Annotated in this window: 40 protein-coding genes (1 of these 40 only partly in view); 19 read left to right on the top strand and 21 right to left on the bottom strand. The window is 61.9% G+C overall.

The features are described 5' to 3' along the window. Positions 1-146 precede the first annotated feature (146 nt). The 9 genes from msrQ to mrcB all read right to left on the bottom strand — a co-directional run bounded on the left by msrQ (position 147) and on the right by mrcB (position 9992). Complete coding sequence (msrQ, locus tag F8N82_RS01340; RefSeq protein ID WP_038998705.1) at positions 147-767, bottom strand: protein-methionine-sulfoxide reductase heme-binding subunit MsrQ; 621 nt, start codon at positions 765-767, stop codon at positions 147-149. Beyond that, positions 767-1780, bottom strand: a complete 1014-nt coding sequence (gene msrP, locus F8N82_RS01335) for a protein-methionine-sulfoxide reductase catalytic subunit MsrP (protein ID WP_038998704.1) — start codon at positions 1778-1780, stop codon at positions 767-769. The genes msrQ and msrP overlap by 1 nt, the downstream gene beginning before the upstream one ends. A gap of 63 nt (positions 1781-1843) precedes the next feature. Next, positions 1844-2701 (bottom strand): CDP-diacylglycerol--serine O-phosphatidyltransferase, encoded by an 858-nt coding sequence (gene pssA, locus F8N82_RS01330; protein ID WP_010223018.1) that lies wholly within the window; start codon positions 2699-2701, stop codon positions 1844-1846. Between the two features lie 146 nt (positions 2702-2847). Then, a complete protein-coding gene (gene ilvC, locus F8N82_RS01325) occupies positions 2848-3864 on the bottom strand; it encodes a ketol-acid reductoisomerase (protein WP_038998703.1) in 1017 nt (338 codons plus the stop codon). 50 nt (positions 3865-3914) lie between these two features. Continuing rightward, positions 3915-4406: an acetolactate synthase small subunit gene (ilvN, locus tag F8N82_RS01320; protein WP_010223016.1), complete on the bottom strand. Its 492-nt coding sequence runs from the start codon at positions 4404-4406 to the stop codon at positions 3915-3917. Between the two features lie 2 nt (positions 4407-4408). Beyond that, positions 4409-6133, bottom strand: coding sequence for an acetolactate synthase 3 large subunit (locus F8N82_RS01315; protein WP_038999710.1), 1725 nt, complete (start codon positions 6131-6133; stop codon positions 4409-4411). Positions 6134-6555: 422 nt separating this feature from the next. Next, positions 6556-6885 carry a YqcC family protein gene (locus F8N82_RS01310; RefSeq protein WP_038998701.1) on the bottom strand — a complete coding sequence of 110 codons (330 nt, stop codon included), beginning with the start codon at positions 6883-6885 and terminating at the stop codon, positions 6556-6558. Continuing rightward, positions 6885-7646, bottom strand: a complete 762-nt coding sequence (locus F8N82_RS01305) for a lipoprotein (RefSeq protein WP_038998700.1) — start codon at positions 7644-7646, stop codon at positions 6885-6887. Before F8N82_RS01305 ends, F8N82_RS01310 begins: the two co-directional genes overlap by 1 nt. A 24-nt stretch (positions 7647-7670) precedes the next feature. Then, positions 7671-9992 carry a penicillin-binding protein 1B gene (mrcB, locus tag F8N82_RS01300; protein ID WP_038998699.1) on the bottom strand — a complete coding sequence of 774 codons (2322 nt, stop codon included), beginning with the start codon at positions 9990-9992 and terminating at the stop codon, positions 7671-7673. Positions 9993-10108: 116 nt separating this feature from the next. On the opposite strand from mrcB, the gene F8N82_RS01295 reads away from it, so the two are divergent. The 3 genes from F8N82_RS01295 to F8N82_RS01285 all read left to right on the top strand — a co-directional run bounded on the left by F8N82_RS01295 (position 10109) and on the right by F8N82_RS01285 (position 12571). Further along, positions 10109-11671: an AAA family ATPase gene (locus tag F8N82_RS01295; RefSeq protein ID WP_038998698.1), complete on the top strand. Its 1563-nt coding sequence runs from the start codon at positions 10109-10111 to the stop codon at positions 11669-11671. Positions 11672-11775: 104 nt separating this feature from the next. Next, positions 11776-12120 carry a pentapeptide repeat-containing protein gene (locus F8N82_RS01290; RefSeq protein WP_038998697.1) on the top strand — a complete coding sequence of 115 codons (345 nt, stop codon included), beginning with the start codon at positions 11776-11778 and terminating at the stop codon, positions 12118-12120. A gap of 166 nt (positions 12121-12286) precedes the next feature. Further along, positions 12287-12571, top strand: a complete 285-nt coding sequence (locus F8N82_RS01285) for a TfoX/Sxy family protein (RefSeq protein WP_038998695.1) — start codon at positions 12287-12289, stop codon at positions 12569-12571. Between the two features lie 199 nt (positions 12572-12770). Here the strand turns inward: F8N82_RS01285 and F8N82_RS01280 are convergent, their stop codons facing one another. Genes F8N82_RS01280 through F8N82_RS01270 form a run of 3 tightly spaced genes read right to left on the bottom strand, consistent with a single transcriptional unit; the run spans position 12771 to position 15438 of the window. Then, positions 12771-13538, bottom strand: coding sequence for a heme ABC transporter ATP-binding protein (locus tag F8N82_RS01280; protein ID WP_038998694.1), 768 nt, complete (start codon positions 13536-13538; stop codon positions 12771-12773). Further along, positions 13538-14521 carry a FecCD family ABC transporter permease gene (locus F8N82_RS01275; RefSeq protein WP_176470475.1) on the bottom strand — a complete coding sequence of 328 codons (984 nt, stop codon included), beginning with the start codon at positions 14519-14521 and terminating at the stop codon, positions 13538-13540. The genes F8N82_RS01280 and F8N82_RS01275 overlap by 1 nt, the downstream gene beginning before the upstream one ends. A gap of 50 nt (positions 14522-14571) precedes the next feature. Beyond that, positions 14572-15438, bottom strand: a complete 867-nt coding sequence (locus tag F8N82_RS01270; protein WP_038998692.1) for a heme/hemin ABC transporter substrate-binding protein — start codon at positions 15436-15438, stop codon at positions 14572-14574. Between the two features lie 153 nt (positions 15439-15591). On the opposite strand from F8N82_RS01270, the gene F8N82_RS01265 reads away from it, so the two are divergent. Beyond that, positions 15592-15909 (top strand): Rieske (2Fe-2S) protein, encoded by a 318-nt coding sequence (locus tag F8N82_RS01265; protein WP_038998690.1) that lies wholly within the window; start codon positions 15592-15594, stop codon positions 15907-15909. Here F8N82_RS01265 and sfsA read toward each other — a convergent pair. Both sfsA and F8N82_RS01255 read right to left on the bottom strand, forming a co-directional pair. After that, positions 15899-16612 (bottom strand): DNA/RNA nuclease SfsA, encoded by a 714-nt coding sequence (gene sfsA, locus F8N82_RS01260; protein WP_038998689.1) that lies wholly within the window; start codon positions 16610-16612, stop codon positions 15899-15901. The genes F8N82_RS01265 and sfsA overlap by 11 nt on opposite strands. Next, complete coding sequence (locus F8N82_RS01255; RefSeq protein ID WP_038998688.1) at positions 16612-17784, bottom strand: pyridoxal phosphate-dependent aminotransferase; 1173 nt, start codon at positions 17782-17784, stop codon at positions 16612-16614. Before F8N82_RS01255 ends, sfsA begins: the two co-directional genes overlap by 1 nt. 245 nt (positions 17785-18029) lie before the next feature. On the opposite strand from F8N82_RS01255, the gene dksA reads away from it, so the two are divergent. The 15 genes from dksA to F8N82_RS01180 all read left to right on the top strand — a co-directional run bounded on the left by dksA (position 18030) and on the right by F8N82_RS01180 (position 38835). Then, positions 18030-18479, top strand: a complete 450-nt coding sequence (gene dksA, locus F8N82_RS01250) for an RNA polymerase-binding protein DksA (protein ID WP_038998686.1) — start codon at positions 18030-18032, stop codon at positions 18477-18479. 78 nt (positions 18480-18557) lie between these two features. Then, positions 18558-19445: a tRNA glutamyl-Q(34) synthetase GluQRS gene (gene gluQRS, locus F8N82_RS01245; protein ID WP_038998685.1), complete on the top strand. Its 888-nt coding sequence runs from the start codon at positions 18558-18560 to the stop codon at positions 19443-19445. Positions 19446-19635: 190 nt separating this feature from the next. Further along, on the top strand, positions 19636-19812 hold the full coding sequence (locus tag F8N82_RS01240) for a hypothetical protein (RefSeq protein WP_003250005.1): 177 nt from the start codon (positions 19636-19638) through the stop codon (positions 19810-19812). Beyond that, positions 19796-22750 (top strand): sensor histidine kinase, encoded by a 2955-nt coding sequence (locus F8N82_RS01235; protein WP_162195919.1) that lies wholly within the window; start codon positions 19796-19798, stop codon positions 22748-22750. The genes F8N82_RS01240 and F8N82_RS01235 overlap by 17 nt, the downstream gene beginning before the upstream one ends. Positions 22751-22772: 22 nt before the next feature. After that, positions 22773-24209, top strand: coding sequence for a sigma-54-dependent transcriptional regulator (locus F8N82_RS01230; protein WP_038998683.1), 1437 nt, complete (start codon positions 22773-22775; stop codon positions 24207-24209). A 708-nt stretch (positions 24210-24917) separates the two neighbouring features. Next, positions 24918-26306 (top strand): polynucleotide adenylyltransferase PcnB, encoded by a 1389-nt coding sequence (locus F8N82_RS01225; RefSeq protein ID WP_038998682.1) that lies wholly within the window; start codon positions 24918-24920, stop codon positions 26304-26306. 3 nt (positions 26307-26309) lie between these two features. After that, on the top strand, positions 26310-26786 hold the full coding sequence (gene folK, locus F8N82_RS01220) for a 2-amino-4-hydroxy-6-hydroxymethyldihydropteridine diphosphokinase (RefSeq protein WP_038998681.1): 477 nt from the start codon (positions 26310-26312) through the stop codon (positions 26784-26786). A gap of 252 nt (positions 26787-27038) precedes the next feature. Beyond that, complete coding sequence (panB, locus tag F8N82_RS01215) at positions 27039-27839, top strand: 3-methyl-2-oxobutanoate hydroxymethyltransferase (RefSeq protein WP_038998680.1); 801 nt, start codon at positions 27039-27041, stop codon at positions 27837-27839. Then, positions 27836-28693 (top strand): pantoate--beta-alanine ligase, encoded by an 858-nt coding sequence (gene panC / locus F8N82_RS01210; protein ID WP_038998679.1) that lies wholly within the window; start codon positions 27836-27838, stop codon positions 28691-28693. The genes panB and panC overlap by 4 nt, the downstream gene beginning before the upstream one ends. A gap of 127 nt (positions 28694-28820) precedes the next feature. After that, entirely contained in the window at positions 28821-30485 is a 1665-nt protein-coding gene (pgi, locus tag F8N82_RS01205) for a glucose-6-phosphate isomerase (protein ID WP_038998678.1), read from the top strand. Between the two features lie 91 nt (positions 30486-30576). Beyond that, positions 30577-32511 (top strand): acetate--CoA ligase, encoded by a 1935-nt coding sequence (gene acs / locus F8N82_RS01200; RefSeq protein WP_038998676.1) that lies wholly within the window; start codon positions 30577-30579, stop codon positions 32509-32511. 39 nt (positions 32512-32550) lie between these two features. Continuing rightward, positions 32551-33420, top strand: a complete 870-nt coding sequence (locus tag F8N82_RS01195) for an oxygenase MpaB family protein (protein ID WP_038998675.1) — start codon at positions 32551-32553, stop codon at positions 33418-33420. A gap of 112 nt (positions 33421-33532) precedes the next feature. Further along, the gene (locus F8N82_RS01190; RefSeq protein ID WP_038998674.1) at positions 33533-34711 is read left to right on the top strand and encodes an acetyl-CoA C-acetyltransferase; all 1179 of its coding nucleotides are present in this window, start codon (positions 33533-33535) and stop codon (positions 34709-34711) included. A gap of 79 nt (positions 34712-34790) precedes the next feature. After that, positions 34791-35807, top strand: a complete 1017-nt coding sequence (locus tag F8N82_RS01185) for a class I SAM-dependent rRNA methyltransferase (protein WP_038998672.1) — start codon at positions 34791-34793, stop codon at positions 35805-35807. A gap of 91 nt (positions 35808-35898) precedes the next feature. After that, the gene (locus F8N82_RS01180; RefSeq protein WP_038998671.1) at positions 35899-38835 is read left to right on the top strand and encodes a DUF748 domain-containing protein; all 2937 of its coding nucleotides are present in this window, start codon (positions 35899-35901) and stop codon (positions 38833-38835) included. 143 nt (positions 38836-38978) lie between these two features. On the opposite strand, the gene F8N82_RS01175 is transcribed toward F8N82_RS01180, so the two are convergent. From F8N82_RS01175 to nusA, 7 genes are all read right to left on the bottom strand, one after another. Beyond that, positions 38979-39329 carry a BON domain-containing protein gene (locus tag F8N82_RS01175; protein WP_038998669.1) on the bottom strand — a complete coding sequence of 117 codons (351 nt, stop codon included), beginning with the start codon at positions 39327-39329 and terminating at the stop codon, positions 38979-38981. Between the two features lie 258 nt (positions 39330-39587). Beyond that, positions 39588-41693 (bottom strand): polyribonucleotide nucleotidyltransferase, encoded by a 2106-nt coding sequence (gene pnp, locus F8N82_RS01170; RefSeq protein ID WP_038998668.1) that lies wholly within the window; start codon positions 41691-41693, stop codon positions 39588-39590. A 251-nt stretch (positions 41694-41944) separates the two neighbouring features. Next, complete coding sequence (gene rpsO / locus F8N82_RS01165; RefSeq protein WP_010222985.1) at positions 41945-42214, bottom strand: 30S ribosomal protein S15; 270 nt, start codon at positions 42212-42214, stop codon at positions 41945-41947. A gap of 153 nt (positions 42215-42367) precedes the next feature. Beyond that, entirely contained in the window at positions 42368-43285 is a 918-nt protein-coding gene (gene truB / locus F8N82_RS01160) for a tRNA pseudouridine(55) synthase TruB (RefSeq protein ID WP_010222984.1), read from the bottom strand. 3 nt (positions 43286-43288) lie between these two features. After that, positions 43289-43690: a 30S ribosome-binding factor RbfA gene (gene rbfA / locus F8N82_RS01155; protein ID WP_038998667.1), complete on the bottom strand. Its 402-nt coding sequence runs from the start codon at positions 43688-43690 to the stop codon at positions 43289-43291. 121 nt (positions 43691-43811) lie between these two features. Next, positions 43812-46322, bottom strand: coding sequence for a translation initiation factor IF-2 (gene infB, locus F8N82_RS01150; RefSeq protein WP_038998665.1), 2511 nt, complete (start codon positions 46320-46322; stop codon positions 43812-43814). Positions 46323-46349: 27 nt separating this feature from the next. Continuing rightward, positions 46350-46419, bottom strand: partial view of a transcription termination factor NusA gene (nusA, locus tag F8N82_RS01145; protein WP_010222981.1) — the final stretch only. The gene runs 1412 nt beyond the window's last position; the window shows 70 of its 1482 coding nt (coding positions 1413-1482); its start codon lies beyond the right edge, outside the window; the stop codon is at positions 46350-46352.

Raw genomic sequence — 46419 nt, 5'->3', positions numbered from 1 at the left:
TTTCACCGCTGTCGATCTTTCGATCGAAGCCCTTCCGGATGACTCTGGAACCGCTAACTCTTTGAAACTCAAGGAGTTTTCAGTTCCGACTGCGCCGGAAGTGGGGCGAATTATAGACACATCTGCAGGGGCGTCAAGGACTTATTTCAACTTTGTTTCAACGGCGGTGTTTTGCGCGTTACCAGCCGGGGAATTCGCCGCTCAAGCGCGGGAATGCGCAAGGCCAGCAGGAACAAACCAATAGCAGCATATATGGACCATTCTTTAAGGTCGGCGCGCACTACCCATAGAAAGTGCAAAAGGCCCAAGCCAAGAATGACATACACCAGCTTGTGCAGTTTTTTCCAGCGCGCGCCCAGGCGACGCTGACTGTAGCGGTTGGACGTCACCGCCAAGGTCAGCAAACCAACAAACCCCAACATGCCGACAATGATGTAGGGACGCTTGCTCAGTTCCACCCCCAACTGCCCCCAGTCCAGGCCAAGCACGAAGAACATGTAGGCACTCAGGTGCAGCACTATATAAGCAAAGCACCACAACCCCAGCTGGCGCCGCGAGACGATCCAGCCCGCCCAACCGGTAAGGCGCTGCAAGGGCGTCATGCTCAAGGTTATCAACAGGAAGATCAAAGCCCCCAACCCCAGGCGATCGACCAGGATCTTGCCCGGATCCGGCCCAAGGGCCTCCATGGCTGCCTCATACAACCACCACAGCGGCCAGATACTGGCCAGGATGAAGATGCCGAGCCTGAACAGTGGATAACGCATCAGTAGTTCTTCCTCAGGTCGAGACCGCTGTACAGCCCTGCCACTTCTTCGGCATAGCCATTGAACATCTGCGTGGGCCGCACATTGGGGCTGAACAGGCCACTGGGCAGGCGCCGCTCACGGGCCTGGGTCCAGCGCGGATGATCGACCTCGGGGTTCACGTTGGCGTAGAAGCCATATTCTTCCGGGGCAATTGCCTGCCAGGTGGTGCGCGGCTGCTCTTCGACCAGACTGATGCGCACGATCGACTTGATGCTCTTGAAGCCGTACTTCCATGGCACCACCAGACGCAACGGCGCACCATTCTGGTTGGGCAGTTCACGCCCGTACATGCCGACGGCGAGGATCGCCAGCGGATTCATCGCTTCATCCAGGCGCAAGCCTTCTATATAAGGCCAGTCGATCAGGGCAAAGCTTGAACGCTGGCCGGGCATGCTTTTTGGGTCCTGCAAGGTTTCGAAGCGAATGTAGCGCGCCTTGGAGGTTGGCTCGACTTGCTTGAGCAACGCCGATATCGGAAAGCCCAACCAGGGGATGACCATCGACCAGGCCTCCACGCAGCGCAGGCGATAGATGCGCTCCTCCAGCTGATAGGGCTTCATGAAGTCTTCCAGGGCATAGCGCCCGGGCTTGCCTACCTCGCCATCAACCACCACGGTCCACGGCTCGGTTTTCAGGCTGCCGGCATTGGCCGCCGGATCGCCCTTGTCGGTGCCGAACTCGTAGAAGTTGTTGTAGTGGGTGGCATCCTTGAACGGCGTGGTCGCCTCCCCCGGCGCCGTTACTGCCTGCCACTGGGTGGCGGCGAGCTTCTCGCTGAACCAGCCAGGCGCCCTGCCCGCCTCGACATCGGCATAGCGCGATGGATCGGCAGCACTGGCCCAGCGTGGCAGCGCAGTTGCCGCAAGGGCAGCCAGCGAGCCGCCGAGCATGGCGCGACGCGAGACATAAATGGATTCGGGGGTGACATCCGATTCTTTGCAATCGGAGGCTTTGGACAGCTTGATAAGCATGATGGCTCCGTAGAACTGGAGGGCTGATGCACCAGTAGACTACGGAGCCCGAGCGAAATTACATCACTCGATGTTTTTGCGTCGACGCATGCGCAACAGGTATTGCACAGGGCCGGAGGCCGCATAGCCGAGGAACACCAGCAGCAGGATGCGCGGCGGGTCACTGAAGACTACCGCGAACACCAGCACCACGGCGAGGATCGCTACGAACGGCACGCGCCCCTTGAGATCCAGCTCCTTGAAGCTGTTGTACTTGATGTTGCTGACCATCAGCATGCCAGCTGCGGCCACCAGCAGCGCCACCAGGAACGACAGCTTCGAACCCTGGATGCCGTAGTCGCTGAAGGCCCAGACGGTACCGGCTACCACACCGGCCGCCGCCGGGCTGGCCAGGCCGATGAAGTAACGCTTGTCGGCCTTGCCGACCTGGGTGTTGAAGCGCGCCAGACGCAGCGCGGCGCCAGCCACATAGATGAAGGCGACCATCCAGCCGACCTTGCCCATGTCACCCAGGGCCCAGCCGAAGGCCAGCAATGCCGGGGCGACACCGAAGGCGACCATGTCCGACAGCGAGTCGTACTCGGCACCGAAGGCGCTTTGGGTGTTGGTCATACGTGCCACGCGGCCGTCCAGTCCATCGAGGACCATGGCGACGAAAATGGCGATGGCGGCGAAGGCGAAATACTTGCTCGCCTCGCGTGGATCACCCGCACTGAGGGCCGCCTGGGCACTCATGGAGTTGATGATCGAATAGAAACCGGCGAACAGGTTCGCAGTGGTGAACAGGTTGGGCAGCAGATAGATGCCGCGATGCCGAACCTTGCGTCCTTCGGCGTCATGCCCTTCTTCAACATGCTCATCGATCGGTAGCAGGCTTTCGGCGTCAGAGGCCTTGTTCGGCTCTTCGGGACGTTCGCTCATGGACATTACCTTGCAACGGTGTGGAAAGTTTCGACAGACGTCTGCGACGAGGGTTCGTCGACAAACGATGAAGCTTTATACCAGAAGCTGACCGCCTAAACGAAAAAACGCGGCCGAAGCCGCGTTTTCATCGCATCAGGACAAGATCAGTTCTTGGCCTTGTCGACGATTTTGTTCGCCGCGATCCAAGGCATCATCGAGCGCAGTTGCTCGCCGATGACTTCGATGCCGTGGGCAGCGTTGTTGCGACGCTTGGCGGTCATCGAAGGGTAGCCGGTGGCGCCTTCGCTGATGAACATCTTGGCGTACTCGCCGTCCTGGATGCGCTTCAGAGCGTTGCGCATGGCCTGACGGGATTCGGCGTTGATGACTTCCGGGCCGGTCACGTACTCGCCGTATTCGGCGTTGTTGGAGATCGAGTAGTTCATGTTGGCGATGCCGCCTTCGTACATGAGGTCAACGATCAGCTTCAGCTCGTGCAGGCACTCGAAGTAGGCCATTTCAGGCGCGTAGCCCGCTTCAACCAGGGTTTCGAAACCGGCCTTGACCAGCTCGACGGTACCGCCACACAGAACGGCCTGCTCGCCGAACAGGTCGGTTTCGGTCTCGTCCTTGAAGGTGGTTTCGATGATGCCGGTACGGCCGCCACCGACACCAGCGGCGTACGACAGGGCAACGTTCTTGGCATTGCCGGAGGCGTCCTGGTAGATCGCGATCAGGTCAGGGATGCCGCCGCCTTTGACGAACTCGGAACGTACGGTGTGACCTGGCGCTTTTGGCGCGATCATGATCACGTCCAGGTCGGCGCGTGGCACGACCTGGTTGTAGTGGATGGCGAAACCGTGGGAGAAGGCCAGGGTGGCGCCCTTCTTGATGTTCGGCTCGACTTCGTTCTTGTACAGCTGGGACTGGAACTCGTCCGGGGTCAGGATCATGACCAGGTCGGCACCGGCAACAGCGGTCGCTACATCGGCAACTTTCAGGCCGTGAGCTTCGGCTTTGGCAACGGTGCCCGAACCTTTACGCAGACCGACAGTGACGTCCACACCGGAGTCTTTCAGGTTGCACGCCTGAGCGTGGCCCTGGGAGCCGTAACCGATGATGGCAACTTTCTTGCCCTGGATGATGGAAAGATCACAGTCTTTGTCGTAATAAACTTTCATGAAAATACCCCTGTTATCTCGGCCCATAGGGCCATCGCTAATTTTTTGAGTTAGATGCTGAGCACTTTGTCGCCACGGGCAATGCCGGTAACGCCGCTGCGCACTGTTTCGAGAATGGACGCGGTACCGATGGCCTGAATGAAGCTGTCAAGCTTGTCGCTGGCGCCAGTCAGCTGAACGGTATAGACGCTGCTGCTGACGTCGACGATCTGCCCACGATAGATATCGGTGGTGCGTTTGATCTCGGCACGCTGGGCACCCGTGGCCTTGATCTTGACCAGCATCAGTTCACGTTCGATGTGCGCGCTTTCCGAGAGGTCGACCAGCTTGACGACTTCAACCAGCTTGTTCAGGTTTTTGGTGATCTGCTCGATCACCTCATCATGACCGACCGTGGTCAACGTCAGACGCGACAGGGTCGGGTCTTCGGTTGGCGCCACCGTCAGGCTTTCGATGTTGTAGTTACGCTGCGAGAACAGACCGACCACGCGAGACAAGGCACCGGGTTCGTTTTCCAACAGCAGGGAAATAATGTGCCGCATGATTAGGTACGCTCCGTCTTGCTCAGCCACATGTCGCGCATAGAGCCGTCTTTGATCTGCATCGGGTAGACGTGCTCACTGTTGTCGACCTGGATGTCGATGAACACCAGGCGGTCTTTCATGGCGAACGCTTCCTCGAGCTTGGGCTTGAGGTCTTTCAGGCTGGTGATGCGGATACCCACGTGACCATAGGCTTCGGCCAGCTTGACGAAGTCAGGCAGCGATTCCATGTAGGAGTGCGAGTGACGGCTGTTGTAGGCCATGTCCTGCCATTGGCGGACCATGCCCAGGACGCCGTTGTTGAGGTTGACGATCTTCACCGGCAGGTCGTACTGCAGGCAGGTCGACAGCTCCTGAATGTTCATCTGGATGCTGCCCTCACCGGTGACGCAGGCAACGTCCTGGTCCGGGAAGTTCAGCTTGACGCCCATGGCCGCCGGGAAGCCGAAGCCCATGGTGCCCAGGCCACCGGAGTTGATCCAGCGGTTGGGTTTGTTGAAGCGGTAGTACTGCGCCGCGAACATCTGGTGCTGACCAACGTCGGAGGTCACGAAGGCATCGCCCTTGGTCACTTCGCAGAGGGTCTCGATCACGGTCTGCGGCTTGATCACGCTGCCGTCGCCCTTGTCGTAAGGGAACATGTCGCGATCGCCACGCCACTCTTCGATCTGCTTCCACCAGGCGTCCATCGCGGCCTTGTCCGGTTGCTCGCCGATTTCGCGCAAGGTCGCGACCATTTCGGTCAGAACGCTCTCAACCGGGCCAACAATCGGCACGTCGGCCTTGATGGTCTTGGAGATCGACGCCGGGTCGATGTCGATGTGGATAACCTTGGCGTTCGGGCAGAACTTGGCCGGGCCGTTGACCACGCGGTCGTCGAAGCGCGCACCGACGGCGAAGATCACGTCGGCGTGGTGCATGGCCAGGTTGGCGGTGTAGCTGCCGTGCATGCCGAGCATGCCGAGGAACTGGCGATCGGTACCCGGGTAGCCGCCCAGGCCCATCAAGGTGTTGGTGACCGGCAGGTTGAGCATCTGCGCAACTTCAGTCAGGGCCGCGGAGCCGCCACCGAGGATGACGCCGCCACCGGCGTAGACCACTGGACGCTTGGCCGCCAGCAACATCTCGGCAGCCTTGCGGATCTGCCCCGAGTGACCACGAACAGCCGGGCTGTAGGAACGCATCTTGACCTTTTTGGGGTAGACGTATTCGAACTTTTCCGCAGGGTTGGTCATGTCTTTCGGGATATCGACCACGACCGGGCCCGGGCGACCGGATTGCGCCAGATAGAAAGCTTTTTTCAGTACTTCAGGGATTTCCGAGGCGTGTTTGATCATGAAGCTGTGCTTCACGATCGGCCGGGAAATACCGATCATGTCGGTTTCCTGGAAGGCATCGGTGCCGACCATGGTGCTGGGCACCTGACCGGAGAGGATGACCATCGGAATGGAGTCCATGTACGCGGTGGCAATACCGGTGATGGCATTGGTTGCGCCTGGACCAGAGGTCACCAGTACCACACCGGCCTTGCCGGTGGCACGGGCGTAACCGTCCGCCATATGGGTAGCTGCCTGCTCGTGACGAACCAGGATGTGGCTTACTTCCGGTTCTTTGAACAGGGCATCGTAAACATGAAGGAGAGCACCACCAGGGTACCCGTAGATGTGCTTAACGCCTTCGTCACGCAAAAAGCGGACGACCATCTCAGCGCCAGATAAAAGCTCCACGTTGTTCACCTCTAAAACGCCAGAATACCGTCCACGGTGGACGGGTCTTAATAGGTTTACTGCCAAGCAGAGCATGAGCGACGGAATCGCCGACTACGTCAGCACTGACTGAGCAAGTATTGGGAGCGCCCCAAAGTGTTGCGGGGTTTTCCCACCCAGCGCGAGGTAACGCGTTGCGGGGTGTAACAGGTCGGCGCGGGTGTGCGCCTCATGATCTGCTTAGCGGGTCTGCTTCTGGCAGTCCCTCTACAGCGGAATCTGGATTCTTCTTTTTCGGCGCGCGCAAGTCAAGAAAAATTATTGCCAATTTCGCGCAAGGACGATCCACAGCCACCACTAATACCAGCGACAGCAGCAGAAAAACAAACAATACAAACAAAAAGAGCCACAATCTGTGGCTCCAAGGGTGAAAAGAGGGAAATTCAGGCAGAAGGACTGATCAATTGGTCAAACTCTGCTAGCAGCCTGCGTAGCTCGCGGCTTTGCTCCGGGCGGTCGACGTATACCGTTTCAGCCATGACCAGAATCCCGGAGGCATTTGGCAGTGCCAGGCCGTTCTCGAGAATCACTTTCATTTTCGGCAGGAAAATCCACTGCAACCACTGATCGAAGTTCATGCTATCGACCGCAAAGGGCACCGTGCTGGCCAGCGCCTCGGGGCTGGGCGGCTCTTCGCTCCACCAGCCCTGGACGTGCAGTTCGCGCTCGATCAGCAGCAAGTGATCGGCGATATCGAGGATGCGTTGATCCATTACAGGTTGACCTGGGCTTTCTGCCGGGCCAGCGCTGCACCGGCCGAGTCGCCCTGCTTCTCGCGCGACTGGGCAATGATGTTCCACAGCCCGGCCTGCAGGTCGGGGCGACCGTTGGCGTAGGTCAGCGCACGGCGCGCCAGTTGCTCGGACTGCGCGGCGTCGCCCTGGGCCAGGCGTACCTGGGCCAGACGGTAAAGCACCTGCGGCTCACGCGGGGCAATGCGCTGGGCACGTTCCAGGCTCGATGAAGCACCGTTGTAGTCGCCGCCGCTCTGCTGTTGCTGGGCGGTGGTCAACAGCGCCAGCACCGGGCCATCGAGCTGTTCGTCAGCCGAGAGGCCGCCACTGGCAGCGCTGGAGCGCGGAATGCCACTGGGCGCACTCGGGGCGCTGGTGCTCGGCATGGTGTAGCTGCCGGCGTTGGTCGAACTGCTGTCGAACGGCGCCGAGCTGCTCGGGCCCGGAGTAATGGGCCCTGTGCTGATCGGCGCGGCGCCGGTGGCGGCCGGGAAAGTCTGGATTGGAGAGGCACCGGCCCCCGGCGGGACCATGACCATCACCCCGGAGTCCTGCGGTACGGCCTGGGCCTGACGCGAACCGTTATTGACCTGCGCCGGCGCGCCACGGTTGGCCGTGACCCGCTCGCTGTTGGAGACCCGGGTACTGGAATCGACCACGGGAATGGAGCCGCGCGGATTGCTGGCGCAGCCGTTGAGCAAAGCCAGCGCCGTCAAGGCTGGAAACCACCACTTGTTCACTGCACACCCTCTCTAGGCTAACGCTTAATTCATCCAACCCTTGACCCAGTCCATGACGGACTCGGCAGGATCCGGCTCACCGCCACAGGCGGCCCCGGCCGGCGGTTCACTTCCGCGAATATACGGCATCTGCACGGCGCCCGGGCAACTGGCGTCCGAGCCCTGGCCGCTATGCGGATCGATCCAGGCCTGCACCACGTTGTCGGGCAGCGGCATGTCCAGCGGCAGCGGGTCGGCCTTGCGCATGAAACTGGTCCAGACCTGCAACGCGCCGGTAGCACCGGTGAACGGGGTTTTACCGTTATCGTCACGGCCCAGCCAGACCACCGCCAGCAGGTCCTGGCTGAAGCCTGCGAACCAGCTGTCACGGGAGTCGTTACTGGTACCAGTCTTGCCCGCCAGGTTCAACGAGCTTGGCAGCACACTGTAGACCGAACGCCCGGTACCTTCGCGCATGACCCGCTGCATGGCGTTCTGCACCAGATAAATGGCACCCGGATCGAAGGTCTGCTGGATCTGGAACGGATAACGCTTGAGCGGCTCGCCCTCGGCGGTCAGCACGCTGCGGATACCGCGCATCGGCGTGTTGAAGCCTCCGTTGGCCAGGGTCTGGTACATGGTCGCGACCTGCATCGGCGACATCCCGCCCGCCCCGAGCATCATCGACGGGAAGGCTGGCCAGTCGACGTTCACGCCCAGTCGGCCGATGGTTTTCAGCACATTCGGCACGCCCAGCTCCAGGCCGAGCTTGGCGGTCGACAGGTTGTAGGAGTTGGCCAGGCCCTGATACAGATAAATGGTGCCGTGGGAACGACGGTCGTAGTTCTGCGGCCTCCACACCTGGCCATCGGCGCCTTTGACCGAAAACGGTTCATCCTGGACCCAACTGGTCAGGGTGTATTTGCTCGGTTTTTCCAGGGCGGTCAGGTATACCGCCGGCTTGACCAGCGAGCCGATCGGCCGCACCGCATCGATTGCGCGGTTGAAGCCGGCGAAACCGGCCTGGCGGCTGCCGATCAGGGCCTGGACTTCACCGGTCTCCGGGTTGGTCACGACCATTGCCGCCTCGACTTCATCGGCGCCCTTGCGCCCGGCCAGGCGCTTGAAGGTCTCGGCCATGGCCGCTTCGGATTTCATCTGCAGGATCGGGTCGAAGCTGGTAAAGATGCGCAGGCCTTCTTCGGTCAAGTCTTCGTCACGGTAGTCCTGGCGCAGCTGGCGTTTGACCAGGTCGAGAAAGCCCGGGTAGGAGCTATCGGCCAGACTGCCGCGCTTGGTCACGCCCAGCGGCATTTTCTTCGCCGCTTCCACCGCTTCCGGGGTCGCCACGCCCTGCTCGGCCAGCAAGTCGAGCACCAGGTTACGCCGCATCGTCGCCCGCTCCGGGTAACGCCGCGGGTTGTAGTAGGAAGGCCCCTTGACCATCCCGACCAGCAAGGCGATCTGGTGCAGCTTGAGCTCCGACAGCGGCTGGCTGAAGAAGAACTGGCTGGCCAGGCCGAAGCCGTGCACCGCACGCTGACCGTCCTGGCCGACGAACACCTCGTTGAGGTAGGCCTCAAGGATTTCGCGCTTGTCGTAATGCAGCTCGAGCAGCAAGGCCATCATTGCTTCATTGAGCTTGCGGCTGAGACTGCGTTCGTTGGTCAGGTAGAAGTTCTTCACCAACTGCTGGGTCAGGGTACTGCCGCCCTGGCGCATGGCACCGGACGAGGTGTTGACCCAAACGGCCCGGGCAATCGACTTGGGCGACACGCCGAAGTGGTGATAGAAGTCGCGGTCTTCCACGGCCACCAGGGTTTCCAGCAGGTACGGTGGCACCTGGTCGATCTTGATCAGGATGCGGTCTTCAAGGTTTTTCGGGTACAGGCCGCCGATCAGCAGCGGCTCGAGGCGTACCACGTCGAGTTTCGAGCCGTTGGCACCGCTAAGGCCTGCTACATAGTCGCCAGAGAAACGCACGCGCACTGCTTGCGCCGTTTCCATGCCTTCATAGAACTGGAAGCCGCGGGTGTTCAGATCGACGGTATTGCCGTTGACCGCGGCCGCACCCGGGCCATTGGCGACGCTTTCGCGGCGATAGCCGAGGGCATCGAGTTCGATGAGGAAGTCGGCCTTGCTCAGCTTCTGGCCGACGAACAGCTCCAGCGGCCGGGCATACACCTTGGCCGGGATGGTCCAGCGCTTGCCGGAGAATTTCTCCTGGACCACGGCGTCGAGGTAAATGGCATAGCCCGCCACCAGCACAAGGCCGACCAGGCTGAGCTTCAAGGCCCAGCCCAGCCAGGCACGCGAGCGGCCAGACGGGCGTTTTTTAGCGGTACGGGGGGATCGAGATCGAGTCATGGCGGCGGATTATACGCACTTTATCAATCGTCGACAGGCGCCCTCCGGCGGTTTGCACCAGCCCCGCTTGCGGCCATAATGGCCGATTCGAATCTCCCGACTCAGAAGGATCGCCCGTGAGCCAAGCCTTGATCACAGCCCTGCAGAATCCCGCCCTGTTCCCTCACCCGGTGAAGGCATTTCAGGTTATCGAGACGCATATCTCCTGGGTGCTGCTCACCGGTGACTATGCCTACAAGATCAAGAAGCCGATGAACTTCGGCTTTCTCGATTTCACCGAACTGTCCCAGCGGGCACACTTCTGCGCTGAGGAGCTGCGCCTGAACCAGCGCCTGACCGAAGGCCTGTACCTGGAAGTGCTGCCGATCACCGGCAGCGCCGAAGCGCCGCAACTGGGTGGCGCAGGCGAGCCAATCGAATACGCGCTGAAAATGCGCCAGTTCCCCCAGAGCCAGATGCTCAGCACCCTGCAGGCCAACAGCGAACTGACCGCTGCGCACATCGACCAGATGGCCGAGCAGATCGCCCGCTTCCACCTGGCGGCGCCAAAAGTTGCCGTGGACCATCCGCTGGGCACGCCAGACAGCGTCATGGCCCCGGTCGAGCAGAACTTCGAGCAGATTCGCCCGTTCCTTTCCGACAAGGCTGACCTGCAGCAGCTGGATGCCCTGCAAGCCTGGGCCCAGGACAGCTTCAAGCGCCTGCATGGCCTGCTTGAGCAGCGCAAGGCAGAAGGCTTCATTCGCGAATGCCACGGTGATATCCACCTGGGCAACGCCACCCTGATCGACGGCAAGGTGGTGATTTTCGACTGCATCGAGTTCAACGAGCCGTTCCGCCTGACCGACGTTTATGCCGATGCCGCGTTCCTGGCCATGGACCTCGAAGACCGCGGCCTGAAGTCGCTGTCGCGCCGCTTCATCAGCCAGTACCTGGAACTGACCGGTGACTACGCCGGCCTGGAACTGCTGAACTTCTACAAGGCCTATCGCGCGCTGGTGCGGGCCAAGGTCGCGCTGTTCAGCATGCCGGCCAACGCCGATGCCGTGCAGCGCGCCACGACCCTGCGCACCTACCGCAACTATGCCAACCTGGCGGAAAGCTACAGCGCCATCCCTTCGCGCTTTCTGGCCATCACCCACGGTGTATCCGCGGTCGGCAAGAGCCACGTAGCCATGCGCCTGGTCGATGCCCTGGGCGCCATCCGCCTGCGTTCGGACGTCGAGCGCAAGCGCATGTTCGGTGAGCAAGCCAGCGCCAATGCCGGCCAGCTGCAAGCCGGCATCTACAGCGAAGACGCCAGCCAGGCCACCTACCAACGCCTGCATCAGCTGGCTGAAACCATCCTGCGCGCCGGCTTCCCGGTGGTGATCGACGCCACTTACCTCAAGCACGACCAGCGCCAGGCCGCCGCCAGCATTGCCAGCGAAACCGGTGTGCCGTTCCTGATCCTCGACTGCAACGCCCCGGATGCGGTGATCGCCAGCTGGCTGGCCCAGCGTCAGGCTGATCAGAACGATCCGTCGGACGCCACCCTGGACGTGGTCAAGGCCCAGCAGGCCAGCCGTGATCCGCTCAGTGCCGAAGAGTTGCTGCAAAGCAAACGCGTTGAAACCAACGAAAGCGGCAGCCTCGATCTGCTGGTCAAGCAGATCCGCCAGCGCCTGCCCGGGCTCTGATGCTACCCAGGACGTGAAGCAGTCGACAGTTCACGCCTGATTATGGGCGCCTCCACGATGATGGCACTATAGTGTCACCTTAAGTGCAAACAAGGAGGCGCCTCATGAATCAGCCACGGCAACTGGACAGCGCGCTGTATGCGTTGGTGCATGACGAACAGATCGCCAGCTTCAATCGCGAGAAACCCAAGGACGGCACCGTCGACTTTCGTGGCGGGGATTTCCGCGGGCTCGACCTGCGCGAGCTGGACACCACCGGTATCGACTTCAGCGATGCCTACTTCCGTGCCTCCGACCTGCGCGGCCTGGACCTGCGCCACAACGGCCTGGAAGGCGCCAGCCTTGCCCATGCGCAGATTTCCGGCACCTACTTCCCCAGCGAACTGAGCGCCGACGAGATCCTCATGTCGGTCAATTTCGGCACCCGCCTGCGCTACCGCACACGCTGACAGCAACGACCGAAACGCCCGCCGGCTGTGGCCTGGCGGGCGGCTTTCGGCTACCCGTCGGCGCGTGGATGGCAAAACGCCGCGTATTTCCCAAGTGCCGCTACACTGCTCATTGACCTGCCGCGATTCCCAATCAAGACCCGTTCAGCCGTCGCAAGGAGGCTTGATGAACGATGAACTCCAGCATCTGAAAAACCTTGGCAAGACTTCTGCGCAGTGGCTGCACGCGGTCGGCATCCACAGCGCTTCGGATCTACGCCGGCTGGGTGCGGTCAATGCCTACAAAGCCGTGCGCACCCGTGGTTTCCGGGCCTCGAAGGTGCTGCTCTACGCGATTGAAGGTGCCTTGCTCGATGTGCATTGGAATGACATTCCGGCCGAACGCAAGGAAGCCCTGAACCAGCAACTCGACGGCAAAACTGCCGCACAGAAAAATAATCGGGAATATTGAGTCACGGCGCTTGACTCCGTAATGAGAATCGTTATGATTATCACAACTGGTCGCGAGACTGGTTGGGTAACCTGAAAGCCCCTGGTTCGGACTCTCAGATTATCTCCTCATCAGGCTAATCAAGGTTATTGACCCGGCACTTTGCCGGGTCTTTTTTTGCCTGGGATTTCTATTCCTTGCCACGCCCCACGCGGTTCAATCAACGAGCGATGATCAGCGGGTGCCCGCGCTCGGGATGAGGCTGCACCAGCACATCAATGCCAAACACTGCCTTGAGCGATTCCGGGCGTAGCACCTGTTGCGGGGTATCCAACGCATGGGCGCGGCCCTGTTCGAGCAGCAGGATCCGGTCACAGTAGCGCGCTGCCAGATTCAAGTCATGAAGGATAACCATCACCGCCGCACCGCGATCGGCAAACGCGCGCACCGCCTGCAAGGTGGTGTGCTGGTGCAGCGGGTCGAGCATCGACGTCGGCTCATCGAGCAGCAGGATTCGCCCGTCCTCCCCTGGCCACAGCTGCGCCAGTACCCGCGCCAGGTGCACGCGCTGACGCTCGCCACCGGAGAGTGCCAGGTAGCTACGCCCGACCAGATGGCTGGCATCCGCCGCCTGCAAAGCCGCGTCGATGATCTGCTGGTCACGCTCAAGACCGCTGTTGTGCGGCAAACGGCCCATACCGACCACCTCCTCGACCTTGAAGGCAAAACCCAGGCTCGACACCTGCGGCAACACCGCCAGGCGTTGGGCACGCTGCTGGCCGGGCCAATCACCAAGGCCACGGTCATCCAGGGTCACCCGCCCCTGGCTGGCGTTCAGTTCGCCGCACATTACCCCGAGCAGACTGCTTTTGCCGGCGCCGTTGGGGCCCAATACGCCCAGCACCTGGCCGGGTTGCAGCGCCAGGCTGATATCGCTCAGGACCTGATTCGCCCCTCGGCGCAGGGATAGGTTCTCGACTTGCAGCATCAGGTACGCCCTCGCAACAGCAGGTAGAGGAAGAACGGCGCACCGATGAATGCGGTAACGATACCGATCGGCAACTCCGCAGGCGCCAGCGCCAAACGGGCGATCAGGTCGGCAAACAGCAGCAGCGAAGCGCCGGCCAACAGCGATGCCGGTAGCAGCACGCGGTGATCAGGCCCGGCCAGCAAGCGCACCAGATGCGGCACCACCAGGCCGATGAAGCCGATCAGCCCCGCCGCCGCGACTGCCGCGCCAACTCCCAATGCGGTACAGAACACCAGTTCGCGCTTGAGCTTCTCGACCTCAATGCCCAAATGCCGGGCTTCGGATTCGCCCAGCAACAAGGCATTCAAGGCCTGGGCCCGGCGCGGCAACCATAACGAGACCAGCACGGCGACCAGCACCAGCGGCCACAGCCGCTGATAACTGGCGCCGTTGAGGCTACCCAGGTTCCAGAACGTCAGGGTGCGCAAGGTGGCGTCATCGGCCAGGTAAGTGAACAGCCCCACCGCCGCACCCGCCAGGGCGGTCAAGGCGATACCGGCAAGGAGCATGGTCGCCACATTGGTCTGGCCATCGCGCCGGCCCAGGCGGTACACCAGCGCGGTCACCCCCAGGCCACCGAGAAACGCACACAGGGATAACAGATAGGGGGCAAATGCCTCGGGAATGCCACCCACCCATGAGCCGCCGACAATCGCCACCGCCGCACCGAGTGCGGCGCCAGCGGAAACACCGACCAGGCCAGGGTCTGCCAGTGGATTGCGAAACAGCCCCTGCATGGCCACCCCGGACAACGCCAGCACGGCGCCCACGGCCAGCCCCAGCAGCGTACGTGGCAAGCGAATCTGGCCGAGGATCAGCTCGGCCTGCTCCAGCCCTTCCCCGGCCACCGGCAGCCCGAGCAGCCGTGCCCCGGCGCGCAGGGTGTCGATCAGGGGCAGGCTGACCGGCCCCAGCGCCAGCGACAACCAGATCGCCAGCAGGCACAGCAGCGTCAGGACGACGAACAGCGTGCGCGGTTTGACCAGCCGGTTCATTGCGCAGTCGGGTAGAAGGCTTGGGAAAGGCTCTGCAAGGTAGCGGGCAGGCGCGGACCGAGACCACCGACTAGCAGGGTCGGGTCCAGCTCGATCAGGCGCTTGTTGCGTGCGGCGCGCGAAGCATTCAGGGCCGGGTTTTCCTTGAGCAGTGCCTGCAAGGCCTGGTCACCGCTGAGGCTGCGGTCGGCGAATACCAGCACATCGGGGTCGAGGGCCGCCAAGGCCTCCACGGAGAAGTTCTTGTAGCCCTCGTTATCCGCCAGGTTGCGCGCACCGGCCTGTTTGAGCAGCCAGTCGCCGGCGGTGCCTTTGCCGGCGATCATCGGTTTGGAGCCGGCATGGCCGACCAGCAGGATAACCCCTGGTGCGGCCTGGGTGGTTTGCAGTTGCTTGATCTTGCCCTGCAGGGCATCGAGTTGCTGGCGGTAGTCGGCGAACAATTGCCGGGCCTGTTGTTCGTGGCCGAGTAAACGTCCCAGTTGCTGCAGGTTGCTCTCGACGGCACCCAGGTCGGCCTTGCTGGAAAGCAGTTCGACCTTGACCCCGGCGCCACGGATTTGCGCGAGCACCGGCGGCGGGCCCATTTCTTCAGTGCCCACCAGTACATCCGGGCGCAGGCTCAGCACGCCTTCGGCGGACAGTTGGCGCTGATAACCGATGCTCGGCAACGCCTTGAGCGATTGCGGATGCTGGCTGGTGGTATCGACCCCGACCAGCTTCTGCTCGCCGCCCAGCGCCGTCACCCACTCGCTCAAGGCGCCACCTGCGCTGACCCAGCGCTGCGGCAAGGCGTCGGCCTGGGCCAGGGTGTTGAACACAAGACCGGCACACAGGGCGATCAGGCGGGCACGTGGGCGCATAACAGGCTTCCTTGAATGAGGAGGAGCGGCAATCCGGGTGGATAATGTCGGGGACGCGCGGTATAAAGCGTCCGATACGGCTGATGCAGGCAATTTGATAATTATTTGCATTTGCACGTCAAGCCGTCACTGTGACTTCGAGTAACCCTCACCATGCATTTTCTTTGTCGCTCCGAACACCTGGGCGAAGGCCAGAGCCGAGGCTTCAGTGTCGATGACCTGGGGATTTTCGCGGTTCGACGTGCGGGCACCGTCTACCTGTACCGCAATAACTGCCCCCACCGCGGTATCCCCCTGAACTGGGAGCCCGACGCCTTTCTCGACAGCAGCGCCAGCCTGATCGCCTGCGGGCGCCACGGCGCACTGTTTCTGATCGAATCCGGCGAATGCGTGGCAGGCCCCTGCGAGGGCGAGCAATTGACTGCCCTGGATTGTCGCGAAGACAGCCAGGGCATCTGGCTTATCGATTGAGCAACACCGGCAACGGCCGATCGATGTAAATCTGTTCGCCGTCAATGCGTGTGCCGTAGGCAAGCACTTCGACGCCATCGGCTACTGCCGTGCGTAAGGCATCGGCATAGGCACTGTCGATCTCGTCGGCCGGGCGTACGGCTTCGACACCGCTCAGGTTCACGCAATATAGCTGCACTGCGCGCACACCCTGGCGAGCCAGGGTTGCCAGCTCACGCAGATGCTTGGCACCGCGCTGGGTCACTGCATCTGGGAAGGCGGCTACCGTCGACTCATCAAAGCCCAAGGTCACACTCTTGACCTCGACGTAGGCCGGCCCGTCGGCAAACTCCAGGCGAAAATCCACCCGGCTGCTCTCTTCGCCGTAGGCCACTTCGCGCTTGAGCCCGGTGAACCCGGCCAGCTCGCTGATGACGCCGGCACGCAAGGCTTCTTCTACCAGGGCGTTGGCCCGCCCGGTGTTGACACAGGCCAGGCGCCCCTGTGGAGTTTCACTGATTTCCCAGGTGCCGGGCAGCTTGCGTTTAGGGTCGTTGGAGCGGCTGAACCAGACTTGGCCGCCCTCGACCATGCAATTGAACATCGAGCCGGTGTTGGGGCAATGGATAGTCATTTGCTCGCCGTTAGCCAGCTCGATGTCGGCCAGGAAGCGCTTGTAGCGACGCAGCAACCGTGCGGTTTCAAGTGTTGGAGAAAAACGCATCAGCCTTGCCAGCTCCGTAGTCCACGGGCAATCCGCTCAACCGCCTCCTGCAGGCGCGGCAAGCTCTGGGTGTAAGCAAAGCGCACATGGTGCCCGGCCTGGTGACGACCGAAGTCCAGGCCCGGGGTGAAGGCCACATGTTCGGTTTCGAGGAAGTGCCGGCAGAAGGCGAAAGCATCGCCACCAAAGGCGCTGATGTCGGCGTACAGGTAAAACGCGCCCTGAGGCTCGACAGCAATCTTGAAGCCCAGTTCACGCAGGGCGGGCAACAGGAAGTCACGGCGGCGAGCGAATTCTGCCCGACGCTCTTCGAGGATGGCCAGGGTCGCGGGCTGGAAACACGCCAGGGCGGCATGCTGCGCCATGCTCGGTGCGCTGATGTAGAGGTTCTGTGCCAGTTTTTCCAGGTCAGGCACTGCCGCCGGTGGCGCGACCAGCCAACCCAGGCGCCAACCGGTCATGCCGAAATACTTGGAAAAACTATTAAGGACGAAGGCTTCGTCGTCGACTTCCAGCACACTCGGTGCATCCATGCCGTAGGTCAGGCCGTGGTAGATCTCGTCCACGACCAGATGGCCGTTGCGCGCGCGGGTGGCGGCGGACAGGCCTGCCAGTTCATCGCGGTCAAGCACGGTACCAGTCGGGTTGGCCGGTGATGCCACCAGGGCGCCAACGGTGTCCTGGTCCCAGTAGCGCTCGACCAGGTCGGCGGTCAGTTGGTAATTGGCCTCGGGGCCGACCGGCACCAGTTGCGCAGCGCCTTCGACCAGGCGCAGGAAATGCCGGTTGCACGGGTAACCCGGATCGGCCAGCAGCCAGTGCTTGCCCGGGTCGACCAACAGGCTTGCGGCCAGCAGCAAGGCACCGGAGCCGCCCGGCGTGATGAGGATACGCTGCGGATCGATGCTCAGCCCGTAGCGCTGCCGGTAAAACCCGGCAATCGCTTCACGCAGCGCCGGCAGACCGCGGGCAGCGGTGTAACGGGTATGCCCTTGGGCCAGTGCGGCCTGGCCGGCCTCGATGATCGGCGCAGCGGTAGTGAAGTCCGGTTCGCCGATTTCCAGGTGGATCACGTCGCAGCCGCTCGCCTGCAGCTCGTTGGCGCGGGCCAGCAGGGCCATCACGTGGAAAGGTTCGATGGCGCGGCTGCGCGCACTGTAGGGCTGGGCCATTAGCCTTCTCTCAAAAGGGTCTAGAATAATGATTCTACCCATGCGCCGGGTCGAACGTGTGGCAAAAGCTGCGGTCCACTGCAAAGATCGTCAAGGCCTGGCGCAGTTGTCCTGGCCTTGACAACCGGGAGTAGCGTACCCCGATTCGATCTGGTAAGTTCGGCGGCTCGCAGTCGCAGGGCCGGCGGGCGCCGGAGATGGAGCAGCCTGCGCAATGGATTAGAAGAGTGAGAGGCGGTCTATTCATGTCCACCCAAGAAAAGCAACAAAGTCAGCCAGTTCTTGTTCATGGCGTCGAACCCTATAAAGAGACAAAGGGTGAGGAATACATGAGCAAAGCCATGCGCGACCACTTCACCAAGCTCCTCAATGGCTGGAAGAAAGAGCTGATGGTCAGCGTCGACCAGACCGTGGACCACATGAAGGATGAAGCGGCCAACTTCCCTGACCCGGCCGACCGTGCCAGCCAGGAAGAAGAATTCGCCCTGGAACTGCGCAACCGTGACCGTGAGCGCAAGCTGATCAAGAAAATCGACAAGACACTGCAACTGATCGTCGATGAAGAGTACGGCTGGTGCGAAAAGTGCGGCGTCGAAATCGGCCTGCGTCGCCTTGAGGCGCGCCCAACCGCCGACATGTGCTACGACTGCAAGACCTTGGCAGAAATCAAGGAAAAACAGGTCGGCAAAGCCTGACCTGACCAGAACGGGGCGCTCAAGGCGCCCCGTTTCATTTATGGCTATACGTATTCGTTTGCAGTTGCGTCCATGAGCATGAACAACCCTCGCTATATTGGGCGCTTCGCCCCTACGCCCAGTGGTTTCCTGCACTTCGGCTCGCTGGTCGCGGCCCTGGCCTCATGGCTGGACGCGCGTGCGGTTGGCGGTACCTGGCTGGTGCGCATGGAAGACATCGACCCGCCCCGCGAAGCCCCCGGTGCCCAGGCAGCGATCCTGCAAACCCTGGAAAGCTACGGCCTGGAATGGGACGGCGAGGTGGTCTATCAGAGCCAGCGCCACGATGCCTATGCAGAAGTGGTCGAGCGCCTGTTCCGCCAGGGCCTGGCCTATGCCTGCACCTGCTCGCGCAAACAGCTTGAAGGCTACAACGGCATCTACCCGGGCCTGTGCCGAAATGCCGGGCATGGCCGCGAAAATGCTGCCATCCGCGTGCGGGTGCCGGAGCTTGCCTATCAATTTGAAGATCGGGTTCAGGGGCGCTATGAACAGCACCTGGGCCGCGAGGTCGGCGACTTTGTCATCCAGCGTCGCGATGGCCTGTATGCCTATCAACTGGCGGTGGTGCTGGATGACGCCTGGCAAGGTGTAACCGATATCGTCCGCGGCGCCGACCTGCTGGACAACACCCCGCGCCAGCTGTACCTGCAGGAATTGCTCGGGTTGTCGCAACCGCGTTACCTGCATGTGCCATTGATCGTGCAGCCAGACGGGCACAAGCTGGGCAAGTCATATCGCTCGCCACCCCTGGCCGCTGACCAGGCCACGCCCCTGCTGCTGCGGGCCCTGCGCGCGCTGGGGCAAAAGACCGAAGCGGGCATGGAGCAAGGCACTCCGGCCGAAGTGCTGGCACATGCCGCATCGCACTGGAACCCAACGGCCCTGCCCCGGCGCCTGAGCGTGCCCGAGGCCGACCTGCACTGACCCTTGTAGGATTCGACTTGCCCCGCGATGAGGCCAGTCCGTGCTAGATCGCGGGGCAAGCCCGCTCCCACACATAGAAAGCCTAGTAAATTCAATTCTTTGGCAAAAACGCACAAGCCCGTTACCATCGCCGCAGCCATTTGCGCCAATAATAAGTCCAAGCCGCAGCGCCCTAACCTTTGAGGCCAGCATGTATATCTATCGTTTGGTCCTGCTTCTGGTCGTGGGGATCTATCTGTTCTCCCCGGCCATCATGGACTGGTGGATCGAGCCAACCGGTGCCTGGTATCGCCCTTACCTGCTCTGGCTGATCCTGATCGTCGTGACCTTTATCCTGCAGAGCCAACGTGATGCCGATGAGCTTTAGCCTGACCCAGATGATCCTGATCAGCGCCGCCTACCTGCTGGTGCTGTTCGGCGTGGCCTGGGTCAGCGAACGCGGGATGATCCCGCGCTCGATCATCCGCCACCCGCTGACCTACACCCTGTCGCTGGGCGTCTATGCCAGTGCCTGGGCCTTTTATGGCTCGGTGGGCCTGGCCTACCAGTACGGCTACGGCTTTCTCGCCTGTTACCTGGGGGTGTCCGGGGCCTTCTTGCTGGCGCCGGTACTGCTCTACCCGATCCTGAAGATCACCCGCACCTATCAATTGTCGTCGCTGGCCGACCTGATCGCCTTTCGCTTTCGCAGCACCTGGGCCGGGGCGCTGACCACGATATTCATGTTGATCGGCGTTCTGCCGCTGCTGGCGCTGCAGATCCAGGCGGTGGCCGATTCGATCAGCATTCTGACCGGCGAACCGGTCAAGGCACGGGTCGCCTTTGCCTTTTGTGCGCTGATCACCCTGTTCACCATCTTCTTCGGCTCGCGGCACATCGCCACCCGGGAGAAACATGAAGGCCTGGTGTTCGCCATTGCCTTCGAATCGGTCATCAAGCTGCTGGCCCTGGGTGGTATCGGCCTGTATGCGCTGTACGGCGTGTTTGGCGGCCCGCATGAGCTGGAAGTCTGGCTGCTGCAGAACCAGACCGCCCTCGCCGCCTTGCACACACCGTTGCAGGAAGGCCCGTGGCGCACGCTGCTACTGGTGTTCTTCGCCTCGGCCATCGTCATGCCGCACATGTATCACATGGCCTTTACCGAGAACCTCAACCCGCGCTCGCTGGTCAGCGCCAGCTGGGGCCTGCCGCTGTTCCTGCTGCTGATGAGCCTGGCCGTGCCGCTGATTCTCTGGGCCGGCCTGAAAATGGGCGCCAGCACCAGCCCGGAATACTTCACCCTGGGCCTGGGCATCGCGGCCAACAACCAGGCGCTGGCGCTATTGGCCTATATTGGCGGGTTATCGGCCTCCAGCGGGCTGATCATCGTCACCACCCTGGCGCTCTCGGGCATGGCCCTGAACCACCTGGTGCTGCCGCTGTACCAGCCACCGGCCGAGGGCAATATCTACCGCTGGCTGAAGTGGACCCGGCGGGCGCTGATCGTCGCCATCATCGCCGCCGGCTTCGGTTTCTACCTGACCCTGGGCAGCCAGCAGGACCTGGCCAACCTCGGTATCGTCGCCTTCGTTGCTACTTTGCAGTTCCTGCCTGGCGTGCTCTCGGTGCTGTACTGGCCGACCGCCAACCGCCGCGGCTTCATTGCCGGCCTGCTGGCGGGGATTCTGGTGTGGATGGTGACCATGCTGTTGCCGCTGGTGGGCAACCTGCAAGGCTTCTACATCCCGCTGCTGAACATGATCTATGTGCTCGACGACACTAGCTGGCACATGGCCGCGATCGCCTCGCTGGCAGCCAACGTGCTGCTGTTCACTCTGATCTCGCTGTTCACCAACGCCAGCAGTGAAGAAGTCAGCGCCGCCGAGGCTTGTGCGGTGGATAACGTGCGTCGCCCGCAGCGCCGCGAGCTGCACGCCGCCTCGCCCCAGGAGTTCGCCACGCAGTTGGCCAAGCCGCTGGGTGCCAAGGCTGCGCAGAAGGAAGTGGAACAGGCCCTGCGCGACCTCTACCTGCCGTTCGACGAGCGCCGCCCGTATGCCCTGCGCCGCCTGCGCGACCGCATCGAAGCCAACCTGTCCGGGCTGATGGGCCCGAGCGTGGCCCAGGACATGGTCGAGACCTTCCTGCCCTACAAGTCCGGTAACGAAAACTACGTTACCGAAGACATCCACTTCATCGAAAGCCGCCTGGAAGACTACCACTCGCGCCTGACCGGCCTTGCCGCCGAGCTCGACGCCCTGCGCCGCTACCACCGCCAGACCCTGCAAGAATTGCCGATGGGCGTCTGCTCGCTGGCCAAGGACCAGGAAATCCTGATGTGGAACAAGGCCATGGAGGAGCTCACCGGCATCCCCGCCAAGCGCGTGGTCGGCTCGCGCCTGACCACCATTGCCGACCCCTGGCGCGGCCTGCTGCTGGGCTTCATCAACGTGCCCGATGAACACCTGCATAAACAACGCCTGGGTCTGGATGGCCAGACCCGCTGGCTGAACCTGCACAAGGCAGCCATCGACGAGCCGCTGGCACCGGGTAACAGTGGCCTGGTGCTGCTGGTCGAAGACCTCACCGAAACCCAGGCCCTGGAAGACAAACTGGTGCACTCCGAGCGCCTGGCCAGCATCGGCCGCCTGGCCGCCGGGGTCGCCCACGAGATCGGCAACCCGGTTACCGGTATCGCCTGCCTTGCGCAGAACCTGCGCGAAGAGCGTGAAGAGGACGGCGAGATCACCGAACTGAGCAGCCAGATTCTGGAACAGACCAAGCGCATCTCGCGCATCGTCCAGTCGCTGATGAGCTTTGCCCATGCCGGCAGCCACCAGCACAGCGACGAGCCGGTGTGCCTGGCTGAAGTAGCCCAGGATGCCATCGGTCTGCTGGCCTTGAACCGGCGCAATTTCGAAGTACAGTTCTTCAACCTGTGCGACCCGGAGCACTGGGTCGAAGGCGATCCGCAACGCCTGGCCCAGGTGCTGATCAACCTGCTGTCCAACGCCCGTGACGCCTCCCCGCCCGGCAGCGCCGTACGGGTCAAGAGCGAAGCCAGCGAGCATACCGTCGACCTGATCGTCGAGGATGAAGGCAGCGGTATCCCGAAAAACATCATGGATCGTCTGTTCGAACCCTTCTTCACCACCAAGGACCCGGGCGAAGGCACCGGACTGGGGCTTGCTCTGGTCTATTCCATCGTGGAAGAGCATTATGGACAAATCACCATCGACAGCCCGGCCGATAGCCAGAGCCAACGCGGCACCCGGATCCGAGTGACCCTGCCGCGTCATGTCGTAGCGACGTCCGCTGTGAACTGAGACCGTCGAGAGAATTGAATAAATGCCGCATATTCTGATCGTCGAAGACGAAACCATTATCCGCTCGGCGTTACGCCGATTGCTTGAGCGTAACCAGTACCAGGTCAGCGAGGCCGGCTCGGTGCAGGAAGCCCAGGAGCGCTTCAGCATTGCGACCTTCGACCTGATTGTCAGCGACCTGCGCCTGCCGGGCGCACCGGGCACCGAACTGATCAAGCTCGGCCAGGGCACGCCGGTGCTGATCATGACCAGCTACGCCAGCCTGCGTTCTGCCGTCGACTCGATGAAAATGGGGGCGGTGGACTACATCGCCAAGCCGTTCGATCACGACGAAATGCTTCAGGCCGTGGCGCGTATCCTGCGTGACCGGCAGAACGCGCCGGCCGCTCCGGCTGAGCGCGGCAACGGCAAAGCAGTACCAGGCGACAAGGCCGCGGCTAGCACGGCGGCCAACGGCGAGATCGGCATCATCGGCTCCTGCCCACCGATGCAAGACCTGTACAGTAAGATCCGCAAGGTCGCGCCAACAGACTCCAATGTGCTGATCCAGGGTGAGTCGGGTACCGGTAAAGAACTGGTGGCCCGCGCGCTGCACAACCTCTCGCGGCGCGCCAAGGCACCGATGATCTCGGTGAACTGTGCGGCGATTCCCGAGACGCTGATCGAATCGGAACTGTTCGGCCATGAAAAAGGCGCCTTTACCGGTGCCAGCGCCGGTCGCGCCGGCCTGGTCGAAGCCGCCGATGGCGGTACGCTGTTCCTCGACGAGATCGGCGAACTGCCGCTCGAGGCCCAGGCCCGCCTGTTGCGCGTACTGCAGGAAGGCGAAATCCGCCGGGTCGGTTCGGTGCAATCGCAAAAGGTCGATGTGCGCCTGATCGCCGCGACCCACCGCGACCTTAAGAACCTGGCCAAGGTCGGCCAGTTCCGCGAAGACCTTTATTACCGCCTGCACGTCATCGCCCTGAAGTTGCCGGCCCTGCGCGAGCGTGGCGCCGACGTCAACGAGATCGCCAATGCCTTCCTCGCCCGCCAGAGTGCGCGGGTTGGGCGTAACGACCTGCGCTTCGGCCACGACGCAGAGCAGGCGATCCGGCATTACTCCTGGCCCGGTAACGTGCGCGAACTGGAGAACGCCGTGGAGCGTGCGGTAATTCTGTGCGAAAGCCCGGAAATTTCCGCCGACCTGCTGGGTATCGACATCGAGCTGAGCGACCTGGAAGACGACGAGCCGTTTGCCGGCCTGTCGGGCGCCAGCAGCGCCAACAACACCAGCCACGAGCCGACCGAAGACCTGTCGCTGGAAGACTACTTCCAGCATTTCGTCCTTGAGCACCAGGATCACATGACCGAGACCGAGCTTGCGCGCAAGCTCGGGGTCAGTCGCAAGTGCCTGTGGGAACGCCGTCAGCGCCTGGGCATCCCGCGGCGCAAGAGCGGTGCCACCAGCGAAGGCTGAGTCGTTTCAGCGCTCTACGACGGGGCGCGGCGGTAACACCGTCACCTTGCGACAAACTGTTACCGCAGCACGAAGTCGTAACAAAAACCGGGGCTTACGGTAACGAAGCCCCGGTTTTTTTTCGCCCTGCGAACCGCCCAAAACCGCTCCAACCCCTTGTTTTACTGGGCTTTGCAAAAGTTGGCACGGCACCTGCTATATGTTTGGTACAAGAACAATAACAAGCACTGCAAAAGACAATAAAAATAAGACGAATCGGCTCACGCACAATAAGAACAAGACGGCGGAGGCGCAGCTAACTGATTCTTTTGGAGAGGAGTTGTATTTGGGGCTTGCCCCACAACCAGGCAGAGAACAACAAAAACTGCACTCAAGCAGGGCCTGAACTGGTTGGATCGCATGATCATTGCAACCTCAGCGACCAAAGCAATCCGTTTGCTCTTGATCCCGGTTAGGGAGACCGCCCACAAGCTTTTTTTGTGGGCAGGGCACTCAACAAAAACAAGAAGCCCGGCAAAAAAACAATAAGAGCACGCAACTACTTCTTGGGGAGCTTCGGCTCCCCTTGTAGTTTCTGCCCGCTCCAGCCTGCCCACACGTCGTCCGACGTGACCGCCTACACCATCCTCCGAGTAAATGCTAGAATCCCCGCCCATCATGCGGCCATTCTTCGTTTTTGGCCGAACATTCCTTCAAACAGTGCATCCCATGCTGAAGAAGCTGTTCCAGTCATTCCGTCCTACCGTGCGTGGCCAGCACCATATCCGCACCACGCCCGAAGTGATCAATAGTGGTCAACATTCGCTGCAACGTGGCCAGTTCAGTCGCCACGCGGTGAACATTGTCGAGCGCCTGCAAAACGCTGGCTACCAGGCCTACCTGGTCGGTGGCTGCGTACGCGACCAACTCCTGGGCATTACCCCCAAGGATTTCGACGTCGCCACCAGCGCCACCCCTGAACAGGTCCGCGCCGAGTTTCGTAACGCCCGCATCATCGGTCGCCGCTTCAAACTGGTTCACATCCATTTCGGCCGTGAAATCATCGAAGTCGCCACCTTCCGCGCCAACCACCCGGAAAGCGAAGAAGAGAACAGCCACACCTCGTCGCGTAACGAGAGTGGGCGGATCCTGCGCGACAACGTCTACGGCACTCTGGAAGAGGACGCGCAGCGCCGCGACTTCACCATCAACGCCCTGTATTACGATCCGGTCAGCGAGCGCATCCTCGATTACGCCAACGGCGTACACGACATCCGCAACCGCCTGATCCGCCTGATCGGCGACCCGACCCAGCGCTACCAGGAAGACCCGGTACGCATGCTGCGCGCCGTGCGCTTCGCCGCCAAGCTCAACTTCGGCATCGAGAAGCACACCGTAGCGCCGATTCGCCAGCTGGCGCCGATGCTGCGCGAGATCCCGGCGGCGCGTCTGTTCGAAGAGTCGCTCAAGCTGTTCCTCTCCGGGCAGGCTGCCGACACCTTCGAAATGCTCGTTGACCTGGAGCTGTTCGACCCGCTGTTCCCGGCCAGTGCCGAGGCGCTCGAAGAGCACCCGACCTACACCCATACCCTGATCAGCCAGGCCTTGATCAACACCGACCTGCGCGTCAAACAGGGCAAACCGGTAACCCCGGCCTTCCTGTTCGCCGCCATGCTCTGGCCAGCCCTGCCGGGTCGCGCCCTGCGCCTGCAGAGCCGTGGCATGCCGCCGATCCCGGCGATGAACGAAGCCGCCCACGAGCTGATCGCCGAGCAATGCCAGCGCATTGCGATCCCCAAGCGCTTCACCATGCCGATCCGCGAGATCTGGGACATGCAGGAGCGCTTGCCACGGCGCAGCGGCAAGCGTGCCGACCTGTTGCTCGACAACCCGCGTTTCCGTGCCGGTTACGACTTCCTGCTGCTGCGTGAAAGCGCTGGCGAAGAAACCGATGGCCTGGGCCAGTGGTGGACCGACTACCAGGACTGCAACGACAGCGAGCGCCGCGACATGATCCGCGAACTGGGCAGCCGTGATGAAGGCACCGGTGCCGGCCCGCGCAAACGCAAGCGCAGCCCGAGCAAGCGCAAGCGCGCCGACAGCGCTGCAGGCGAGTAACACATGGTCCGCGCCTACATTGGCCTGGGCAGCAACCTGGCCGATCCCGAGCAGCAATTGCGCAGCGCCGTCGAGGCGCTGGGGCAACTGCGTGACAGCGCCCTGGCCGGGGTTTCGGCTTTCTACAGTAGCGAATCGCTGTCACCCGGCCAGCCACGCTACACCAACGCCGTAGCAGCACTGGATACCGCCCTGGCACCGATTGAGCTGCTCGATGCGCTGCAGGCCATCGAAGCCGACCAGGGCCGCGAGCGCAAGGAGCGCTGGGGCCCGCGCACCCTCGACTTGGACATCCTGCTGTACGGCGACCATGTCATCGATGTGCCACGCCTGAAAGTGCCGCATTACCACATGCAAGCGCGACCGTTCGTCCTCTACCCGTTGGCCGAACTGGTACCCGAAGACTTCTGCCTGGCCGATCAACGGCCCCTGTCCCAATTACTGGCAGATTGCCCGTTCGTCGGTCTGGAACGCCTGTAGCCGGGCGTTTCCCCAGCCGGTAACGCCCGTAACAGCGCATTAGTAACAATGCGGTAACAGGGTAATTGACTTCAGCCCCCTCGCTCACGACTATAGGCGTCCCGTGGCGCCCCGAGCGCCGCAAAAAGGCGTATATAGGCCTGGAACAGGTCGCAATTCAAACACCACGATCGATGATGTGCTGTTCCAGAAGATGAATACACGCGTTGTACGCAGTCGTTTTTCACAGCGCCTGAACGAGGATTCCTTTTCATGCCAGAAGTAACCCTGACCACCCTGCAGAGCCTCAAGGCCAAGGGTGAGAAAATAACCATGCTGACCTGCTACGACGCGACCTTTGCCCAGGCCGCCAGCCGTGCCGGCGTGGAAGTATTGCTGGTGGGTGACTCCCTGGGCATGGTCCTGCAGGGCCATGACAGCACCTTGCCGGTAACCAATGCCGAGATGGCCTACCACACCGCCTGCGTCAAACGCGGCAACGAAGGTGCGCTGATTCTCGCCGACCTGCCGTTCATGGCCTGCGCTACCACCGAGCAGGCGTTCGCCAACAGCGGCGCACTGATGCAGGCTGGCGCGCACATGGTCAAGGTCGAAGGCGCCGCCTGGCTGGCCGACACCATCCGCCTGCTGGCTGAGCGTGGCGTACCGGTGTGTGCGCACATGGGCCTGACTCCGCAGACCGTGAACATCCTCGGTGGCTACAAGGTCCAGGGCCGCCAGGAAAGCCAGGCCCGGCAGATGCGCGCCGACGCCATCGCCCTGGAACAGGCCGGTGCGGCCATGCTGCTGCTTGAATGCGTGCCGACCGAACTTGCCGCCGAAATCACCCAGGCGGTGAGCATTCCGGTCATCGGTATCGGCGCCGGTAGCGCCACCGACGGCCAGGTGCTGGTACTGCATGACATGCTCGGCCTGTCGCTGACCGGCCGGGTACCAAAGTTCGTGAAGAACTTCATGGCGGGCCAGAGCGACATTCAAGGTGCGCTCAAGGCATACGTAACCGCCGTCAAGGAAGTCAGCTTCCCCGGCAGCGAACACGGGTTCAGTGCATGAATACAGTCAAGACCGTCCGCGAACTGCGCGCTGCCGTGGCGCGGGCGCGCAGTGAGGGCAAACGCATCGGCTTCGTACCGACCATGGGCAACCTGCACAGCGGCCATGCCGCACTGGTGACCAAGGCCGCACAACGGGTCGATTTCGTCGTTGCCAGCATCTTCGTCAACCCGCTGCAGTTCGGCCCCAGCGAAGACCTCGACAAGTACCCGCGGACCCTCGCCGCCGACCAGGAGAAACTGCTCCAGGCTGGCTGCCACCTGCTGTTCGCCCCGACCGTCGAAGAGATGTACCCCGACGGCATGGCCGGACAGACCCGCGTCAGCGTCCCGCAGTTGTCCGACGGGCTTTGCGGTGCCAGCCGCCCGGGCCATTTCGAAGGCGTGGCGACGGTGGTCAGCAAACTGTTCAACATGGTCCAGCCAGACCTGGCGGTGTTTGGCCAGAAGGACTTCCAGCAACTGGCGGTGATCCGCGCGCTGGTGCGTGACCTGAACATGCCGATCCAGATCATCGGCGAGCCGACCGTGCGCGCCGAGGACGGCCTGGCGCTGTCCTCGCGCAACGGTTACCTGAACGACGAACAGCGCGCCACGGCACCGGCGTTGTACCGGCTGCTGAGCCAGATGGCTGCCGCCATCGAGCAGGGCGAACGCGACTATCCGGCGTTGATCGCCAACGGCCAGCAACAACTGAGCGCAGCCGGCTTTCGCCCGGACTATCTGGAAGTCCGCCAGGCCCTGAGCCTGCGCCCGGCAGTGCCCGAAGACCGTGATCTGGTGATCCTGGTAGCCGCCTTCCTCGGCGCTACCCGCCTGATCGACAACCTGCACCTGAACCTTGACGACAAGTAACCAGGTCGCCTGCTAACCTGACCACTCCCTGTAAAGCAGGCTGCATGCCTATAATTGGCATCAGCCTGCAAACAGGGCGCTGTTTCCAGTGTCCAAGGCAGTTCACGCAATAAGGAAACCTGCAGCGATGGCGTATTACCGCACCCCTCATGATGTTACCGCCCTGCCCGCTTGGCAGGCGCTCCAGCAACACCGCGAAGCCATGCAGGACTTCAGCATGCGCGATGCATTCACTGCCGAGCCAAAACGCTTCGAAGAATTCTCCCTGAGCACCTGCGGACTGTTCCTCGACTACTCGAAAAACCTGATCAACGCCCAGACCCGCGACCTGCTGGTGGGCCTGGCCAACGAAGTCGGCCTGCAAGAGGCAATCAAGGGTCTGTTCGCCGGCGAAATTCTCAATGCCTCCGAAGGCCGCCCGGCCCTGCATACCGCCCTGCGCCGTCCGGTGGGCGACAAACTGAGCGTCAACGGCGTCAACGTGATGCCTGAGGTGCACAAGGTCCTCAACCAGGTGACCGAACTGGTGGGCCGCATCCATGACGGCCTGTGGCGCGGCTACAGCGAAAAGCCGATCACCGACGTGGTCAACATCGGCATCGGCGGCTCGTTCCTGGGCCCGGAGCTGGTTTCCGAAGCCCTGCTGCCTTACGCCCAGCGTGGCGTGCGCTGCCATTACCTGGCGAACATCGACGGCAGCGAGTTCCACGAGCTGTCGGCCAAACTGCGCGCCGAAACCACACTGTTCATCGTCTCGTCCAAGTCGTTCAACACCCTTGAAACCCTGAAGAACGCCCAGGCTGCCCGCGCCTGGTATCTGGCCCAGGGTGGTTCGGAAGCCGAGCTGTACAAGCACTTCATCGCCGTATCCAGCAACAAGGCTGCCGCCGTGGCCTTCGGCATTCGTGAAGAAAATATCTTCCCGATGTGGGACTGGGTCGGTGGGCGTTACTCGCTGTGGTCGGCCATCGGTCTGCCGATTGCCCTGGCCATCGGTACCGCCAACTTCAAGGAACTGCTGTCCGGTGCCTACACCATGGACCAGCACTTCCAGAACGCACCGTTCGAACAGAACATGCCGGTACTGCTGGCCTTGCTCGGTGTGTGGTACGGCAACTTTTGGGGCGCGCAAAGCCATGCCATCCTGCCGTACGATCACTACTTGCGTAACATCACCAAGCACCTGCAACAGCTGGACATGGAATCCAACGGCAAGAGCGTCCGCCAGGACGGCACGCCGGTCAACCACGACACCGGCCCGGTTATCTGGGGCGGCGTGGGTTGCAACGGCCAGCATGCCTACCACCAGTTGCTGCACCAGGGCACCCAGTTGATTCCGGCCGATTTCATCGTCCCGGTAGTCAGCTTCAACCCGGTCGCCGACCACCACCAGTGGCTGTACGCCAACTGCCTGTCGCAGAGCCAGGCGCTGATGCTGGGCAAGACCCGCAGCGAAGCCGAAGCCGAACTGCGTGACAAAGGCATGGCCGAAGCCGATATCCAGAAGCTGGCCCCGCACAAGGTGATTCCGGGCAACCGTCCGAGCAACACCCTGGTGGTCGAGCGCATCAGCCCGCGGCGTCTTGGCGCGCTGGTGGCTATGTACGAGCACAAGGTGTTCGTGCAGAGCGTCATCTGGGGCATCAACGCCTTCGACCAATGGGGCGTGGAACTGGGTAAGGAACTCGGCAAGGGCGTGTACCAGCGCCTGACCGGCGGTATCGAAGAGCCTGCCGAAGACGCCTCGACCCAGGGCCTGATCAATTTCTTCCGCAGCCGTCACCGCGGTTGATCGCCCGCGCTGCCCCTGGCCGAACGAACACGGCCAGGGGTAGCGGCTACACTGTCCTGACAAAAACAATCCGTCAGAACAGGACCCCGCCATGTTCGATATCAGCGACTTTCCCCAAGCCGATGCCGTCAGCAAAGCGGCGCAACTGAGCCAGGCCGATTACCAGCGCCTGTACCGCCAGTCCATCAATGACCCGGATACGTTCTGGACCGAACAGGCCAAGGCCCTGGATTGGATCAAGCCCTGGAGCCAAATCCAGCAGAGCGACATGAAGACCGGCCAGGCCGCCTGGTTCAAGGGCGCGCAACTCAACGTCAGCTACAACTGCATCGATCGCCACCTGGCCACCCGCAGTGAACAACCGGCGATCATTCGCGAAGGCGACAACCCCGCCGATTCCAGCGTCATCACCTACCGCGAACTCCACCAGCAGGTCTGCCGCCTGGCCAATGTGCTCAAGCAACGCGGAGTGAAAAAAGGCGACCGGGTGTGCATCTACATGCCCATGGTGCCGGAAGCGGCCTACGCCATGCTCGCTTGCAGCCGCATCGGCGCCATTCACTCGGTGGTGTTCGGCGGTTTCTCGCCCGATGCGCTGCGCGACCGGATTCTCGACGCTGATTGCCGCACACTGATAACCGCCGATGAAGGCGTGCGCGGCGGCAAGAGCGTGGCGCTGAAGAACAACGTCGACAAGGCCCTGCTCGGTTGCCCGGATGTCAGTACGGTGGTGGTGGTCAAACGCACCGGCGGCAAGATCAACTGGCATGAAGGCCGCGATATTTACTACCACGAAGCGCTCAAGACAGTCAGCGACCAATGCCCTCCCGAGCCGATGGGCGCCGAAGACCCGCTGTTCATCCTCTACACCTCCGGCAGCACCGGCAAACCCAAGGGCGTACTGCACACCACCGCCGGCTACCTGCTGCAGGCGGCGCTGACCTTCAAGACCGTGTTCGATTACCGTGAGGGCGAGGTGTTCTGGTGCACCGCCGATGTCGGCTGGGTTACCGGTCACAGCTATATCGTCTACGGGCCGCTGGCCAACGGCGCGATCACCCTGATGTTCGAAGGTGTACCCAACTACCCCGATGCCTCGCGCTTCTGGCAGGTGGTCGACAAGCACCAGGTGAACATCTTCTACACCGCGCCCACCGCCCTGCGTGCGCTGATGCGCGAAGGCCAGGGTCCGCTGGCGGGCACCTCGCGCAAAAGCCTGCGCCTGCTCGGTAGCGTCGGTGAGCCAATCAACCCGGAAGCCTGGGAATGGTACTTCGAGGCCGTGGGCGAAAAACGCTGCCCTATCGTCGACACCTGGTGGCAGACCGAAACCGGCGGCATCATGATCAGCCCACTGGTGGGCACCCGGCGGGTCAAACCCGGCTGCGCCACCCAGCCGATGTTCGGCGTGCAACCGGTGTTACTGGATGACAAAGGCAAGCTGATCGAAGGCCCCGGCAGCGGCATGTTGGCGATCAAGGCCAGCTGGCCCGGGCAGATCCGCGGTGTGTACGGCGATCCGCAGCGGATGATCGATACCTACTTCAAGCCGCTGCCAGGTTATTACTTCACTGGCGACGGTGCGCGCCGCGACGAAGATGGCGACCTGTGGATAACCGGGCGCATCGACGATGTGATCAACGTCTCCGGGCACCGCATCGGCACCGCTGAGGTGGAAAGCGCCCTGGTACTGCACGACAGCATCGCCGAAGCCGCCGTTGTCGGGTACCCTCACGATCTCAAGGGGCAAGGCATCTATGCCTTTGTCACGCCCATGAACGGCGTGACCCCGGATGACGCGCTCAAGCAGCAACTGCTGGCCCTGGTCAGCAAGGAAATCGGCAGCTTCGCCAAACCCGAACTGATCCAGTGGGCGCCGGCACTGCCCAAGACCCGCTCCGGCAAGATCATGCGGCGTATCTTGCGCAAGATCGCCTGCAACGAGCTCGACAGCCTGGGCGATACCTCGACCCTGGCCGACCCGAGCGTGGTCCAGGGCTTGATCGACAAACGCCTGAACACTTAAGCGGCAGCGCTGATTGGCTGCCTTGCAGACAAGGTAACCATGGAAGCGATTCGCCGCCGTATCGAAACCCAGGTGATGAGCCTGACCGGCTTGTCCCTGGGGCAACTTGACCTGGAAAACCCCAAGGGCGACCCCGGGCTGTTCGGCCCGGGCAGTATCAGCTGGCGCGTGCACGGTGACTTTCCGAGCATGCTGATCGGCGGCATCAGCGCCCTGCTCCTGCAATTGCTGCATCCGCTGGCCCTGGCCGGCGTATGGGATCATTCCAACTTTCGCCAGGACCTGCTCGGCCGCCTGCGCCGCACCAGCCAGTTCATCTCCGGCACCACCTTCGGTTCGACCCGGGATGCCAACTGGCTGATCGAGAAAGTGCGCACCATTCACCTGCAGGTGGTCGGTAGCGCCGCCGATGGCCGACCGTATGCCGCCAGCGATCCAGACCTGCTGACCTGGGTGCATGTGGCCGAGGTCAGTAGCTTCCTGGCAGCACACATGCGCTATCGCAACCCGCATATGGCAATTGCCGATCAGGATGCCTACTACGCCGAGATCGCCCTGATCGCCGAGCGCCTGGGCGCACGCAACGTACCGCGCTCGCGTCAGCAGATTGATGACTACCTGCACGCCATGCGCCCGCAACTGCTGTGCGACGCGCGCAGCCATGAAGTGGTGCAGGTGCTGCTCGACGCGCCGGCGCCCAGCCGTCTGGCCCAACCAGTCGGTGCCCTGATGCTGCGGGCCGGGATCGACCTGCTGCCCGAATGGGCCAGCACCCTGCTCGAGCTGAGCCAGAACCCGCTGCAACGCCGGTTGATCCGCCTGGGCATCAACAGCACCGCGCCGGTGTTGCGCTGGGCCATGCGCGATGGCTCGGCCCATCGGGCACGGCGGCGCATGGGTATCGCCTGAGCCGCGCGCCAATAGCCCTCGCCCGGGCATCTATGCCACCATGCGGGTCTATCCAGGCCCCCGGGCCTGAACCGTTCTGACGCCAAATCCAATAAGAGTGAGGACCCGCGCCATGCAAGATGTCGTAATCGTTGCCGCCACCCGTACCGCTGTCGGGAGCTACCAGGGGGCGCTGGCCAACATTCCCGCCGTCGACCTCGGCGCTGCGGTGATCCGCCAGCTGCTGACCCAGACCGGCATCGATGCCGAACTGGTCGACGAAGTCATCCTCGGCCAGGTGCTGACCGCCGGTGCCGGGCAGAACCCGGCGCGCCAGGCCGCGATCAAGGCCGGCCTGCCACATGCGGTACCGGCCATGACCCTGAACAAAGTCTGCGGCTCGGGCCTCAAGGCCCTGCACCTGGCAACCCAGGCGATTCGCTGCGGCGATGCCGAGGTGATCATCGCCGGCGGCCAGGAGAACATGAGCCTGGCCAACTATGTCATGCCGGGGGCCCGTACCGGCCTGCGCATGGGCCACAGCACTTTGATCGACAGCATGATCAGCGATGGCCTGTGGGATGCGTTCAACGACTATCACATGGGCATCACCGCCGAGAACCTGGTGGAAAAGTACGGCATCAGCCGTGAAGAGCAGGACGCCTTCGCCGCCGCTTCGCAGCAAAAAGCTACAGCGGCCATCGAAGCTCGGCGCTTCGTCGACGAAATCACCCCGATCCTGATTCCGCAGCGCAAAGGTGAGCCAGTTGCTTTCGCGACCGACGAGCAACCACGCGCAGGCACCACCGCCGAGTCGCTGGGCAAGCTCAAGCCAGCGTTCAAGAAAGACGGCACGGTAACAGCCGGTAACGCCTCGTCGCTCAACGACGGTGCGGCAGCGGTCCTGCTGATGAGCGCGGCCAAGGCGCAGCAACTGGGCCTGCCGATCCTCGCGCGTATCAAGGCTTACGCCAACGCCGGGGTTGATCCGGCAATCATGGGCATCGGCCCGGTCAGCGCCACCCGCCGCTGCCTGGACAAAGCCGGCTGGCAGCTGAGCGACCTGGACCTGATCGAAGCCAACGAAGCCTTCGCCGCCCAGGCCCTGTCGGTGGGCAAGGAGCTGGGCTGGGACGCCAGCAAGGTCAACGTCAACGGCGGCGCCATCGCCCTGGGCCACCCGATCGGCGCCTCGGGTTGCCGGGTTCTGGTGACCTTGCTGCACGAAATGATCAAGCGCGATGTCAGCAAGGGCCTGGCGACTCTGTGCATCGGCGGCGGTCAGGGCGTGGCCCTGGCGATCGAGCGCTGATCACCGCGGGAGGGGCTGCAACGGCCCCTCCCCTGGCTTGAACTGATAAACTGCACGTCCGCAAACCAAGGCCACGTGCATGTCCCTCTTGAATCAGGCGCTGCGCGCCGCCCTCGACGCCCGCCAGGGCCTTCTCGCCGAACTGCATGCCCAAGGCACCGATTGCTATCGCCTGTTCCATGGCAGCCAGGAGGGCGCCAGCGGCCTGACCATCGACCGCTACGGCCCGCAACTGCTGGTGCAGAGTTTCCACCACAGCCTCGAAACCAGCGCCTTGCTCGAACTGCACGCGGCAGTACAGGCGCATCTGGGCCTTGAGTTGCTGCTGGTCTATAACGACCGCTCCCAGGGCAACAGTCGCATCGATCGGCGCGATCCGCTGCACCAGGCCAGTGAGGCCGCGCTGGCCGACCTTGTCGGTCACGAATGGGGCCTGAACTACCGGGTGCGTGGCCGCCATGCCGGGCAGGATCCACTGCTGTTCCTCGACCTGCGCAATGCCCGTGGCTGGGTCAAGCAGCACAGTGCGGGCAAAAGCGTGCTCAACCTGTTCGCCTATACCTGCGGCGTTGGCCTCAGTGCCGCGGCAGGTGGTGCCCGTGAGGTGTGCAACCTGGACTTTGCCGAAGGTAACCTGGCCGTCGGCAAAGAGAACGGCGCGCTGAACCCGCAACTGCTGCCAATGAGCTTTATCCAGTCCGATTACTTCCCGGCGATCCGTCAGTTCGCCGGCCTGCCGGTCAGCCAGCGTCGCGGGCACAAGCTGCCGGCGTATCCGCGCCTGGAGCAGCGCCAGTTCGACCTGGTGTTCCTCGACCCGCCAGCCTGGGCCAAGAGCGCCTTCGGCACCGTCGACCTGCTGCGCGACTACCAGAGCCTGCTCAAGCCGGCCCTGTTGAGCACCGCCGACGATGGCGTGCTGATCTGCTGTAACAACCTGGCCAAGGTCAATGTCGACGACTGGCGCGAGCAGGTGTTGCGCTGTGCTGACAAAGCCGGGCGGCCGGTACGCGACTGGCAGGTACTCAAACCCGCCGGCGACTTTCCGTCGCAGGATGGTCAGCCCCCGCTGAAGACCTTGATTCTTCAGCTGTGAAACAAATTTCCGTTAATTTTGGGGGTATCTTCGGAACCGTTTTTACGTGCCATACTCCAACCACTCCCGTTCGAGACAGACGACGCCACACATGCCCAAAGGATTGAAACGCGCCCTCGGCGCTATGCTGGCCGCAGTGGCCTTGTACAGCCTGCTAGGCTTTCTGATTCTCCCAGGGGTTGCCCTGCGTATCGCCAACCAGCAATTGGCCAATTACGCCACGGTACCGGCGCACCTGCAGCGGATCGAGCTCAACCCGTTCAGCCTCGAACTGACCCTCTGGGGCCTGCAGATCGGCGAGCCGGGCAAGGAGCAGGTCGGCTTCGAACGCCTGTACGCCAACCTGCAGCTCGACAGTCTGTGGACCGGTGCCCTGCACCTGGCCGGGGTCGAGCTGGACAAGGCGCGTACCGAGCTGCTGTTCGCCAAGGATGGCAGCCTCAACCTGACCCAGCTGTTCAAGCTGCCACCGAGCGAGCCCAAGCCTGAAGAGCCTGCCAGCGACCCGTTCCCGCTGCGCATCGGCAGCATCAAGCTCAGCGAAGGCTACCTGCACTTCCAGGACCTGCGCCCGAGCGAGCCGATCGAGTTCCTCTACGACTCGATGAATCTGGAACTGAAGAACCTCAGCACCCTGCCCGACGACAGCGCCGACATGACCCTGGTCGCAGTAGGCCCCGGTGGCGGTCGCATCGACTGGAGCGGTACCTTCAGCGTGGTGCCGCTCGCCTCCGAAGGCACCTTGAAAGTCACCGATGGCAAGATGAAGGCCTTCTGGCCCTATGTCCGCGACGCAGTGCCGCTGGTGCTGGAAGACGGCGTGGTCAGCCTCGATACCCACTACAAGCTGAACCTGTCCAAGGAAACCGAGCTGCTGCTGGACAACACCTCGGTGAGCATCGCGCCCTTTGCCATCAAGGCTCCCGATGGCCGTCCGCTGGCACGCCTGACGCGCCTGGATGTCAGCGAGACCTCGATCGACCTGGCCAAGCAGCTGGTGACCGTCGGCAAGATTCGCAGTGAAAAACTCGAAACCTGGGCGGCGCTAGAGTCCGACGGCCAGCTCGACTGGCAAAAGCTGTTCGCCAGCCAGCCGGCCAAAGCCACCGCCAAAGAGAAAGCCGAACCTGCCGCCGCCGAGCCGGATGCCAAGGAACAAGCCGCAGCCGACGCCCCGAGCAAGCCATGGCAGGTGCTGCTCAAGGACGTGCAACTGCGCAATTACCAGGTGCACCTGGCCGACCGCTCGCAGAAACAGCCCGTAGCCCTGGACGTCGGCCCGCTGAACCTCGACCTGCAGAATTTCGACAGCCTCAACCAGTCGCCCTTCACCCTCAAGCTCGATACCGGCCTGGGCAAGCAAGGCAAGCTGCAGGCCGCCGGTGAAGTGAAGCTGGCGCCGGTTAGCGCCAAGCTCAAGGTCAACACCCAGGACATCGACCTGCGTGTCGCCCAGGCCTACATCAGCCCGTACATCCGCCTGGAGCTGCGCAGCGGCATGCTCGGCAGCGACCTCAACGTCGACCTCAAGAGCACCGAGCCGCTGGCCTTCAGCATTGACGGCAAGGCCCAGGTCAACCAGTTGCACACCCTGGATACCATCAAGGACCGCGACTTCGTCAAATGGCAGCAGCTGAACCTCGACGGCTTGTCGTACCGCCATGGCGACGCCCTGAGCATCGGCAAGGTGACCCTGAAGCAGCCTTACGCGCGCTTCATGATCAACGAAGACCGTACCACCAACGTCGATGACCTGCTGATTGCGCAACCAGCCACCGCGCAATCCAAAGCGCCGGCCAAAGCCAAGGCGCCGGCCGAGAAGCCACTGGGGATCCGTATCGGTGAAATCGACATCAACGACGGCTCGGCCAACTTTGCCGACTTCAGCCTGACCCCGAACTTTGCCACCGCGATCCAGCAGCTCAACGGCCAGATCGGCACCATCGACAACCGTCAGCCGAAACCTGCCAAGGTCGATATCAAAGGCAAGGTCGATCGCTACGCACCGGTGACCATCAAAGGCTCGCTGAACCCCTTCGACCCGATGGCCGCCCTGGACATCGCCACCAGTTTCAAACGCGTCGAGCTGACTACCCTGACGCCGTACTCGGGCAAGTTTGCCGGTTTCCGCATCCGCAAGGGCCGGCTGAACATCGATCTGCATTACGTGATCACTCAGGGCAAGCTCAAGGCCGAGAACAAAGTGGTGGTCGAACAACTGCAGCTAGGTGAGAAGGTCGACAGCCCGGATGCCGTAGACCTGCCGATTCGCCTGGCCGTCGCCCTGCTCAAGGACACTGACGGCAAGATTTCCATCGAGCTGCCGGTGACCGGCGACCTCAACGACCCGCAGTTCAGCGTCATGCCGATTGTCTGGCAGACCCTGCGCAACCTGGTGCTGCGTGCGGCCCAGGCGCCCTTCAAGTTCATTGGTGGGTTGGTCACCGGCGGCGACTCTCAGGACCTGGGCAACGTGGCCTTTGCCGCCGGCTCCAGTGACCTGGGAGCTGATGCGCAAAGCGCCCTGGACAAGCTGGCTACGGCGCTCAAGGAACGCCCTGCCCTGCGCCTGGAGATCGAAGGCACCAGCGCCCAGAGCAGCGACGGACCGTTGATTGCCCAGCAGCGCCTGGAGCGTGAGTATCAGAGCACCTACTACAAAATCCTCCAGCGCCGCGGTGACAAGGTGCCAGCCCAGGCCTCCGACCTGAAGGTTCCTGATGGTGACAAGCCAGCGATGCTCGAAGGTATCTACCGTGCCCGCATGAAGAAGCAGCCACCGGCGGAATGGGAGCAACTGGACCGCGAGCAGCGCACGACCCAATTGCGCGATGCCGTGCTCAAGTCCTGGGGTGAAAGCGCCTTGCTGCTGCGCCAGTTGGGCCAGGCGCGGGCCAGCAGTATCAAGGACTACCTGGTCGACAAAGGCCAGTTGGCGGATGACCGTGTATATTTCGTCGATGCCAGTCTGGGCCAGGCTGAGGCCGATGGACGGGTGATCTCGCCGCTGCATCTGGACGCTGAGTGAAGTAGGCCTCTATCGCGGGGCAAGCCCGTTCCCACACCCCACCCAAAAAAAGAAGCCCCGGCAATCAGTGCCGGGGCTTTGAGTGACCAAGTCCTTTTGGTCTTTCGCATGAACCTGTAGAGGTCTGCGAGTCGGGAAAAACCTTACTCGGCTTTCAGGCCGTCAGCCGATACGGCTTTGACGCCTTTGATTTTCTTGGTGATGGCCACGGCCATGTCTTTCTGCGAATCGGTCACGGTAACTGTCGAAGACAGAGACACCACGCCTTTGTTGGTCTCGACTTTGATATCGGAACCCGGAATGCCTTTTTCCGTCATCAGGTCAGCTTTGACCTTGGTGGTGATCCAGGTGTCGGAGGTCGCTTCTTTTGCCTCGGTCATTTCACCGGCAGCAACGGTCAGCGGAGCCTGGGAAGGCTGTTGGGCGAAAGCCGCGTTAGCCAGGGTCAGGGTCAGGGCGGTGGCAGTAGCGGCAGCAATAGCGAACTTCTTCATACGAGACACTCCTGTTTTTCGAAAAGTCTGCGCCGTAAGTCCTGGCAGCAGGGGTATGAATACCATTGCAGGGCCTGTGCCAGCTTTTGCTATTAATTTTTACCTTATAAATCAATTGGTTATGAATTAAGACAAAAACAGAAATCGTGCATTTTGCAAGCAGTGGCAAAATCCTGCATGCAAGATGCAAGTCCGCAAGACAATTTCTCCAGGCATAAAAAAAGGACCCCAAGGGGTCCTTCTTCTTAAGCCGAGGTCTTAGACGCCCGATGCCTTGGCAGCGGCAACGTCCTTGATCGACAGCTTGATACGGCCGCGGTTGTCCACGTCCAGTACCAGTACTTCAACTTCCTGACCTTCTTTCAGAATGTCGGTCACTTTCTCGACGCGAGCATCGCTCAGCATGGAGATGTGAACCAGACCGTCCTTGCCAGGCAGGATGTTGACGAAGGCACCGAAGTCAACGATGCGCTCAACCTTACCGACGTAGATCTTGCCGATCTCGGCTTCGGCAGTGATGCTCAGAACGCGCTGACGAGCAGCTTCAGCGGCGTCTTTGGTCTCACCGAAGATTTTGATCGAACCGTCGTCTTCGATGTCGATCGAAGCCTTGGTTTCTTCGCAGATGGCACGGATGGTCGCGCCGCCTTTACCGATGACGTCACGAATCTTGTCGGTGTCGATCTTCATGGCGATCATGGTCGGAGCGTTTTCCGACAGTTCGCTACGGGACTGACCGATGATCTGGTTCATCTGACCGAGGATGTTCAGGCGCGCTTCCAGGGCCTGGCCCAGGGCGATTTCCATGATCTCTTCGGTGATGCCGTTGATCTTGATGTCCATCTGCAGCGCGGTAACACCTTTGGCGGTACCGGCTACTTTGAAGTCCATGTCGCCCAGGTGGTCTTCGTCACCGAGGATGTCGGTCAGAATGGCAAACTTCTCGCCTTCCTTAACCAGACCCATGGCGATACCGGCAACCGGTGCCTTCATCGGGACACCAGCGTCCATCAGTGCCAGGGATGCACCACAGACCGAAGCCATGGAGCTGGAACCGTTGGATTCGGTGATTTCCGAAACGACGCGGATGGTGTACGGGAACACGTCAGCGGCAGGCAGCATGGCCTGGACCGAACGGCGAGCCAGACGGCCGTGACCGATTTCGCGACGGCCAGCACCGCCCATGCGACCACACTCGCCCACCGAGAACGGCGGGAAGTTGTAGTGCAGCATGAAGGGGTCTTTTTTCTCGCCTTCGAGGGTGTCCAGCAGCTGGGCGTCACGGGCAGTACCCAGGGTCGCAACGACCAGGGCCTGGGTTTCGCCACGGGTGAACAGTGCCGAACCGTGGGTCTTTGGCAGTACACCGACTTCGATGTTCAGCGGACGTACGGTCTTGGTGTCGCGGCCGTCGATACGTGGCTTGCCGTTGACGATGTTTTCGCGAACGGTGCGGTATTCGATTTCGCCGAAGATTTCTTTGACTTCGGAGGCCGAAGGTTGACCTTCCTCACCAGAGAACTTGGCGATCACTTGCTCGCGCAGTTCGCCCAGGCGAGCGTAACGGTCAGCCTTGACGGTGATGGTGTAGGCGTCGGAAACCGCAGCACCGAACTCGCCACGGATGGCGCTCAGCAGTGGAGTGTTCTCGGCCTTGGCAGTCCAGTCCCAGGTCGGCTTGGCAGCTTCGGCGGCCAGCTCTTTGACAGCCTGGATCACAGCCTGGAATTCGTCGTGGGCGAACAGTACGGCGCCCAGCATCTGGTCTTCGGTCAGCTCTTTGGCTTCCGATTCAACCATCAGTACGGCGTCGGAGGTACCGGCAACGACCATGTCCAGGCTCGAGGCAGCCAGTTGCTCGTAGGTCGGGTTCAGCAGGTAGCCAGTGCTTTCGTGGAAAGCAACGCGGGCAGCGCCGATCGGGCCTTCGAACGGAATGCCGGAGATGGCCAGGGCAGCCGAGGTACCGATCATCGCAGCGATGTCCGGATCGGTCTTCTTGCTGGTGGAAACGACGGTGCAGACAACCTGCACTTCGTTCATGAAGCCTTCTGGGAACAGCGGACGGATCGGACGGTCGATCAGACGCGAGGTCAGGGTTTCTTTCTCGGAAGGACGGCCTTCACGCTTGAAGAAACCACCAGGGATCTTGCCGGCGGCGTAGGTCTTTTCCTGATAGTGAACGGACAGGGGGAAGAAGCCTTTGCCTGGATCGGCCTGTTTGGCACCGACCACGGTCACCAGTACGGTGACATCGTTGTCGACGGTGACCAATACGGCGCCGGACGCTTGACGAGCAATACGGCCCGTCTCGAGGGTAACGGTCGATTGACCGAACTGGAATTTCTTGATTACCGGGTTCACGGTTTCCTACCTTTTTTCAGTGGCTCTGGGGGAACTGGTTCTTGCGAATTCTTGGGCAGAACAGGGAATCGGCCCTGTTGGCAGTCCAGATAAAACTAGAGGTTGGGAGCCTGCCCTGCCCTTGCGGTAAACCGCTCAGACGAGACAGACAGCCAACCTCATAGATACGCAAGGCGTGCTCACCAGTGCGGGGGCCAAAGGCTCCGCCTGGTGACTGCAGCACGCCGTGCACACCACTGGCCAGGCCGCTATTAGCGACGCAGACCCAGACGACCGATCAGGGCGCTGTAACGAGTGGTGTCTTTGCCTTTCAGGTAGTCCAGCAGCTTGCGACGCTGGTTAACCATGCGGATCAGACCACGACGGGAGTGGTGGTCTTTGCCGTTGGCCTTGAAGTGGCCTTGCAGCTTGTTGATGTTGGCGGTCAGCAGAGCAACCTGCACTTCCGGGCTACCGGTGTCACCGGCGGCTTGCTGGTATTCGCCAACGATCTTTGCTTTTTCTTCAACGCTGAGTGCCATCTGGCTTCTCCAAATCAAGGGAAACCGAACAAACGGTTTCCAATAGGCCAGGGACTGCTCCCTGTATTCATAAAGTGAGGCGTGACCGTGCCTATTAACAGCCATCCTCTTTACCACCAGTACCAGGCCTGAACCTGATACTGAAGGTTTCGATCATTCTGACCGAATCAAGCGACGCGGCGCGATGCGCCCGTCTTCGCTCACTTCACCGATACCGATGAAGCGACCGTTGTGATCTTGAACCCGGACCATGCCGAACTTCGGCGCGTCGGGGGCTCTGACCGGCTGACCATTGAGCCAGTAGAACGCACTGTGCTCGGAGAACTGTAACAGTGGCCAGTCCAGCAGACCGCTGTCCGATGGCATCAGGAAGCGATCGACCGCTTCGTTGCCACCTTCGGCGTGGACCGCTTCGAGTTCTTCGAGGGTCACAGTCTGGGCCAGCTCGAAGGGACCGGCGTGGGTACGACGCAGTTCGGCGACATAGGCTCCGCAACCGAGCACCTCGCCGATGTCCTCGACCAGGGTGCGGATGTAGGTGCCTTTGCTGCAGCCGACCGACAGCCGGACACGGGTGCCTTCGCACTCGAGCAATTCCAAGCGGTTAATAGTAACAGAACGCGCCTCGCGCTCCACTACTTCACCTGCACGGGCCAGCTTGTACAGCGGCTGGCCGTCACGCTTGAGGGCCGAGTACATCGGCGGTATCTGACTGATTTGACCACGAAATTGTGGCAAAACCGCTTCGATATCGGCGCGACCAACGGTCACGTCACGGGTCTTCAACACTTCACCTTCGGCATCGCCGGTGGTGGTGGTCTGACCCAGTTGCATGACCGTCTCGTAGCCCTTGTCGGAATCGAGCAGGTATTGCGAGAACTTGGTCGCCTCACCGAAGCACAGCGGCAGCACGCCGCTGGCCAGTGGATCGAGGCTGCCGGTGTGCCCGGCCTTTTCGGCGTTGAGCAGCCAGCGGACCTTCTGCAAGGCGGCGTTGGAGGTGAACCCCAACGGCTTGTCGAGCAGGATGATACCGCTGACGTTACGACGGATACGCTTGACCTGAGCCACCGCTTACTCCTTGGTGTCCAGGGGCGTGTCGGAAGCCTGGTGCAGCTTGTCTTCGGCGACGGCGCGTTCGATCAGGGCCGACAGGTGGGCACCGCGACTGACGCTTTCGTCATAGTGGAAATGCAGTTGCGGCACGCTGCGCAGTTGCATTTCCTTGCCCAGGTGTACGCGCAGGAAACTGGCCGCGCCGTTGAGCACCTTGAGGGTCTGCTTGATGTCTTCCGCGCTTTCCTGGCCCATGGCGGTGATGAACACCTTGGCATGGCCGACATCGCGGCTGACATCCACAGCGGTAATGGTGACCACGCCGACGCGCGGGTCTTTGACTTCACGACGGATCAACTGGGCCAGCTCGCGCTGAATCTGATCGCCAATGCGTTGGGTACGGCTATATTCTTTTGCCATTTTTGCTACCTGTAACTAAAGCGGCAAACGCCCGGCCAGGCTAAAGCCGGACCGGGCGTTGCGTTCAGAGCCGCCAAGCGACGCCCTGGGGCGGACGATTGGCGGTTCCCATGCTCGCGGCTTAGAGCGTACGAGCCACTTGGACTTTCTCGAAGACTTCGATCTTGTCGCCGACCTTGACGTCGTTGTAGCTCTTGACGCCGATACCGCACTCCATGCCGGCACGTACTTCGGACGCATCGTCCTTGAAGCGACGCAGCGATTCCAGCTCGCCTTCGAAGATCACCACGTCCTCGCGCAGTACGCGGATCGGACGGTTGCGGTAGACCACACCCTCGACGACCATACAGCCGGCGATGGCGCCGAACTTCGGCGAACGGAACACGTCACGCACTTCGGCGATACCCAGGATGTTCTCGCGAACATCGCTGCCGAGCATACCGGTCAGGGCTTTCTTGACGTCTTCAATGATGTCGTAGATCACGTTGTAGTAACGCATATCCAGACCTTCCTGCTCGACGATCTTGCGCGCGCCGGCATCGGCACGCACGTTGAAGCCGAACAGTACTGCATTGGAAGCCAGGGCCAGGTTGGCATCGCTCTCGGTGATACCACCGACGCCGCCACCAATCACACGAACCTGTACTTCGTCGTTGCCCAGGCCGCTCAGGGAGCCCTGCAGAGCCTCGAGAGAACCACGAACATCGGACTTGAGCACGATGTTGAGGGTCTTCTTCTCTTCCTGGCCCATGTTCTCGAAGATGTTCTCGAGCTTGCCAGCGTGAGCGCGAGCCAGTTTGACCTCGCGGAACTTGCCTTGACGGAACAGGGCAACTTCACGGGCTTTCTTCTCGTCAGCCACTACCGACAGCTCGTCACCGGCGTCCGGAGTGCCATCCAGGCCGAGGATTTCGACCGGGATCGACGGGCCGGCTTCCTTAACAGGCTTGCCGTTCTCGTCGAGCATGGCGCGGACACGGCCGTAGTTCGAACCGCACAGGACCATGTCGCCCTGACGCAGGGTACCGTCCTGAACCAGCACGGTAGCCACCGGGCCGCGGCCCTTGTCCAGACGCGACTCGACCACCACACCACGACCTGGGGCCGATGGAGTAGCCTTGAGTTCGAGGATCTCGGCTTGCAGCAGGACAGCTTCGAGCAGTTCGTCGACACCGGTACCCATCTTCGCCGACACCTTGACGAACGGAGTGTCTCCACCCCAGTCCTCGGAGGTGACGCCTTCGACGGCCAGCTCGTTACGGATGCGATCAAGGTCAGCACCTGGCTTGTCGATCTTGTTCACCGCAACGACCAGCGGAACACCGGCAGCCTTGGCGTGCTGGACCGCTTCGCGGGTTTGCGGCATCACGCCGTCGTCCGCCGCAACCACCAGGATCACGATGTCGGTCGCCTTGGCACCACGGGCACGCATGGCGGTAAACGCGGCGTGGCCTGGGGTGTCGAGGAAGGTGACCATACCGCGGTCGGTTTCCACGTGGTACGCACCGATGTGCTGGGTAATACCACCGGCTTCGCCAGCAGCAACCTTGGCACGACGGATGTAGTCGAGCAGCGAGGTCTTACCGTGGTCAACGTGGCCCATTACGGTCACGACAGGGGCACGGGAGAACGTCTCACCTTCGAACTTCAACGACTCAGCCAGGGAATCTTCCAGGGCGGTATCGCTGACCAGGGTGACCTTGTGGCCCAGCTCTTCGGCGATCAGCTGAGCTGTCTCCTGATCGAGCACCTGGTTGATGGTCACCGGAGTGCCCAGCTTGAACATGAACTTGACCACTTCAGCGCCCTTGACGGACATCTGGTTGGCCAGGTCGGAAACCGTGATGGTCTCGCCGATCTGCACGTCGCGGATAACCGGACCGGTCGGGTTCTGGAAACCGTGGGCGTTGCGCTTCTTCGGCTTGCCCTTGCCACGGCCACCACGACGGAAGCCATCGCTTTCTTCGTCGGTGGTACGCGGAGCGGCACGCGGGGTAGGCGCCTTTTCCTTTTCCTTGACCTTGACCGAAACGCGCGGAGCTTCGTTACGGCGCTCGCCGCCACGACGCTCGTCGTCACGCGACTTGTCGCTGCGACGCACGTCGTCTTTCTTGCGGTCGGCAACCGGTGCCGGAGCGGCGTCGGCGGCTTCGATCACAGGTGCTGCAGCCGGAGCCGGGACAGCAGCGGCAGCAGCCGGTGCGGCGTTTGCAGCGGCTGGCTGGCGACGGGCGTCTTCCTCGGCACGCTGACGTGCTTCGGCATCGGCTTTTTCACGGGCAGCGTTTTCTACTGCACGGCGCTCTTCCAGCTCGCGCTTCTGCTCGGCCTGGATTTCTTCCGGGCTGCGCTGAACGAATACTTTCTTCTTGCGTACTTCTACGCTGATGCTCTTGCTACCGGCGACACGCAGGGTGCTGGTGGTTTTGCGCTGCAAGGTGATCTTGCGCGGCTCTTCCACTTTTGCCTTGTGGCTGCTCTTCAAATGAGCCAGCAATGCCTGCTTCTCATTGTCGGTCACTACCTGACCGGCGTCGGTGTGCGGCAGACCTGCCTCACGCATCTGCTGCAGCAGGCGCTCTACCGGTGCAGCGACCTCTTGGGCCAATTCTTTCACCGTGACTTGCGTCATGCACTTCTCTCCTCAGGCCGCGCCTAATTACTCGAACCAGTGGGCTCGGGCGGCCATGATCAACTTGCCGGCACGCTCTTGGTCGATGCCGTCGATG

The organism is Pseudomonas fluorescens, from assembly GCF_902497775.2.
Lineage (GTDB): Bacteria > Pseudomonadota > Gammaproteobacteria > Pseudomonadales > Pseudomonadaceae > Aquipseudomonas > Aquipseudomonas putida_F.
Note: the sequence above shows the minus strand (reverse complement) of the source record. Positions and strands in the feature narration are given on the sequence as shown.

Coding starts and splice junctions, on each gene's coding strand:
- msrQ (WP_038998705.1), bottom strand. CDS start 767: ATGCGTTATCCACTGTTCAGGCTCGGCATCTTCATCCTGGCCAGTATC.
- msrP (WP_038998704.1), bottom strand. CDS start 1,780: ATGCTTATCAAGCTGTCCAAAGCCTCCGATTGCAAAGAATCGGATGTC.
- pssA (WP_010223018.1), bottom strand. CDS start 2,701: ATGAGCGAACGTCCCGAAGAGCCGAACAAGGCCTCTGACGCCGAAAGC.
- ilvC (WP_038998703.1), bottom strand. CDS start 3,864: ATGAAAGTTTATTACGACAAAGACTGTGATCTTTCCATCATCCAGGGC.
- ilvN (WP_010223016.1), bottom strand. CDS start 4,406: ATGCGGCACATTATTTCCCTGCTGTTGGAAAACGAACCCGGTGCCTTG.
- F8N82_RS01310 (WP_038998701.1), bottom strand. CDS start 6,885: ATGGATCAACGCATCCTCGATATCGCCGATCACTTGCTGCTGATCGAG.
- mrcB (WP_038998699.1), bottom strand. CDS start 9,992: ATGACTCGATCTCGATCCCCCCGTACCGCTAAAAAACGCCCGTCTGGC.
- F8N82_RS01290 (WP_038998697.1), top strand. CDS start 11,776: ATGAATCAGCCACGGCAACTGGACAGCGCGCTGTATGCGTTGGTGCAT.
- F8N82_RS01285 (WP_038998695.1), top strand. CDS start 12,287: ATGAACGATGAACTCCAGCATCTGAAAAACCTTGGCAAGACTTCTGCG.
- F8N82_RS01280 (WP_038998694.1), bottom strand. CDS start 13,538: ATGCTGCAAGTCGAGAACCTATCCCTGCGCCGAGGGGCGAATCAGGTC.
- F8N82_RS01270 (WP_038998692.1), bottom strand. CDS start 15,438: ATGCGCCCACGTGCCCGCCTGATCGCCCTGTGTGCCGGTCTTGTGTTC.
- F8N82_RS01265 (WP_038998690.1), top strand. CDS start 15,592: ATGCATTTTCTTTGTCGCTCCGAACACCTGGGCGAAGGCCAGAGCCGA.
- sfsA (WP_038998689.1), bottom strand. CDS start 16,612: ATGCGTTTTTCTCCAACACTTGAAACCGCACGGTTGCTGCGTCGCTAC.
- F8N82_RS01255 (WP_038998688.1), bottom strand. CDS start 17,784: ATGGCCCAGCCCTACAGTGCGCGCAGCCGCGCCATCGAACCTTTCCAC.
- dksA (WP_038998686.1), top strand. CDS start 18,030: ATGTCCACCCAAGAAAAGCAACAAAGTCAGCCAGTTCTTGTTCATGGC.
- gluQRS (WP_038998685.1), top strand. CDS start 18,558: ATGAACAACCCTCGCTATATTGGGCGCTTCGCCCCTACGCCCAGTGGT.
- F8N82_RS01240 (WP_003250005.1), top strand. CDS start 19,636: ATGTATATCTATCGTTTGGTCCTGCTTCTGGTCGTGGGGATCTATCTG.
- F8N82_RS01235 (WP_162195919.1), top strand. CDS start 19,796: ATGCCGATGAGCTTTAGCCTGACCCAGATGATCCTGATCAGCGCCGCC.
- F8N82_RS01230 (WP_038998683.1), top strand. CDS start 22,773: ATGCCGCATATTCTGATCGTCGAAGACGAAACCATTATCCGCTCGGCG.
- F8N82_RS01225 (WP_038998682.1), top strand. CDS start 24,918: ATGCTGAAGAAGCTGTTCCAGTCATTCCGTCCTACCGTGCGTGGCCAG.
- folK (WP_038998681.1), top strand. CDS start 26,310: ATGGTCCGCGCCTACATTGGCCTGGGCAGCAACCTGGCCGATCCCGAG.
- panB (WP_038998680.1), top strand. CDS start 27,039: ATGCCAGAAGTAACCCTGACCACCCTGCAGAGCCTCAAGGCCAAGGGT.
- panC (WP_038998679.1), top strand. CDS start 27,836: ATGAATACAGTCAAGACCGTCCGCGAACTGCGCGCTGCCGTGGCGCGG.
- pgi (WP_038998678.1), top strand. CDS start 28,821: ATGGCGTATTACCGCACCCCTCATGATGTTACCGCCCTGCCCGCTTGG.
- acs (WP_038998676.1), top strand. CDS start 30,577: ATGTTCGATATCAGCGACTTTCCCCAAGCCGATGCCGTCAGCAAAGCG.
- F8N82_RS01195 (WP_038998675.1), top strand. CDS start 32,551: ATGGAAGCGATTCGCCGCCGTATCGAAACCCAGGTGATGAGCCTGACC.
- F8N82_RS01190 (WP_038998674.1), top strand. CDS start 33,533: ATGCAAGATGTCGTAATCGTTGCCGCCACCCGTACCGCTGTCGGGAGC.
- F8N82_RS01185 (WP_038998672.1), top strand. CDS start 34,791: ATGTCCCTCTTGAATCAGGCGCTGCGCGCCGCCCTCGACGCCCGCCAG.
- F8N82_RS01180 (WP_038998671.1), top strand. CDS start 35,899: ATGCCCAAAGGATTGAAACGCGCCCTCGGCGCTATGCTGGCCGCAGTG.
- F8N82_RS01175 (WP_038998669.1), bottom strand. CDS start 39,329: ATGAAGAAGTTCGCTATTGCTGCCGCTACTGCCACCGCCCTGACCCTG.
- rpsO (WP_010222985.1), bottom strand. CDS start 42,214: ATGGCACTCAGCGTTGAAGAAAAAGCAAAGATCGTTGGCGAATACCAG.
- rbfA (WP_038998667.1), bottom strand. CDS start 43,690: ATGGCAAAAGAATATAGCCGTACCCAACGCATTGGCGATCAGATTCAG.
- infB (WP_038998665.1), bottom strand. CDS start 46,322: ATGACGCAAGTCACGGTGAAAGAATTGGCCCAAGAGGTCGCTGCACCG.